The organism is Candidatus Poribacteria bacterium (genome assembly GCA_009839745.1).
Classification (GTDB): domain Bacteria; phylum Poribacteria; class WGA-4E; order WGA-4E; family WGA-3G; genus WGA-3G.
The window spans coordinates 1-50,717 of the sequence record VXPE01000020.1 but is presented as its reverse complement, the minus strand read 5'-3'; the positions used below and the strand labels follow the sequence as shown (position 1 = coordinate 50,717).

Sequence of the window (50,717 nt, the reverse complement as noted above, 5' to 3'; positions counted from 1 at the left end):
TCCTATGCTACAAAGAGCTCGTTTATTGAAGCATTTTCAATCAGAAATGGTATTACATCAAGTATTGACAATTTCTGAGCGGGATGTTAAGTTAACGCCAATCTTTTAGACCCAATTCTGTGTAACGAACGCAATTGAAAAGGAGAAATACGCATGGAAAAAGAGATCAGAAACGACATCAAAGGCATTGATCGGTTTGTATTTGAAGCCGGGTCGGACAGGGAACAACTCCACCTGCATATCTCTGAGGTGGGACCGGGGCAGCGAGCGCATCCACCGCATACACACGGAGGTCAGGAAATCTTCTATGTATTTTCCGGTGAAGGCGAAGTCTTGTTTGGGGAGCGGACGCACCGTGTCAGCGATAACGAAGCCGTCCATGTCGATTGTCAAGTTTTGCACGGCATACGCAATGTCGGTGAGACACCGCTCCGCTATGCCGTGATTATAGCGAAGTGAACCCATCGCAATTCGGCGCGGTTATTAACAGTGCTTTGCACAAGCCACGTTAACGCTATTCCGAGGACTCTACAGGCACACCCTCCGAGAATAATTTATAAATCCCATAGACCCCGACAGCGATCAGGACAATCCCGACAGTCGCTAAACCGCGCCGCACCCAAATCGGTTGTAAAAAGATCGGCAAATTAACAGTGAACCAACGGGGTTGTAAGAGTTTGGACATAGCGATGCCGAAATACAGTGCTCCATAAGCGATAAGCCCGATGTCGCTTGCCAATTCCTGCTTTCGAGGCGTGACGGGCAGCTTGAACGGGTTCAGGAGGTAATCACCAGAGAAGATTAGCGCGATTCCTACAAATAGAAAGATGGAAAGAATTGCGGTTGAATACCCTGAACCTCGGAGTGTCATCAACAAACCGATGCTGAAGCACCCCAATATCAGGCTCATTACCCCTTGCATAATTTGATAGTTTCTGTTTCGTGAGACCATGTTCGCCCCAACTGCGGAATGAACGTATTTATTCGGCAATTTACGCGGCAGAAGAACCAAGTCGAATGCGTGGATCAACCAGCGTGTAACTGATGTCGGTCAGTAATAAACCGATGATATATAGCACAGAACCGATATAAACCATACTCCGCACAATCGCGAAATCCTGTGCGTGGATGGCTTCTATCGTAAAGCCGCCAAGCCCCGGAATCGCGAAAAATGCTTCCATCACCAAGCTTCCCATAAAGAGCAACGGAATGACCAAGACCACATTCGTCAGAATCGGGATCATTGCGTTCTTCAGGATGTGTTTAAAGAGAACAACCGCTTCACTCAACCCTTTTGCGCGTGCTGTCCGCACATAGTCCCGATTCACCTCTTCAAGGAATATCGTTCGGTAAAAACGGATACCGATGCCGACACCCCCAATAATGCCGATAACCACTGGTAGAATAACGAACTTCAACATGTCCACACCCGTATCATATCCAGAGATTGGAAAGAGTCGCAATATCTTTCCGAAAACCCATTGTCCACCGATAATATAGAAGAGGGTTGAAACAGACATGAGGATAACAGCAACGATTGTGCCCCAGAAATCCACGTAGGTTGCCCGGTAATAAGCGACAATCATTGAAACGGTGATATTTACCAGAACGCCAATCAGAAAGGTCGGGAGCGCAATTGCCAGACTTGCCCACATGCGTTGTGAAATCTGTGATGTGATGTCAATGTTGTTGGCATCCGATGTTCCAAAATCGAAGAAAAAGAGTTTAACCGATTTCTGGAAGAAAATGGTCTGCGTCAAAGACTCGCTCCCAGATACCTTGGTATTGAACCAGAGGGGCAGATGATAACCGTTTTGTCGCTTCCAATTGTCAATATCTTCCTGCGTAATGTTCTTCTCACCGAGAATGCGTTGTGCCATCTGGTCAGGAGAACTGACGACAAAGAAAAGCAGAAATACAGTGATATTCACACCGATCAAGATTGGGATTGCGTAAAGGGTCCGTCGGATAATATAAGTTATCATTTTTTAATTATCCCATGCTCCCGTTTCCAAATTGTGATTACAGCTGGAATAGTGCCTAAAATGAGAAAAGCTGCGCCTACCCATAGGGGCCAGACAATCGGTTGATTCCACGCCTCCCGATGTTCCGACCGCTCACCAGCATCAATCCGAAGATATTTGAGCGAGCCATATCCCATCGTACTCGGCTTGCTGTTCTTCACCCATTGATGCGACAAACCGAAAGTAACAGGATGGTAGGTGAAGACCCACGGCGCATCCCGTTGCAGCAGATGCTTCATCTTGCGAATGATTGCCAACCGTTCTGGCGAGTTCTCCATATTTTTCATCTGCTCGAAGAGTTTATTGTATTCCACGTTATCGTAGTTAGCCGTATTTTCACCACCGTGGACGGCTCTCGCATTCGGTCCATAGAGGAGAAATAGAAAATTTTCCGCATCCGGGTAATCCGCATGCCATCCCCAGGAGATGATTTGGAAATTCCCGTTCTTCACTTTGTCGCGAAATCGGTTGTAATCCGTGGTGCGGTTCTCCATTGTAATGCCGAGTTGCTCTAACTTATTCCGTATCCACATTATGCGTGGCGTAGCACCGGCCGAGGTCCATGCATTGTCAAAAGTGACGACAAGCGGGTTTCCCTTACTATCCTGTCCACCTGGGTAACCGGCTTCTGCAAGGAGGCGTCTGGCGTCTTCAATGGATTTGCGAACCGGACGCTGCTGCGCGGCATCCCAATTATAAACATAAGCGTTTATACCGCTCTCGCCGCCTTCGTAACCAAAGATACCCGGCGGAATAGGACTGTGCGAGCTAACACCGCGTCCATTGCGGAAAATCTCAACATACTCCTCATAATCTAAAACGATCGAAATCGCTTGACGGAGTTTCTGTTTTTCCACTGAGTTTCCACCCACGGTATCGTCCAACATATTAAAAGCAAGGTATAGCGTCGTCGGTTCAACACTCGTGCGTAGCACGATTTCCTTCGCTCGCATCTCCTCACTTATTCTCGGATCGCCTGTATCGTTAAACGCGACGGCACTGTCAAACGTATCCGAAGAAATGCCGGAACTATCATAGTAGCCTTGTAAGAATTTATTCCAGCGCGGAATGTATTCCTTTTCCAATTTATAGACGATTCTTGGAATAAAAGGAATTATTTCCCACGCGTCGTCTAAAAGCCCGGCTTCCCTATCCCCGGGTTCGCCGCTTGATGGGTAACGCACCACCCGAAAATTCTCATTTTTCACGAGAACGATCTCTTTGTATGCGAGAAGGGTTTCTATCCGATACGCTCCCGTGCCCACAGGAAACCTGTCAATCGTGATGTTCCGATCCGCGACAGCCGGCTGACTGTAAAAGTCAATTGCCTCTTTCGGCATTGGGGAAAAGAAGGGCATCGCTAACCAATAGATAAACTGCGGATACTTCGTCTTGAGGGTAATCCGATAGGTGTACCGATCTACGACCTCGACACCCGGAAAAGGTGCATCCGCCTGTCCCTTCGCAATAGCGGCTGAATACGCTTCCATGCCGAGGATGTAATCCTTTAAAGTGCTGAGAATCGGACAAGAGACGCTCGGATCCGCCATCCGTTTGATCTGATAGACATAATCCGCAGCGATGAGCTCACGCGTGCCTGTCATTGAGAAATCTTTGACCTCATCAAACCCCTTGACCTCTGATTTCGTTAAGTTACGGTAACGCCATTCGCCGTTTTCAGTCTTCGCAAAACACGGATGTTGCTGATACATAATTCCCTGACGAATACGAATTTCATAAACGGTGCGCGCCACTGATGCCGCAGGCGCATTTGACGGTAACGCCTTTCCATCGGCATCAAAATAGCGGGGGTGTGGCATTGCCTTCGCTGTCAACGGGGTAAGTTCGTAGGGCCTTTTCAAGTAATGATATTGCAATGGGGGTTCATAAATCTGCTGGATGAGCCTGTATTCGTCTGAACTGTAGGAGATCGCTGGATCGAAGTGCTTCGGCTCTGCAACGAACGTGTTGTAGTAAATTTCTTGATCGTGTTCAGATTTCGGATACGGATTATTCGGCACACCGCAACCAACGAGAAAAAGAGTTAGTGTTAAGACTACACAATATCGACTTGAAAATTTCGGCGATATAATTTGCATCATTCTTCCTCAAACTTCCTCAAAAACCTCGTAAATATGGCGTTCCTATCAGTGAAATTCAGACGCGCTAATACCTTAAAATGAATATAAAACTGTTAGCGACACCAATGGACCAAATTCAAATGCATCGCTCTCTTGATAAAGCGTCTTTTGACTCAAGGGTAACACCAGTGATACGGACACAGGGATGTTATATGGTGTTGCAATCGAGGCACCAACACATGCCATGCTGAAAAGGAGTCCGGTGTTAATATCGAGTTCTCCTGCCCAATAGGCGTAAGATTGATAGAAGCCGAGATAGCCTGCCTGCAGCGAGAGCCAGTCATTGAAACGATAATTTAGACCGCCTGTGTAGGTAAGTTCCCGCGGGGCGCGATAGGTTTTACTGTTTGCATAGAACGGAAACTTCCCACGGATGCTGGCGTTCGCGTCCAATCCTTTGTAGAGCGGAAACCTGTAATACAAGTCTACGATCGGGTTAAAGGTACCGGTTCCGAATTGTATATGGAGATGCTCAAGTCCGGCAGCTCCTAACTTCCATGGATCTTCTTCGGTCTTACCAAACGGAATTGTCGTTCCGAACCGTCCTGTAAAAAAATCATCCGTCTTAAAGATCCCATGAACATGATGTGCTAAGAGAACATCAGCATCAGCGAGTCCGGTATACGTTTCGTTTCGATGGTGGTTGTTGCCATTACGCACAATCGCGTCCCATTGGTCAGGTGTGACCGGATCAATCTTTTCGACAGTTGCCTCTTGGGCTTTGGTTTCATAGGGTATGTTCGCTTCAAGCACCCAGTGAGAACCGAATTGATACTTCAAGCCAATATCAACGCGAAAGATGTTCAGTTTAACGTGATGTCGGTGGAGTGGCACATCTATTACGTTTCCATCTGGTGAGACCCCTTCTGTTTCTACGTGTCCACCCTGTGCATCGAACCATCGCATCATACTAACACTACTCTGAAATCGCTTCATCTCTTCTGAAGTCAAACTGACTTCACCAATCCCGCCTCGTGGAATTGCCGGATTGCTTCACGCGCCTCAGCTTTCTTGGACAAAACCGAGGGGGAGAAGGATGAATTGAAAGCAGAAGAATAGGAAAAAAAATCGAGCCATCATAATGGATTATCGTCCCTTTCTAAGTTGAGCCACGCCATTTCGGCATCAGAAAGTTCAAGTCCCATTGCCCCGAGCGAGGAATCCATCTCCGTTAAGGTTATAGGTCCAACAATTGGGAGAACCGGGAATGAAATATTGAAGCAGTATGCAAGGGAGACCTGAATCGCGGAATAGCCATATTTTTCGCCTAATTTCTTAGCACGCTCGAGTCTTTCAAAGTTGCCATCGTTGTAATAAACGCGCACCATATCTCTGTTTTCGCGGTTCTCCGGTGTAAATGCACCGCTAAAGAAGCCTCGTGCTTGCGATGACCAAGGCATCAACGGGAACTGGCTTTCCTGATGCCATTCACGGGCGGCATCGTCAACGCAGACACACCCACCCCACATCGGTTCCATCGGCACTGCGAGACTGATGTTATTGCTACAGGAAACAAATCCTGCCAATCCGTTTTCAGCTGCGTATGTGTTGGCATCGATAATACGCTGCGGTTGCCAGTTAGAAGCGGCAGCCGATCGGATACGTCCCGCACCAATCTCATCGTTCAAGTAATCAATAATCGTTTCAACGGGAATCACCGGATCGTCGCGATGGAGCATGTAAAGGTCGATATAATCCGTGCGGAGTCGGATGAGACTCTCATCGAGATCGCTTTTGAGTTCTTCGGGGGAGAGACGTGGACGCGGCACTCTGCCTTGTGGATGTCCACCTTTGTCAATGAGAAAAACTTCGTCTCGGTTACCGCGTTGCCGCATCCAGAGACCGATAAGCATTTCACTATCACCGCCACCATAACCGTGTGCCGTGTCAAGGGCATTTCCACCAGCGTCAAGGAATGCGTCAAGCATTTCGGTGCTATAGTCAAATTTTACAGGTGAAAATACCATGGTCCCCAGAATCATCTGCGAGATGTCTTTGCTGACCCCGGGAATTTTTATATGCTTCATTTTTTATTGTACCTTTTCTATCTGGGCAGGCAGAACGCGCCCTTTGTAATTACAGGATATAGGGAAATTATAGCAGATGTCCAATCCAAAATCCACAAGAAAATGTGCTAAGATCATTTGAAACCGAAATCTGTAGTCTAACGTTTTTATGTTTGTAAAAGCGAAAAATGCCTTCCATTTTCTCAAGCACAAACTACCAATAGCGTAAGGAGAAACACGATGGCTTCGGAAGCGTATTGGAAAGTACTACAGAAATCTAACCGTATGCTGGCGTTAAACTGGGAAACACTTGTAGCAGCGCGCATTGAAGGCGATAAAAAGCGGATCAGAAGAGCAGAACGGAATTATTTCCAATCCCTGCGGAGTGCTATGTTAGCAACGCAAAATGCGGTTTCAGAGCGGATAACTGCCCAGTGAATAATATTATGAGCCCCTCCCATCTACGTTATCTACACGTTGCACAAGACGTTCTAAAACAAATTGAAGCGACACAAACCGAGGCGATTGCACAAGCCTCTGAGATGTGCGCAGAAACTATCGCAGCAGACGGTCTCGTCTACCTATTCGGATCTGGGCATTCCCGGATGCCAGTCGAGGAAATTTTTCCGCGTTATGGCAGTTTTCCGGGTTTCTTTCCCATCGTTGAATTAGCAGTTACGTTCCACAACCAGGTCGTCGGGTGTAACGGTCAACGACAAGCCCTCTTTCTGGAAAACATCTCAGGGTATGCAGAGGTAATTCTACGCAATTTCACCTTCGGACCCCACGACTGCATGATGGTGTTTTCCAACTCCGGTACAAACATCCTACCGATCGAAATAGCGATGGGAGCCAAGGCACGAAACCTGCCTGTCATCGCTGTAAGCTCGATCGCACACAGCCGTTCATCGACCTCAAAACACGCCTCCGGCGAACGCTTGTTTGAAGTCGCGGATCTAACCATCGACAACTGTAATCCGCCCGGAGATGCCGTCGTAGATATTCCGAATTTGGCATATCCTGTGGGACCTACGTCCAGCATCGGGACGCTCGCGATTGTCAATGCCATTAAATGCCGAGTTGCAGAACTCCTGACAGAACGCGGAAAACCGCCCGTCGTGTTGACCGGTGCGCATTTCCTCGGACCGGAAAAATCAGCAGAGCAGATTGAAAGGGCTTATGACGATTATAAAGCCCGGGTTCAACGTAGTTAGCACACCACGATTTTTCCGTTGACTTTTCTCCCACAAATCTATATACTTTAAAAGGGATACAGAACGTTGGATTTCCTGAAGTTAATTTGCATCCGATGGACATTCCGATGCCGAAAACTACCAAAAGAATCGCAGTGATGGGTGGGACATTTAACCCAATTCACTATGCCCATCTGATCAGTGCTGAGCAGGTTCGGGCAGGATTGGGTTACGATAAAATTCTGTTCATACCTTCTGCCCGACCTCCGCATAAGGTTGCAGACGCTGATATTATCGAACCCGAACATCGGTATCAAATGGTGCTTTTGGCAATCGAAGGAAATCCGAATTTTGAAGGGTCGCGTATTGAATTGGAACGCGCAGGTCCGTCATATACTGTTGAAACACTCAAAGCCTTGAAAGAGGTCTATGGAGAAACGACTGAGCTCGCATGGATTATTGGCGCCGACTCCCTTATTGAATATAAAGTCTGGCGGAACTTCGATGAAGTCTTACAACGATGTGTTATGATCGCGACAACGCGTCCAAATTACAACTTGAATCGAGTTCCCTTAGAAATCCGTAAACGGGTTACCACCTTTCCGATAACAGGTGTTGATATATCCGCCACAGTTATCCGGGATCGTGTGCGAAAAGGTCATTCAATCCAGTATCTCGTGCCAGAGGGGGTCCACGCCTATATTGAGCAGCATCGGTTGTATCTATGAAGATTTTTGGTTTATGGTAAACTAAAAAAATAAACAGACATTTCCCTGGGCCCGGTAGGTGCGGTTTCCAACCGCACCGGTAAGGAATAATTAAAGAATGCAACACACATGTAGTATGTGCGGGACAGTTTACGATTTTGTATGGAAAGAGGGAACACCTTTACCGAAAAACTTCCCTTTCTGTAGCACTCGGTGTAAAGCAGCAGACCTGTCAAAATGGTTGAACGAGGAATACACGATTGCCACCGCACTACCAAATACGATGCTGTCGGACACCGAGCATGAAATTCTTGCCGAACTCGCTGAATTGGGCGTGAGTCCTGACGATGACACCGACTAAGTTGATTAGATGAATTGCACATTAACTAAACTTCGGGCACACCCGAAGTCGATCGAGATTCAGAAATATCTCTCAGACAAGCTGAGCGAGAAACGCTATCAGCACGTCCTCTCTGTCCAAGAGATGAGCGTTGATTTAGCACAGGTTCATGGAGCCGACAGCTGGCATGCCAATCTCGCTGCACTTTTGCATGATAGCGCAAAATGGATGAGTGTGCAGGAACTACACACGGAAATAAAACGTTACGAAATTCGTCTGGATCCGATCGAAAAGCAAAATCCATCTCTTTTGCATCCGTTCATCGGCGTAAAAATCGCAATAGAAAAGTTCGCTGTAACGGAACTCGAAATTCTTGAAGCCATTCGGAACCATACGACAGGTAGCCCCTCGATGGGTATTATTGCACAGATATTATATGTGGCAGACTTCGCAGAACCAACGCGTACCCATAAGGAGGTCGATGTCGTCCGGAAGTTAGCTTATACAGATTTACACCGAGCCGTGCACCATGTCGCGCGTGCGAAAATTGTGTATCTCTTAGAGAAAGGGGTGTTGATTCATCCGAATACGCTGCATACCTACAACAGGACATTAGAAGGTGGCGAGATTTAAAACGGAGGCGGCTTTCGTGCACCGCCGTAGTGTCATCGTTACATCAAAAACGCAACGTCTTGGTAGTACCAAAAACGTAAGTCCAAGCAACGCGCGGGGCTGGCTCTACGGAAAGGCACGTCAAACGCCAAACGAACCTGACCGAACCGCAAAGGGGGAACGTCTTGGTAGTACCAAAAACGTAAGTCCAAGCAACGCGCTGGGCTGGCTCTACGGAAAGGCACATCAAACGCCAAACGAACCTGACCGAACCGCAAGGAATAATTAAAAGATGGAAACCCAAAAGGATACGTTAGATATGGTGAAGGCTGCGGCATCTGCCGCAATGAGTCGACGCGCACAGGACGGCGTCATTCTCGATCTACGGGAACTTGACGGCTTCACGGATTTTTTTGCAATCTTTAGTGGCACCTCTGATATTCAAGTAGAAGGTATATCACAAGCCGTTATTGAGGAACTCGAAACGAACTGGGCACAGCGACCTTGGCATCAGGAGGGAGAGCGCAAAGCAGATTGGATTCTCTTAGACTACGTCGACTTCGTCGTCCATGTTTTTCTGTCCGATAGGCGTTCCTACTATAATCTTGAACGCTTGTGGGCTGAGGCAAATCAGATTGAATTGCCAGAACTCACGATGCCGATTCACCAAGAAACATGGGAAGAAGATATGGATCCCGATGGTGCGCTGGTTTTTGGTGAACAGGAGAAGACCACACCAGACGGATAAGTGCGTCTCGGCGAGATGCCTCGCTAAAAATTTGAAGTAGCGGAAATACGGAATATTGTTCAGGTAGGTTAATCGATAGCGAAGAGGAGAACTGTGACGTTATCAGTGCCCCCGTAATCAAGGGCTTTGTTGAGGAGATTTTCTGACGCTTCTTCAATATTGCGGGACGCCATAATAATCTCAGCAATCTCATCATCGTTGACAATCATGTCATGCAAGCCATCGGTACACGCGAGAACGATGTCGCCTGGACCTAGCGGATAGGCATCAGCACTGACAGTGACAGTGGGCATCAGACCGACAGCCTGGGTAACAATATTGCGTTTCTCGTGAACGCGACTCTCTTCGGACGTTATTTCGCCCTTTTCGACCATCTTTTGAACGAATGTATCATCTGTTGTTATTTGTGTGATTTTGCCATCGCGTAGCACGTACAGTCGGCTATCCCCGACATGGACATAGGTGAGGTAACTGAAGGTAACAAAGCCCGCGATGAGGGTGGTGCCCATACCGCGTGCCTTGCCACTGCTCTCCGCTGTGGTATAGATACGCTGATTCGCTTCCTCCGCGAGTTCGGTCAAAACCGCGAGTCTTTTCATGGGACCTAAATCGCTCTGTGGAGATGCTTGGGTTTTCGCCCACTCCTGAATAATCTCAAGCGCGATAAGACTCGCGACATCGCCGCTCGCATGCCCACTCATACCATCAGCGATGGCAAATAACTGGAGTTGCGTATCAAAATAGTATCGGTCTTCGTTTCTTTCACGAAGTTTACCTGTATCTGTTTTTGCTGCAAACTGCATCTTTCTATCGCTCGGGTCGTCTGTGGTTAAGAATATAAAAGGCTTATGAGTGCTGGTTCAGGAAGGGACCAGATGCATTCACGAAAACCACATATTTTGTTTGGAGTGTCGACTGCATAGAAAAACGATGAAAGTAAAATACGGTTTCAAAATTCACAGCGAAAGTGAAAAAATATATTGGGTCGGTCATTTCAATTACATGGTATATTAATTATGAATGTCCTAAATATTAATTATGCCAAAATTACGCTGACACGTCAAATTAATAAGGTAAATATGCACATAAAGAGGTTATCCACCGGTCCAAAGCACCATTTCTTCGGATATTACGGTATTAATCCGTGGGACCCCACAACCACCTACCATCTCGCGTTAGAGACAGATTTTCATACACACCGTCCTCTACCCGAAGATATAGCAACGGTTGGACTGATTCATCGTGAAACGCACGAATTTATCCCACACGCCAAGACTGCCGCTTTTAACCTCCAACAGGGAAGTATGCTCCACTGGATAAACGGCAGCGAGAACGGCGAACACGACGCTACCCGTGCGGAATTCACGTTTAACGATTGGGAAGATGGCGATCTCGTATCGCGTGCTTTAAATCCAAGGACGGGGACCCTCCGAACAATTCAGGGCGCGATTGCGGCTGTGTCCCCAACTGCTCCACTCGCCATTGGGCTTAATTACGGACGAATGGCACACTGTCGTGCTGTTGTTGGCTACGCTACACACACGAAATCCAGTGAGGTCATAGCACAACCCGAGGACGATGGCTTATATCAACTCAACCTCAAAGATGGGAGTTCTCAGCTTGTTCTCTCTATCGCAGAGGTCGTCCGAGCGAGCGGGGACGAACGGATGATAGGCAAACGTGTTTGGTTCAATCATGTTCTCTTTAATACAGACGGAACACGACTGCTATTCTTCTGTCGAGTGCGTCGGGAAACAGGGCACTCCACCTCGCTCTGGACAGTCAATCCGGATGGCTCTGATTTGGAAATGCAAATCCCATTCGACTATCGGGTGTCCCATTTCGACTGGCGGACGCCTACGCGGATTCTTGTCTCTTCAGACATATCCGGTGAAATGGGATTTGTTGAATTCACAGATGGGGTCAGAGACTTCACGCCGATTGGACGTCATGTCCTGCCGAGTGATGGGCACGCTTCATTCTCACCAGATCGCGAGTGGTTACTTTGTGATACTTACCCGCGCGGGGCAGAACGTTTGGCACAACTGATGATTTACAATATCACTGAAAACCGAAAAATTCTCTTGGGCGAATTCCACCACGAAGAACAGTTTGTTGGAGATATCCGATGCGATCTACATCCACGCTGGGCACCTGATGGAAAAACGATTACCTTCGACTCAGTTCATGAAGGCTCCCGACAGATATATCTCGTGGAAACACCGCACGCACGCCTATAGCAGCTTGCGGACCAATCAAGTAAGTCCTTCAGCCTCACAAATCGTAGCCCGTAATGGAATGGAGGGGTTTTTGCTTGGGTGTTTCTTCAGATTCGAGAAAGAAACGTTAAAGTTCAAACCTACGTCATTTAACGGCAAGGTATAATTAAAAGATGTTGCGAGATGATTGTTCTCATGAAAAAATTGGACGATTGCCAAGCATTGTAAGATGCCCCATTGCAAGTGTTAGGGAGCATCGCGAGGCTATCGTTCTAACAACAGATCCGGCGTGGAATACTGTGCGTGATATTGATATTAACACGCAACATCCGCGCTACGTTGAGGGGAATACGCAGGCAGATATGGCTGCACTCGCGGACGCCTGTACGGGTGAAGTGGTCTACGGTATCGGTGGAGGCTTGGCAATTGATACTGCCAAATATGTTGCTGCTGCAAAAGGAATCCCACTCGTAGCACTCCCCACCATTCTATCAACTGATGCTTTTCTTACGGATGCGACAGGCGTTAGAGAAAATGGGTGTGTCCACTATCTGCCCTCAAAAGCACCGGATACTGTGATTATAGATATGGATGTCTTGTGCAATGCCCCTGCCGCAATGCGAGCAAGTGGTGCTGCGGATGTTCTCTCAATCGCGACAGCGCTCTGGGATTGGCAGGAGGCAGAGAAGATGGGGGCAAATCCATCAAATCAACAACTGACACCACAAGCGATTGGCATAGCAAGTACGCTTCTTCAAACGCTTCTGGATAACGCACGGGAAATCGGGCGCGGGACGCCAACCGGTTTGAAACTCCTACTCGATCTGCTCTGTATGGAGGTCCAACTCTGCTATCAATGCGGACATAGCCGCGTTGAAGAGGGAAGCGAACATTACTTTGTCTATGCCCTTGAGAACCATTTGACACCCCCTGAAGAGGAATGTTCCGATACCGAGACTCTAAATGGGGACCCCCTCTTACACGGTGAATTGGTTGGACTTGGCATCCTTCTGATGGCTGTGTTGCAATCGCAACCTTGGACACAGTATCGTCACGCTTTGGAGTGTTTGCAGATTAACTATTTTCCATCGACTGTTGCCCGTGATGCAATTGCCGAAACGCTTATTAACCTATCCGACTACGTCGCGCAACACCAACTTCCATATACCGTGGCGACATCTTTACGGATCACTCCCGATATTGCCGAACGGACGATACAAACGATATTAGATTAAGCCTGAGGACATGGAGAAAAAAACGAAAATATGACATTAAACACGCAAATTTCCGAACTGCACAAGCAGGCACTCGTGATAGATTCGCATAACGATGCCATCGTGGCGCACATCCGGCGAGGGGTAGGGGTTGGGGTACCCAACCCCTGCGACGAAAACACCCAAAACGCCACACATCCCGTTGGGACTATCGCTTACCTTCGCGGTCCCGTTCCGCCGGAAGAGGAAGCCATAGGCATCCAACTCAACATACCGAAAATGCAGCAGGGCGGTATTGATGCTGCATTTTTTGCTGTTGACGTAACACGCGCATGGAAAAATCATCTCGCCTATGCGTTAGATGCCTTCGGGTGGTTCGAGACAGAAGTGACAGCAAACGCCGATGATATCTGTATCGCACGGAGGGCAAGCGACATCCGAGAAGCGAAAGCCTCTGGCAAGCTCGCTGCGGTTCTTGTGATTGAAAATAGCGAAGCCGTTGAAAGAAGTCTTAACATTCTCCGATCGCTCTATACACTTGGGGTTCGCTCAATTGGATTAACCCATAATCTGAATACGTGGGCATCGACAGGAAATGATGAAGAGGATCTGGGCGGTGGCTTGACGCGATTCGGTATGGCATTGGTCAAAGAGATGAATCGCCTTGGAATGCTTGTGGATGTTTCCCATATTAGTGAGCGTGGATTTTGGGACGTTCTGGAGCTCTCCGAACACCCTGTCATCGCATCCCATAGCAACTGCAAGACGTTGTGTCGGCACCCGCGGAACCTCAGCAATGAACAATTAAAGGCTTTAGCCGCTAACGGCGGCGTTGTCGGTATTACTTTTGTTCCGGGATTTATCACCACCGATGGGTGGACGAAGATGCCGCCTTTGGCGCAACTCCTCAATCATTTCGCCTACGCAATTGACATCGCTGGCATCGATCATGTTGGCATCGGATCAGATTTCGACGGTGGCGGCGACCTACTCAAGGATGCCAGTGAGTTCATCAAGATTGCTGAAGGTTTAAGCGATCGTGGTTATTCTGACGAAGATATCCGAAAAGTGTTGGGCGAGAATCATCTACGCGTTTTTGAGGCTGCGTGCGGATGAGGTAAGAGTATCGGAGATAGACTGCCACACCTCATCTACAGTAATTTTTTTCATACAGATATTATCTTTACATTTATCCGTGAATTGCTTACAAGGGCTGCAGGGCACATCGTGGCGGATAGTTTGATGCAACCCACCGAGAGGTTGAAAGCGGATATGATTGCCGGGACCGAACAAGGATACAGTCGGCGTTCCGACCGCTGCAGCAATGTGCATCGGACCCGTATCATTTGTGAGGAAGAGATCGCACTTTTCAATACAGGCGGCTAACTCCCGAACCTGAAGATTGCCAGCGAACGGGACAGCACGTGCATCCATCAGATTCGCAACAGTGTGCACGAGGTCCGCCTCCTTTGGTCCTCCAAAAATCAGGACCTCGGCATTGAAGTGCCGAACCACTCTGTCCCCAATAGCTGCGAAGCGATCGGGCATCCATTCGCGCAATTGCCATCCTGCCCCCGGAAAAATCCCTACCTTTAAACCCATCTCTGGGACACCCACAGCATCAAATCGCTGTGAAGCATCTGTGCGTTCAGATGCCTCAAGAAACACTTCAAGCCTTTGATCTACCGCTCGGATTCCGACTGCATGCAACAGATCAAGGTAGTGTGTTGTGGCGTGCTTGTTCCCCTGCTCAGGGACCCGAACAGTACACAGTGCACCTTTACCAACACGCTCGGCGGCACCGCTGCAATACATCAGCAGCTCCGTCCGAAACTTCCGCTGTAGATCGATAGCCAGCGTGAATTTGCGTTCACGTAAGACGCGGAGGATCCGCAACATCTCGCGGGTATCCTTCTGCTTCGCGCGCCGATCAAACGTAATTATCTCATCAAGGTGTGGATTTTCTCGGAGGACATCCGCCGACTGTTTTCCTACGAGCATAGCGATATAGGCATCCGCGAAATGGGCACGCACTGCTCGAATAACGGGTGTTGTCAGCACAATATCGCCAAGGGAGCTGAGACGAATGAGCAGTATTTTTTCAGAAACCATCTTTTTAACCGACGACCTGTTTTTCAAGATTATTTAACGCCGCTTCAACCAACCCGTCTATATCCAAACTCGATTCTGCGTCCGCTAATTCCGTGAGCGATGCCCGGGTAGCCGGATGCTGGGGGACAAAGAGAGAGCAACAATCCTGATGTGGACGTGTGGATACGTCAAAAGTACCGATCCGCTGTGCTTTTTCGATAATTTCAGCCTTGTCCTCGCCAATAAGTGGACGCAAAATTGGGAGTTCGGCAATCGCTTCAATCGTTCTGAGATTTGTTAAAGTTTGGGAAGCGACTTGTGCAAGACTTTCGCCAGTGACGAGTGCCTCTGCATTCGCCAGGGTCGCAATGCGCTGCGCAATTCGGGTCATCATTCGCCGATACAGCACCACGCGGAAGGGAGCCGGTGTCTCAGCGACGATAACCTGCTGGAGTTCAGCGAATGGAACCAGATAAAGCGTGCTCCGATAGTTTGATACCCCTAAAATCTCAACGAGTTCAATCACCTTCTCCAAAGAGGCTTTATCGGTATACGGGTAGCTGTAAAAGTGAATAAAAACGGCTTTCGCACCACGTTTTATCATCTGCCATGCCGCAACGGGGGAATCAATGCCGCCAGACAGCATAACGAGCACTTTACCACTCACACCGACAGGCAACCCACCAATCCCTGGAATCTTCTCGGTGGAAATATATGCCGCATTATGGGTTATTTTTACCCAGCAGACTAAATCGGGGGTATGCATATCCGCTCTCATCCCTGTTTCTTGGACGAGATAACCACCGACCTCTGCACTCACCTGCGGAGAGGTTAACGGAAACGTTTTATCTGTCCGTCGCGTCTCGACTTTAAGGGATTCGTAAGCATCGTTTTGGATGTGCCGGAGGGCAGCCGCTTTAATAGCCGTGATGTCTCTTTCGGTCCGACAGGCGAGTTGAAAATAAGCGATACCCATAACCCCCTGCAGCCGTCTCTTAACTTCCGTGATGTCAGTCCTTCGTCCGAGATGCACAAGAATTCTATCGTGAAGTCGCTCTACCTCTGCATATCCCGTGCCCCGCAAGGCAAGTTTGATGTTATTCACAAGGCGTTTCTCAAAAAACACTCTGTTTTTGCCTTTGAGTCCGACTTCGGCATAATGAACACTAAATAAGTTTTCCATTCTTTTAAAAACTCTGCACAGCATCTGTTAGACTAAAATGAAGTTTTGCAACGTTCCCCAACGCACGACTCCCATGCCTCGCGACAAATTCTTTACCCGCTTCTACGACTTGATACGAGCCTCTCGGCAAACAAATCTCATATTTCTCGGACAAGGTGTCCATCGCCTTCAGAAAAGCATCTCGAGCGATGATAGAGGCGGCAGCAACGGCAATATCGCGTTCCGCTTTCGGAACTTGTATTATCTTAATGTCCAAGGGGTTATCACTGGAAATTCTACCTTGAAATGGAACAGACGCATCTCCTTGAAAACGGGGTTTTCCGCCCATGCGTTGGCGGAGTTCCCGCGTGATGAGGTCGTCCTTAGAAAATCTGTCAACAAGCGCGTGCTTCGCACCCACCCGAGCCGCTAAAGTATGAATGGCTTCTGCATGGAGCGATGCCAGAAGGTGATTTAAGTTTTGTCCGTGCCTACGGAAATCGGTATAAAGGGAATTATACGCCTCGGGCATCCTTTCCACGACAACGATATGCCTTTCATAGCGATGGTGCATCGATTCAGCAAGGGCCCGAATACGGCGATTTGACAGCGTTTTCCCATCAGCAATGCCCAAATCGGAGAGGGTTTCTCGACAGTCTGCATCCACATAAACGGCTGCGACGACGAGCGGACCGAAATAATCACCCTTTCCTGCTTCATCCGTCCCGAGCCATGTGTCCCAATTGTGTATTTCGTTCATTTGTTTGCTGGATTTTGTGCGTCGTGTGTTCTGTCTCGGGTGTGTTCTTATACTGAATTCCGAAGTGCAGCGAATTCAGTAACCTGTTCGCCTACCGCTTTGACGCGCGCCGTCAATTCAGTATCGTATAAATTACCGTCCGCATCAAACGCCTCAGATGAGTTCGGGATTGATACATCGTTCGGGACAACCCATGCGTGAAGGGCAGTGCCTACCGTCCGCAACATAGAAAGCGCGTTCACCGCACCCATGCGTCCCCCGGATACACCGATGAGCCCAATTACCTTATTCTCAAATTCATCGAATCCCATCAAATCGAGTGCACTTTTAAGGACACCGCTGAAGCTCCCGTGGTATTCAGGCGATCCGAGAAGTATACCATGTGCGCGTTTCACCTTTTCCCGTAACTTGAAAACCCCAGGCGGGTAATCACTTTCGCTCGCCACAGAACCTTGGAAGACGAGGTCGTATTCGCCGAGTTCAAGCAACTCAACCTCGGCACCCGCGGCTTTCGCTGCGGAGAGTGCAATTTGGAGCGCAGCATGCGTCGAGCTGCCCTGTCGCAGACTCCCACAGATGGCAACAACATAGATAGATAGATCATCGGTACTCTGCATTTCGACCTCCTTTTCAAAAAAAATAAAGTGGGGCAATCCTCGTCAATTCACCTGCTATAAACGTATTGAAGGAACACCCAAGCAAATAAACCCTACAGGACTAAAGCGTTTTTTTTACACATCTTAGCATACCACAGAAATTAGGGTATGTCAAAGGATTTTTATCTATTTCCATTGGAAAATACGCGAGGGGTGGATTTTCCTTGACCTATTTAAGTTTTTTGGTGTATCATATTCTCAACGAGTTAAAACGCGGGTCTCTTTTTGAGGTTCGCACGGTATGTTAATTTTGTTTTAGACCTGAGGAGGTTTACCTGTGCGTTTAATCTTGTATCTATTCGCCGTTGCCGTCCTAATGGTAGGCAGCGCGCTCACTACACACGCCGTAGTCCAAGACGATGGCTTAATCCTTTACTTCAGTTTCGACGATGCCAAAAATGGAACAGTTATGGATGAAACAGGCGGCGGAAATGATGGGGCGATTGATGGAGCAGAGATTGCCACCGATCAAGTCGTCTACGGCAACGGATCGTTGCTATGCGATGACGGTAATGACGGTGTATCGGTCGATTCTTTTCCAGCATTAGAAGAGTATATAGACAATTCCTATCTCTTCTGGCTCAATTTCACCGATGTGAATTCCGGCGCGTGGAATCAAATTATAGCAAAAAAAGCACCCGGTTCTGACCGTTCTCCCGGGATATGGACCTGTAACCGCGCCAGTTTGCATATCCACTACCGCTTCAATCCGGGTAACCAAGGCACCCTCTGTGCAGGACCCGATGGCGAAGATGACGAATTTGCAGTCGGCGACTGGCATCACATCGCAGGGATCAAAGAGGGCGACAAGTTGAGGTTCTATGTCGATGGAGAAGAAGTCGTGGAACAGACTGTTCCGGCGAGCCACGCCCAAGGTGCAGAAAAACTCTATATCGGTAAAACAGGGTATGCCTCGGCACTCTTTTATATTGATGACCTTTATGTCTACGATAGAGCCGTCAGTGCTGATGAGGTGGCAATTGTCATGGACGGAGGTCTTCTCACGCCTGTGGAACCCCAAAACAAACTCGCTACCACGTGGGGACACCTGAAAACACGTCGTGATTAATTTCACATCACAAAATGTGGGATGGCTTTCATTCATGGCGTCCCACATTTATTTTTCCATCTGTGCCGATTTGTTCCGCTAAAGTCTTGCCTGTTTCTCAGACCGAAGCCTGCCCTTCCATCGCTATATCAGAATGTTCCAACCGCAGAATTTTCTTGACATCTTTAACTATTTTCTTTATTATAATACCTAATGGGTTAAAACGCGGGTTTCTTATTCTTTCAGAGTAGGCTTAAAGTCATGCGCTATAAGCGACCCGCACGGCACGTTAATTCGCTTAGACATGAGGAGGTTACTCATGCGTTTAGTTATGTATGTACTTACCGTTGCCCTATTAATAATAGGCAGCGCGCTCTCTACAGATGCCCGAAATGTCGAAGATAAAGGTTTAATCCTTTACTTCAGTTTTGATGAAGCGAAAGGTGGAAATCTTGTAGATGGGACCGGTGGTGGAAATGATGGTGAAATCGTTGATGGTGCGAAGATTGTCAAAGATGAAGTCGTCTACGGCAGTGGCGCAATGCTATTTGCAAAAGGTGCGGACAGTGTGCAGGTCGATTCCTTCAAAGAATTAGAGGATTATACGGACAACACGTATCTCTTCTGGCTCAACTTTACGGATCCGAACTCAGGGGGCTGGGATCAAATTATTGCCAAAAAAGCCCCCGGCTCTGACCGTTCTCCCGGGATATGGACCTGTAACCGTGTGCCGCTGCATATCCACTATCGGTTTAATCCCGGTAACGCAGGCACGCACTGCGCGGGGCCCGATGGAGAAAACGACACTTTTGATGAGAATAAATGGTATCACATTGCAGGGGTCAAAGATGGTGCCGAATTGAAGTTCTATGTTGATGGAAAAGAAGTTGTGAAGATAGCTGTTCCGAAGGATCACGCCCAAGGCGCAGAGAAACTTTACATCGGTAGAACGGGTTATAACGCCGCGAAGTTCTACATCGACGATCTCTACGTCTACGACAGAGCCCTCAACGATAAAGAGGTGGTAAGCGTTATGGACGGGGAACTGCTGCCTGTTGAACCTGGGGACAAGGTCTCCACGACGTGGGGACAACTGAAAAAAAATCGTGACTAATTTCACACCCTGAAATGTTGGGACGGCTCCCGTGCCGTCCCATACCTACTCTCTCATCGGCGTCCGTTTGCACATCAATGCCGCCTACTCCCCGCAATGAAAACCTTAATCACCTTCTTCGCTCTCCTCATTTCACTTTCATCCATACACGGATGGTGCGATGTTGAACGGGAACTCAACAACAGACTTGAACGTGCGGTGCGCCACCTTGACGCGGAACGGTACGACTTGGCACTCGCCGAATTTCAAAGCATCCGAAAAGAATTTGCGACATCAGAGAGCGTTGGGAGTCTCGCCGAATGTTATATCGGTATTGTTTATCAGGAACTCAACAGTTTAAGCGAGGCAGTAGCAGCATATCAGAGCGCTTTGGCACTAAAGGCACCGCAGGATGTGCATGGAACCGCACACCTTCATTTAGGCATCGTTTACAAGACCCAAGGCGAATCAACACTTGCCGAAAACCATCTCAGACAAGCACTTGCCCTGCTCCCTGAAACCGCGGAAGGACACATCCATCTCGGTGATGTGTATGTGCTGCAACACCGATTGGACGCAGCCGAAAGTGCTTATCGTGAGGGTATCCGTTTAAATCCGGATCATACTGAATCCTATTACGGATTGGGAAGGGTGTCAGAACTCCAGAATCGTCTACAACAGGCAATGGAATATTACGATGCCGCGCTCCTGCGAAATCAATATCTGTCGCAGGCACACTACCGGCGCGCCCTCACCTATCGACGGCTCGGAAACAGTGAACAAGCCGCGGCTGCCATGGCACAGTTTCGACACCTAAAAACTTACGAGGACGCAGTCCATGCGTATCGCGAGGCACTCTATCTCAATCCGAATCTACCGGTGCTCTACATCAAATTGGGAGAACTTCACGAGACGTATGACAATTTAACGGCAGCCGTCCAGATTTACGAGACGGCTACACAGGCGCATCCATCTTATGTGCCAGCGTATACGCATCTCGGCGAAGTCTTTATCAAACAGCGAGCCTTTGAAAAAGCGGCATTGGCATATCAGAAGTCCACAGAAATCGCACCAAACGACTCACAGGTATGGCTGAAGTTAGGAGTTATCTATATCAACCAACAGCAGTTTGATCCAGCGATTGCAGCGTTCAAGCAGGCAATCGTTGTAGATAACACAGCAGCGGAAGCCTATAACAACTTGGCGCGTCTTTATGCCGGACTCGGTAAAGACATACAGCAGGCAATTGACTTGGCAAAGCACGCTGTCTCCTTGGAACCGACCGCAAGATACTACGATACACTCGCATACACCTACTACCGCAACACACAATATGCGGAAGCTTCGGAAGCGATTCATCGTGCCCTCGCACTGGCACCAGATGTAGACGCATATAACAAACTCCTATTAAAAATTCAAGCCGCACAAAAGGAAAAATAGATGAAAAAGGGAATATGTATCGGCTCATTACCCGGTAACGCAACGGAAGCACGGTTTAAACTCGCGAAAGAAGCCGGTTTTGACGGTGTTGAAATTAATACCCTCGTAAATGATGCCGACCGGCACGAGATAAAGGCGATCGCAATACAGCATCAATTGGAAGTATTCAGTGTGATGAATAGCAAACACTGGGCGTGTCCACTTTCCGATGCCGACGACACGGTTCGTGCTGAATCACGAGACGGAATGCTTGACTCCATAGCGACCGCAACGGCTGTCGGGGCAGACACGGTGCTACTCGTTCCAGCTGTCGTCAATGAAGCGACCCACTATGAAGCGGCGTATGAACGTTCACAGGCAGAAATTCGAAAATTGATCCCAGAGGCATCCGAAAAAGGCATTACAATCGCCATTGAGAACGTTTGGAATAAATTTCTACTCAGTCCGATGGAATTTTCGCGGTATCTCGACGAATTTGAGCATGAAACCGTAACAGCCTATTTTGACGTGGGTAACATCGTGTTGTATGGATATCCACAGCACTGGGTCCGATCTCTTGGGAATCGGATTTCTAAAGTACATATCAAGGGGTTCAATGCAAATGAGACCCGGTTCACCTATCTGATTGAAGACTGCACAATCGATTGGAATGCTGTCATGGCAGCACTCGAAGATATCGGATATGACGACTATATGACCGCGGAACTCCCCGTTGACGGAGACAATCCGGAGGGCAGAGTGCATAGTATCAGCGATGATATGGACAGGATTATCGCTGGAAACGTTTAACCCGAATCCCAAAAAACGCTAACATAATTGGAAAGTATTCTATCAAATAAATGGAAGTTATTATTCAACCGACTTATGCGCAGCTTGTGGCGGTTTCAGCGGAAATTATCCGCGGCGCGCTCCTAAAAAAGCCGAACCTCGTTTTGGGACTCGCTACCGGTAGCACACCGATTGGGCTTTATGAAGCCTTGGCACGGATGCACAAAACGGAGGGACTCGATTTCTCAGCCGTGACGACTTTTAACTTAGATGAGTACGTCGGGATTCCACGGAGCCATCCGTATAGTTACCACACCTTCATGGAGACCCACTTTTTTAATGCCGTTAATATTCCCGCTGAGAATCGCCATATCCCGCAGAGCACCGCTGTAGAACACGAGGAATTTTGTGAGCAGTATGAAACCGCAATTGTCAACGCCGGTGGCGTTGACATCCAAGTTCTCGGTATCGGAAAAGATGGACATATCGGTTTCAATGAACCGAGTTCATCTCTGGGATCCCGGACTCGCATTAAGACTTTGACGCAGGGGACGCTCGAGGCAAACGCTCCACATTTCGGAGGAACCGTGGACGCGGTACCCAAAATGGCGATTACGATGGGAGTAGGCACAATTATGGAGGCAAAACAGTGTCTGCTGCTGGCAAACGGCGAATCGAAAGCCGAGGCGATTGCTCACACCGTGGAGGGACCTATCACAGCGGAAGTACCAGCATCGGTGTTACAGATGCATCCCCGAACGGTTGTCATCATTGACGAAGAAGCGGCTTCCCAATTGAAACGCGTAGCGTATTATAAACAGGTTTATGCCAACAAGCAGAAGCTCTTGTCCGGCGGATACTAAATTTCCGCTGCGTTAAATTAAGGGGCTTGAATACGCCAGATAAGAGTAGGAAAATAGGGCATTCTGACAATTCTTATTCGTCAGCAAGACCGTATTCTTTTGCTTTCCGTTGGATTGTGCGTCGGCTGACTTTGAGAATTTCTGCCGCTTTTGCCTTGTTATTGTCCACGGATTCGAGAGTCGCCCGCAGGACTTCTCGGTTAATCTCATCGAGCGACATACCGACTTCTACATTTAACCCTTGCCCACCGTTATTCGCACCAACTTGCCAGACATCAGGAACCGTAGGGGCTGGGTCACCCAGCCCGTAATTTGAAAACTCTATTCCCGTTGCTTTGAGAATGCGTTCAGGCAGGTGAATCTGCTGGATTGTCGGTTGATTGGACATAACAACCATACCTTCAATACAGTTTTTCAATTCGCGGACATTTCCTGGCCAATCATATTTCATCAACGTTCTGACTGCCTCCGGCGCTATCGTTATTGGAGATTTGCTGTTCTGTTGGCTAAACTCTTCAAGGAAATCTTTAACGAGTAACGGCACATCTTCAATGCGTTCCTGAAGTGTTGGAAGGTAGATAGGCACGACATTAAGCCGATCATAGAGATCTGGGAGGAATTCTCGTCTGCTGGAGGCGGTTTCTAAATCGTGGTTCGTGGCACACACAACACGGACATCAACCTGAATCGTCTTGTCGCCACCGACCCGTTCAAATTCACGTTCTTCGAGAACACGCAACAGGCGTGCTTGATTGGATGGACTCAGTTGTGAGATCTCGTCAAGAAATAGGGTCCCACCGTGTGCAAGCTCAAAGCGTCCGATGCGTTGATGATACGCCCCACTAAATGCCCCACGTTCGTGACCAAAGAGTTCAGATTCTGCAAGGTTTTCGTTTAACGTTGCACAATTGAAGGCAATAAGAGAACCCCGTCGTAAACTGCGATGATGGATCGCACGGGCAACCAATTCTTTGCCTGTCCCTCGCGCACCGTATATCACTACAGTCGCTTTTGTAGGTGCGATCTGCGTAATCATGTCGCGAATTTTCGTGATCTGAGGCGACCTGCCTGTAAGGCGGCGTAATCCTTCTTTCTCATCTATTTGCGATTGTAATTGCCGATTTTCAAAAGCGAGGCGTTGGTTTTCCAGCGTCCGCTGCAGCAGTGCCGCCAGATGGACAGGATTAACCGGCTTCGGTAAAAAAAACGTGTCTTTATATGCCAGCATCGCTTTGATACCAATATCGGTTTCCAGAATGTTAGGCTCCGTAATAAAAATTACACCGACATCAGGTTGATGCTGTGCCGCAGCCTCAAGCAGCGTCAATCCATCAATCCGTTCCGCTCTCAATTGGGCAATGAGAATATCTACCTTGAGATGCTCAATATGATGAAACGCTTGATACATATTCCCTGTAACCACAAGACGCAACCCTTGACCTGCGAGTGTTTCGCAAACAAGTTCCCGTTCCGTCCTGTCGGCATCTACAATAAGTACTGTTTTTTGCGTGTTCATAGAAAATATTCCCAATTTTCCACTCAAGGTATTTTCATTAAAAAAATATTTGTTTAAAATTTTGAATTCAGGTAAACTATTAAAATCATAGTATACGATGGAATTATACGATTTGATACGAAGAATTTTATTTCCACTTCTCCGGAGGAATGAATGGACAAAAAGCTCAGCTCACTATATAGACTCGGTGGGCTTACTGGCGGCTTGAGCGGCTTTCTCATGCTCGCATCAAGTATTTGGTTTATTTTTGGTTTATCAACTATTTCTTCACTCCCGTCAACGGAACAGTTTGAACTTATCGGAAGAATCGGGGTTTATCACGGAATCGGGGTCGTTTCAATCGTTTTGCTTGTGCCAACGCTATTAGCGGGGTATGGTTTACTTTCTTCAGACGCTGGTTCACGAAGTACGCTGGGAGCAAGCTTCGCCATCCCTTGGCTTGCCATAGAATTGATAGCCCATTGTTCACAAACTGCTCCACTAAACTCCCTATCCGAACTTGCCAGCGAATCAACGACCGCTGCAATTAGCACGTCCCTCTACGCATTGTGGGCAGAGTGGGGCGAAGCCCTCTTTATGACAGGTGCGTTCCTCTGTGCACTCCTTGCAATTTGTTACGGTTCCGCACTCCATTCATGGGGAAATCCGGTTGCGGGTTATCTGTTCTTTGCGTCAATGATCGCCTTTCCAGTGGGTATTCTTTTCGGACAGGGGATACAACTACATGTGCTTATCCGAGGCATCGCGTTCCTATTCTTTGGAGGCGTTTTAATACAAGCACCACATGAAGACGAAATATAGTGGACAATAGAATGAAAGCAACCGCCATTGTCCAGTAAGATTTTAATAGAACCTTACCCTATGCCTCATCCTCGTTTAGCAATCTCTCCAGCTCTGCCAGGATATCTTCTTCGTCGCTTGCTGCTTCTGTGGTGTCTGCCTCCAGTGTTTCCAAATCGGATCGAAATTCTATAAGGTTACTGAGATAACGTTCACGCGTAATATTTTCTGCCTCACCGTGTTCCTCACGTAAACATTCGCCACAGAACTCTCCAATCTGTTGAATTCCAGTGTCAATCTCTTGCAATGCTGTCGCTGTATCGTCCTCTTGCAAACGCAATTCTGCTTTGGCGATGCTGTGCATCATGAGCATGTAACCCTTGTACTGATAACTCCGCCACGCGATTTCCGATGGCGCACAGTCGCGTGCCAAATTTGTTACTGCCAGATTCGTAGCGGTATCGCGCTGGACATCTTTCCACCGTTTAATACCCGCGAATAGGAGATAACGGGTATAACGATGAAAAGATTCCTCAAAAAGGATTTCCCATTCCTCCGATTCCAATTGAAACCCCTCACGGGTTCCATGCGTTTCTTCATACCCTCGCAACTTTGCGAAGAAGTAATCGTAATAGGAATCTACTCCGTGCGGACGCATACCATCGGGACGACCGGTCGCATAAATGCGCGAGATAGTGAAGGCATTCGGTTGCACAATGACGACTTCCCTGCCATCCTCAATTTTCAGAACACTCACAGGACGTTCCTCATCAAGGTTTAGCGACTCAAGTATTCGGTCGAAGGTGTGAACCCATCGGGTGTTTCTCTGTATAGAATCATTCGCCATTTTTTAATTGTTCCTTGCGGATAAGTAATTGAAAACTATTAAAGCAACTGAAAATAATCTTGGAGGGGCGTGACTGTAATATCTCCTCGCTGCAACGCGTCAATGGCGTTAACAGCCGCAGCTGCACCGGGTATGGTTGAGAAGATCGGGATGTCATGTGCTATCGCCATTTCGCGAATGAGGAGCTCATTCGGGCGATGTAAGTCACCCGTCGGTGTGTTGATAATGAGGTCCACCGCATGATTTTTGATGTAATCATGAATCGTCGGTCTCCCTTTACCGATACTGAAGACCAGTTCTGACTCCATTCCATTGCGCAGGAGTACCTTTGCGGTGCCGTGCGTAGCGATAAGCTCAAAGCCCATGTCTGTTAGTTTCTTGGCGATGAAGATAATGGCACGCTTGTCTTTGTTTCTCACACTGATAAAGACCTTACCACCGAGCGGTAATGTATAACCACACGCCTTCTGTGCCTTCGCAAAGGCGCGGGAAACATCGGTATCAATTCCCATAACCTCCCCGGTCGATTTCATCTCAGGACCCAAGCGCGTGTTTGAACCCGGGAAGCGGTTAAAGGGAAATACCGGTGCCTTGACGCTGAAATACGCAGGTTCAATTTCGTTCGTAAATCCAAGCTCAGCGAGCGTCTTGCCAGCCATCACACGTGCCGCGAGTTTCGCTAATGGCACACCAATGGCTTTACTCACAAATGGAATAGTTCTGGATGCCCGTGGATTCACCTCAAGCACATAAATCTCATCGTTCTTTATCGCGTATTGAACGTTCATTAAGCCACGCACATTTAAGGCTTTCGCCAAGGCGTAAGTAAAGGTTTTGAGATTTTCAATCTGTTCATCTACGAGTGTATAGGGCGGCAACACGCAATCACTGTCCCCTGAATGGATGCCAGCCTCTTCAATGTGCTCCATGATACCACCAATAACCGTGAGGTTTCCATCGGATATCGCATCAACATCCACTTCAATCGCTTCTTCAAGATATTTATCAATGAGTACCGGGTGTTCAGGTGACGCTTGAACAGCGGAGTGCATGTATTCGTGCAGGAGTTCTTCATCGTAAACGATCTGCATGGCACGTCCGCCTAAAACATACGACGGACGCACGATAACGGGATAGCCGAGTGCCGCAGCAATAGGGGAGGCTTCCTCACTTGAGGTCGCAGTTCCGTTAGGCGGTTGCATTAACCCGATGTCGTCTAAAACCGCTTTGAAAAGACGCCGGTCCTCAGAACGGGCTATGTCCTCAGGACTCGTGCCAATTATCGGCACACCAGCATTTTTGAGCGCAATCGCTAAGTTCAACGGCGTCTGCCCACCAAACTGAACAATAACACCCGATGGCTTCTCTTTGTGATAAATGTTGAGAACGTCTTCACAGGTTAAGGGTTCAAAGTAAAGCCGATCGGAGGTGTCATAATCGGTACTAACGGTCTCTGGATTGCTGTTTACCATGATGGTTTCATAACCATCGGCTTTGAGCGCAAGGGCGGCATGGACACAACAGTAGTCGAATTCGATCCCTTGACCAATACGATTCGGACCGCCCCCAAGTATCATGATTTTGGATTTATCAGACGGACGCACCTCATCTTCACTCGAACAGGTCGAATAATAATAAGGCGTTTCTGCTTCAAACTCCGCAGCACAAGTGTCAACAGTTTTGAAAGTTGCGTCAACCCCGAGCCCCCGCCGACATTCGCGAATGGTTTCTTCAGGAACGTCGTAGATATCCCCCAACTGCCGATCCGAAAATCCAAACTGTTTTGCCTGCTTGAGAAGTTTTTTCGTGAACTCTCCATCTGTTTCGGGCTTTTCTAAATGTTGATCTATAGAGCGGCGGGCATCCGGTGCGGACAAGGCGTTTTCAAAATCAACGATTTCCTTCATGTTGTAGAGGAAAAATGGATCAATATGTGTGTAAGCGTAAATTTCCTCAATACTCATCCCCCGTGCAAGGGCAGCTTTAATATAAAAAATCCGTTTGACGTTCGGAACGCTCAACTTGCTCGGTAATTCAGAAAATGGAAGTTCCTCAAGTGGATGGTTATCTAAACCGTGCCATCCCGTCTCCAACGATCGCAGTCCTTTTTGTAACGCCTCTTTAAAGGTTCTTCCGATAGCCATCGCTTCGCCGACAGATTTCATCTGTGTTGTGAGGGTCTCATCCGTCCCTTGGAACTTTTCAAAAGCCCATCTCGGAATCTTGACCACCACGTAATCAATAGTCGGTTCAAAGCAGGCAGGCGTCTCGGCAGTGATATCGTTAGGAATCTCATCTAAATTGTAACCGACAGCGAGTTTCGCTGCGATTTTCGCAATTGGAAACCCAGTCGCTTTTGATGCAAGCGCAGAACTCCGAGAAACGCGGGGGTTCATCTCAATCACGACCTGTTTGCCAGTCTTTGGATCAACAGCAAATTGGATATTGGAACCGCCTGTGTCCACACCAATCTCACGAATAATCTTAATCGCTGAGTCCCGCATCAGTTGATATTCTTTATCCGTCAACGTTTGGATGGGTGCCACAGTGATACTATCACCCGTGTGGACACCCATAGCATCGACATTTTCAATCGAGCATATTATGACGACATTGTCCGCACCATCCCGCATAACTTCCAACTCGAATTCCTTCCACCCAATGACAGACTCTTCAATCAGCAGCTCATTGATTGGACTCAGGGCAAGTCCTGACGTGACCATTTTCTCGTATTCTTCGATGTTGTAAGCGATACCCCCACCTGTCCCACCAAGCGTAAACGCAGGACGGATGATCGCTGGAAATCCGATCTGTTCAACGATCGCAAGTGCCTCTTGGACCGAGTGAGCGATACCGCTCTCCGGGACTGCCAATCCGATTTTTGTCATCGCCTCTTTGAAAAGCGCGCGATCCTCTGCCTTTTGGATAGCAGGCAACTTCGCACCAATGAGTTCAACCTCATATTCGTCTAACACACCAGATTCTGCGAGTTCAACAGACACGTTCAAAGCCGTTTGCCCACCGAGTGTTGGCAGCAACGCTTGCGGACGCTCCTTGGCAATTATAAGCGCCACTGTGTCCGCTGTAATCGGCTCAATGTAGGTCCGATCGGCGAAATCCGGATCTGTCATGATGGTAGCAGGATTGCTATTAACAAGCGTAATTTCGTAACCTTCCTCTTTAAGTGCCTTACACGCCTGCGTTCCGGAGTAATCAAACTCACACGCCTGTCCGATGATAATCGCACCGGATCCGATAATTAAGATTTTCTTTATGTCTGTTCGTTTTGGCATTTTTTAAACTATCAAATCTGTTCATCGCTCCCTGTGCAAGCCTCTATAGGAAACCTGCAGGACAATGTTTCGCGATGGTTTTCGGTGGAGTCCAACTGCCCTGGGTTCTGAAAAGTTTCAGTCAGACCAACTCGGTTCAATTTAACCAGAATCCCTGCCCGAAACAAAGTGGCGGGCAGCCCAGAGCACATCGTTAAGAGTCCATCATTTTTGTAAAACGCGAGAAAAGATAACTGGCATCGTGTGGACCCGGCGATGCTTCCGGATGATACTGGACAGAAAAAATGGGATACTCCCGATGTTCTATCCCTTCAAGGGTGTCATCATTCAGATTGATGTGTGTAACCTCAACACTATTCGGTAGTGAATCGATATCAACGCAGAATCCATGATTTTGTGAGGTAATTTCGACGCGGTCGGTCTCAAGGTATTTGACGGGTTGGTTCGCACCTCGGTGCCCAAATTTCAGTTTAAATGTCTTCCCACCCAACGCGAGTCCGAGCAGCTGATGTCCTAAGCAAATGCCGAAAAGCGGTTTTTTGCCTATGAGCATTTGAATGGTTTGGATCGCATAATCAACCGGCATCGGATCCCCCGGACCGTTTGAGAGAAATACACCATCTGGTTCCGCTGCGAGAATCTCTTCAGCAGATGTGCTCGCCGGCACGACTTGGACCTCACAGCCGTGTGCAGTCAATTGGCGCAAAATGTTATATTTAATGCCGAAATCGAGCGCAATGACACGATATTTGGGGTGGGAGTTGTTTTCCGCAATTTGCTGCCACGCGTACGGACTCGGACACGTCACCCGTTGCACCAAGTCCCAGCCTACCAAACCGTGCCATGCTTTGGCTTTCGTGACGAGACTCTCAGGATTCAGATCCTCTGTTGAGAGACATCCGTTCATCACCCCCTGAACACGAAGACGGCGGGTGAGTGCGCGAGTATCAATGCCTTGGATGCCAATAATATCGTGATCCGCAAGGTAAGAATCCAAACTCCATTTTGAGCGCCAATTGCTATAGTATGCGCTGTATTCCCGAACGACAAACCCTTCCACCTGTGGACCGATAGATTCTACGTCTGTTTCGTTACAACCGTAATTCCCTATCAGCGGGTATGTCATTGTCACGATCTGCCCTTTGTAGGACGGATCGGTCAAGACTTCCTGATACCCCGTCATACTCGTATTAAAGACGACTTCGCCGACGGTTTCACCCGTCGCGCCAAACTGATCGCCTTCAAAGAATGTCCCGTCCGCTAATGCGAGAATCGCTTTCATATTTTTAATTTTCCTTGCGGTTCGTTCAGACCGGTTGTGTTCTGCTGCCCGCTCTAAATACAAGCGCACGCCATCCCTTAAGTTCCCAACCCCCGAAAGGCGTGTTTTGACTTTTTGAACGAGATTTTCTCACGTCAACCCGATTCACTAAATCCGGATTAATTGTTGTCACATCCCCGACGACACCCGTAGACAGTGTTCCACGATTGATACCGAGTATATTTGCTGGAATCGAAGTCATTTTCGCAATTGCCTCAGCGACTGTCAGGTGTCCCGGTTCAACAAGAAACGTCCATACAAGCGGCACACAGGTCTCCAAACCGATAATTCCATTCGGTGCCTCAAGCATGCCTTGTGCCTTTTCTTCTGGGGCGTGCGGCGCGTGATCAGTCGCGATTGCGTCAATCGTGCCATCGCGTAAACCTTCAATAACAGCGTCGATATCGGTCTGGGTCCGCAAGGGTGGATGCATCTTGGCATTCGTTCCCTGCTTCTCTATTTCCGCATCCGTGAGGATCCAATGATGTGGACATGCCTCGGCAGTCACATGGACCCCTCGGCGTTTTCCTTGGCGCACCAACTCAACTGCCCCTGCAGTGCTAACATGGAGGACATGGAGGTGGCCGCCTGTCATCTCTGCTAACATGATGTCCCGCGCGACAATGATGTCCTCCGCTGCATTTGGACTGCCGATAAGTCCCAATTTTCGAGAGGTTTCTCCTAAATTCATGACAGCGCCCGCGTTGAGGTTGTGCTCTTCGCAGTGAACCATGATTGGAAAACCGAGTTCCGCGCTCAAGGCGAGTGCGTCGCGCATAAGGGCAGCGTTCATGACCGTGACACCGTCATCACTGAAGCCAACTGCGCCAGCGGCACGCATCCCACGCATATCCGTGAGTTCATCACCCGCGAGATTTTTGGTAATACTTCCAAGCGGGAATACATGTGTCGCCGCCGTCTCGCTCGCGATGTCATAAATCTGTTCAATCTTTTCGGGTGTGTCTATAACAGGAGACGTGTTCGCCATGCACGCAACCGATGTGAATCCACCCGCTGCGGCTGCAGCCGTCCCAGTCGCAATCGTCTCTTTATGTTCGAAACCGGGCTCACGCAGGTGGACGTGCATATCGATGAATCCCGGTGTAACGATCAGCCCTGTTGCGTCATAGACAGTGGCGGATGGAGATTCGGAAACATGTTTTTCTCCACCACCGACCGCCTTAACCTTGCCGTTGACGATAGAAAGATTGCCAACTTCATCAATGTTGTTAGCAGGATCAATGATACGTCCGTTAGTGATAAATGCGTCGCTCATTCCTCATCCTTCTCATAAATCACTGCCGAATCCACGTCACTCTCTTCGGCGAGTTGCACCCTGACGAACTCTTTTCGGGAGGTCGGGACATTTTTACCGACATAATCGGAGGCGATTGGCAATTCGCGGTGCCCCCTATCAATCAGCGTCGCCAATTGGATTGCAGCGGGACGACCGAAATCCATCAGCGCGTCCATTGCCGCCCGAACGGTGCGTCCAGTGTAAAGCACTTCATCCACCAAAATGACCCATTTCCCAGTAATGTCAAACGGAAGTTCGGTGCTATTGACTTGAATTTGCGTTTCATAGAGGTTGATATCATCACGGTAGAGCGTAACATCAATCGCACCTACATCGACGTCAATATTCTCAATCCGCTCAAGGTTTTCAGCAATACGGTGCGCAAGAATATCCCCCCGACTTTTGACACCGACAAGGACCAGATCATCAATGTGTTTATGATTGTGCTCCAAGATCTCGTGGGCGATCCTGAGCAAGGCGCGGCGAATTTCTTCGGTGTTCATGACTTGTGCTTTTTCACGCATTTGCATTTTTTCCCGTTTGTCGCTTGTGTTCTGTTAATAAAAAAACCTCTCCCGTCTGACGTGACGAGAAAGGCATCATCCAACCGATTCCAATGGACAGTCTACAGTATGATTCCAATTCAAATTGTGTTTTTGCATCCTTTTTTCAACCTCTCTGGATTGGATTAAAAAGGGTTCTTGACCTCTAACGCTCTACTTCTTACTAGATTATACTACATTTACATATTAATTGCAAACTTTTTTCTCATGCCTTTTGATCCACCATGCTTGAGAGGATACCGAGGATTTTGTCGCACTGTGCGATCGGGTAAATTACCATATCAATGTGGAGTCTTTGCCCTTCCAATTTGAGGAATCGCCAATCTGTCCCCGAAGTGGTAGCCCCATAGATATAAGGGATATCATTGCCTTTTTCAGTGTTAAAGCGTTGCGCGGCGAGCATCTCAGCAACACACTGTCCGAGACCTACAGTTAAGTCATCTTTCTTCGCCTCGACAAGAATAATGACGGGTGCCTCTAAAAAAGATTGTACAGGCGACAAACTCACCAAAAAATCGCAAACCCCGGTCAATCCATTTTCGTCATCAATGCTGAAATCAATACCAGAAAAGAGGCTGATGCGACGTTCCAGTTGTTCTCGGAGTTCAACGAGAATATCAGCGATAATCAGTTCTGATTTTGCTTTTTCTGTGTTGATGGTGATCGCTAACGGGACATTTCGTGCCAATGCCGTTGCAAGATGTTCACTCGGATCCATCGACGCTATTTCAGAAAAAATGCCTGCGGATTCAACGATCTCTAATTGAAACGCTGTTCGCACCGCTTCTAAGGTAAAATTACTGTAAACCATCTGTTAGTGCCTCCTTCCAAAAAGTTAAGAGAATAGACCTCATTCACCCTGGACGGCACTGATTTCATCTTCCGAAATCTTGTGAACACTTTTCGGATTAAACGTCTGTGTTGTATCTGCGCGGAGGGCGACCTCAATCCTACCACCCGTTAGCACAAAGAACTGGATCAGGAAGCCACCCCCCTGCATCGATTCCACCTGATATTCTTCTGCATCAAGCCCGCCAAGCCACTCTGGTAACGCCGCTTCAAAATTCGGGTGTGCAAGCACATGTTCTGGCAACGCGATAATCAGCGTCCCCGGAGCATCACCGATTGCGTCGCCAATGACCTCTCGTCTTTCTAACATAAACGGGACGACGCGACTGGCATATTCAAAATCATCGGAGTTGGTGCGTTCTGGTGGCACGAGTCCCCAGGTCAAGTGATGGATGAACGGGTTCCCATATCCCTGCCCGAGCATGTGTTGCAGTGCCGCCCTGTCAACGGGATGCACAACAGCAACATAGTCGAACCATCCGTCATCGCGTGCTGCGCTCTCTATCGGCAATTGCGCAGAGACATTGATATAATCGCAACCGTCAACAGGCGATGGATAACACCGCGCATCCCATCCGTTGACATAGCCGAGTTGTTTCAGACCATCAGCAACGAGATGAGGGGGATCGCAGAAAATAGCGGCATGATCCATATTCGGATAGATTTCTACACCTGCTCCCATGACCCGTTCTGCGACCTCAGTCGCCTCTGCAAAACGGAGATCAGCGTTTTCAATCGTCATGTAATCCGCAAAATTTGTCGGCAATGTAATCAAGTTTTCCATCTTTTAAACTATCCAATCTGGGCACCGTTCCACTTCGTTTCACGGTGGTTTTCGGTTATGGTAAACCAGAAAAATAAACAGACATTTACCCCAGGCCCGGTAGGTGTGGTTTCTAACCGGGGTCCCCACCCGTTACTGGGAAGGGACACCGGTGCTGAATGTCTAAATTGATTCTAAAGTTTACCATAAATCAATGCTGCATCGGGAGAGTGAACGCTATAATTGCTCACAACAGTTATAAGTCTAACAGAAATAGTATTGATAAGCAAGCGTTTTGGTTTCGCTGACAAACCATATCTCTGTGAAAAGTTGTTGAAAAAAGTGCAAATCTCTGCTAACGTTAATGTGGGCTTTTAAATCAGCCTTAGACTCATAAACACAGGAGCGATTCATGAGAACAAATACCTTTCGAGAACTACTTAACGCTGACAAACCGACAGTCGGCACACATATCCATACCACCTGGCCCTCCATCGTTGAAGCGATCGGACACACGGGACTGTATGATTATGTGGAATTTGTGGGGGAATACGGTCCGTTTGATCTGCACGATTTGGATAACTTATGTCGGGCAGCTGAACTGCACAACATCTCCACAATGATTAAGGTTGATCAAGAACCACGGGGTTTCATCGCGCAACGCGCGATCGGTTCTGGCTTCCAGAGTGTGCTTTACGCCGACTGCCAAAACGTTGAAGATGTCAAGGAATGTGTGAGGATTACACGGGCAGATACCCCCGAAGATGGTGGTAGTTACGGCGTAGCAACCCGCCGATTTTCCTATATGGGGTATGGCGGCGGTCCAGAATACGTCCAAGCACTTCGCGATGTCGTCAACGTTATCATGATTGAGAAAAAAGGGACGGTTGACAACCTTGAAGAGGTGCTATCTGTCGAAGGCGTTGACATGATTCAGTGGGGCGGTTCGGATTATTCGATGAGTATCGGCAAGGTTGGTCAACGCGGTGCCCCGGAAATACAGGAAGCACACGATAAAGTGTTCAAGACCGCCGTAAAGATGGGGGTCCCCCCGCGCGCTGAAATCGGGAGTCCCGACGACGCGAAACGCTATCTTGATATGGGAGTCCGGCATTTCTGCATCGGCACCGATATTTCCGTCCTCTACAGTTGGTGGCGGGAAAACGGTGATGGTTTACGGAAAGCCATTGAAGGACATTAGAGCAGTTGTCGGTTATTGGAAAATTTTAAAGTCCGTAAAGTGTGCTAAAGTCTGTAAAGTGTACTAAAGTTTCAAAGAGACCTCTTTCAACTTCCCAACTTTAGTACACTTGCAAACTTTTAACCGACAACCATTAAAGCATTGAGTCCATCCGTGCCGCGACCCAATCCACAGCAACATCAATCATCGCTTGTCCCTTTTCGACTGTCGCCAATTTTGCCTGATGGTGATATTCCCGGTCAGACTTCGCTTGTCCTGTATCTGAGATAGTGAGTTTTGCACTGTCGTAATCCACACCGTTCCAATCAACGTTTTCTGCGAAAGCTGCGAGGGCGAAGGCTGTCTCGAATTCCGCCGCGTGCCCAGGACATACCCCGGATTCCATCTGTGTTTTGACCAGCTCTTCATCATATGCTTCCCAATAGGAATGATATTCGATATTGATGCCGAGTTTCTCTCGGTAGCCATCTAACCGCTCATGCACCGGACCGGAATTTCCCGCATGCCCATTGACAATCAAGATATTCTCAATCCCGTGTCGACGCATACTATCAGCAACGTCATAAAGCACCTCACCAAAGACCTCTGGGCGGAGCGTGAGCGTGCCTTTGTGATCCATCCAGTGTTCCGACACACCGATTGCTAAGGGCGTTGTGACGATAACCCGTGGGAACAACTTTTCAGCCGCCAATTTGGAGACATACACCGCACTTTGCGTATCGTGATACATCGCCAAATGTTCGTTATGTTGCTCTGTGCTGCCCGTCGGAATAATCGCTCCCTTAAGTGTGCCAGCATCAATCGCTTCTCGGACATATCGCCGCTGATTTTCCCAAAGTAACACGGATTTGATTTCAGACATTGTCTAACCTCCATTTTTTAATTTTACCTTGCGGAGTAATAAAGAGCGTTTAGTGATAGGATGCGTTTCACGAGATTAAACGAGCAGGAAGCCCTACCCTTTAGGGTTGGGAGGAATGCTCGCCCTATTGAATTAGACCAAACGCCTATCAAAAAGATTTGACTTTCGGTTGAAAATGTGGTATAATTAGAATATCAGGTTGGCAAGCATACTAAGCGTTGCCACTTGGCAATGTGCTTGCCTCCCACTTAGTAGGGGATAAACGCCTGATACCTGATAATCCATGAAATTAACCTTTAGAAACCCTGTGTATCCTACAAAAACACAGGAAACAACATTGTTTAAGTGGCTTGACCACCTCTGTGAACTTCAGAACGCTGCCCGCAACAATCGCAAGTATACCTACGAGGAAGAGGGGCGTTTTGTTTCTCAAGGTGAGCAAGAGAAACTTTTGACAGCAGCGCGTGAGAAATATGACGATTTTCGCGCCGTGCCTCAAGACTTTCAAGTTTCTGTCCTCAAGCGCGTTGACAAAGCCTTTGATGCGTTCCGCAGACGTTGCAAAGAAGGCGCAGCGAAAAAAGGCTACCCTCGCTACAAAACGCGTGTGCGTTCTCTGACATGGTGCTTGCGAAAACACAAAATCAAGGACAAAAGCACAGGCGGATTCAAACGTGTCCGCCAAAATCCGATAATAGAAACCGATTTTCGTCATAATCGTTTGAAAGTGCCAAAACTCGGTGAAGTCAAGATACGTATGCACCGTCCTCTCCAAGGAGACCCCAAAGAGGTCACGATCGTCAAAAAAGCGAGTGGCTGGTATACCTATATCGTCTGCGAGATACCCAACACGCCAAAAGTTGAACCGACTGACGCTCTGGCAGTTGACGTTGGCACGACACACTATCTGACGACCTCTGAAGGCGAAAAAGAGGATAATCCTCGCTGGTATCGCCAAGCAGAAGGTTTACTGCGAAAACACTCCAAAACCCTTTCTCGAAAGAAAAAAGGGAGCAACCGAAGAAAGAAACAACACCATAAACTCGCTTTACACCATGAGCGAACTGCTAACAAACGCAAAGACTTTATTGGTAAACTCGTCTATAAACTCTACCACCACAAAGAAAAAAATGTTTTAGTGGCAGAGGATTTAAGCGTATCCAACATGGTAAAGAACAAATACCTCAGCAAGAGCATCAGCGACGCGTCTTGGGCAACCTTCTTTGAGTGGTGTGGGAACATAGCCGAAAGAGACGGTTTCCATTTCCATCAAGTCGACCCAAAGAATACTTCGCAAACTTGCTCCTGTTGTGGTAGGAAGTCGCCAAAGAAACTTTCGCTGGCTATACGAACTTTTAATTGTAGTTTTTGTGATACGTCTTTAGACCGAGACCACAACGCTGCGATAAACATACTTTTACGGGCGGCTTGCGCCCATTGTGGAGAGCGTTGGGTTACCAACCTCTATGAAACGAGAAACACGAACAAAGCACAAGACGCGGGCTTAGAGAACGCCAAACAACTCCTATTGTTTGATGGACTCCTGACAAGCCCAAGTCTTTAGGCTTGGGTACATTGACCTATCTGAAGAAACACCCTATCAAAAACCCCGCCATTTCATTATGGGCTACGGGTTTTGGTAACGCATCGCGAGGCACAGTTCGCTCCTACAGTTATCCGTTGTCGAGTGTGTCTCGAATAGCTGCAATTCCATCTTCCATCGACTTCCGGTCTGGCGGTAGATAGTCTTGCAAACTTTCCCAGTCATATTCGTTCTGTTGTGTATCCTTATTTTTAAACAGGATTTTAGTGCTGTAATCTCGGATTTCATTGAGCGTCCATTCATAGATATAAAAACCGAAAATGTCCGCATGTAGAGAGACCTCATTGTGTCTCTCCGTGAGATACCGCTCCAAAACCACTTCAAACCGCTCACCTGTGAAAGAGACTAAGTCTTTTTCAGGCGGACCGAGGCAGACACCATCCCAATCGATCAAATGCAGTCGGTTTTCGGTATCCAAAATGAGATTGCCCGGCGTCGGGTCGCCGTGTGTAACCACAAAAGGCGTTTGTTGGGTGGTTGCCGAATGTCCCAGGGTATCGTATCGGTCAAGGGTTTCCAAAACGGCAGATCGGTGCTCGGCGAGTGCCGCAAGCAGTCGTTTTTGGTATTGATTCTGAGAAGGGATCGTTTTTCCAGAAGCCTCAAGTGCCGTGTAAAGTTCATGCCGTAGCGGCAAGTCATACTTTGCTACTGGAAGGCAACTCGGATCGATCGCATCTATGGAACGGTGAAGTGTCGCTAACAGGACCGCCGTCTGACTGAGTTCTGTATCCGTGAAGTCTTTTCCGATCTTCCACAAGTCCCAACGACTTTTGCCTTCAATGAACGGAAACAGCGAGACGCGAAAACCGTGCCATGGGATACTCAGGATGCCGTCCGATGTTTCCAACGGAGCGACAACACCCGATATATTGCATCGGTGCCGCAGAAGCGACGCAACCCGCAAGCAGGAATCCGGGACAGAGGTAGACGCTTTGGCAAAATACTTTTCGCCTGTTTCGGACCCCACGATGTAGCCGTAACTGTCCTCACCTTCAGAAAAAAAGGTTATGGACTGCAAAGGCAGCGCGTAGGCAGTCTTGAGATGTTGCAGTAATTCCGATTTATCAAAAGCGTTGTCAACTTTCATGAGTGGAATTTACTCAATTCGTTGCAGATGCCGCGACTTTCTGAAGAACCACCTTGCTGTCGCTCTTCAACTGCAAAGATTCAGCGATATTTCCCATATTAATCGCAATCTTGAACTGATGAGTAGAGGTCGAAAACCGTCCTAAATAATCCCCTTCGGGAACATCTCCATAGTTTTCAACAAATTTGATCTGAATTTTTTGCCCTGTTGCAAACGTCGCTTCAAGCGTGTCCTCAAGTTTCCAACCACGTTCGGTAAATGGAGCGATGTTGAGGTCGGTGACAGCGTTGCCGTGGTCGTCGATTTCAACAATTGTCCCGGTGAGCGATGTCATTTCTCCAGTCTCTGGAACACTCGCTTTTTGACTGCATCCTACAAGAAGTGATAGGGTTGTCAAAAGCGTTACGAACACTAATTTCCAACGATATGAACAGGGTTGATAGTAGAATTTCACGATGGTGCATACCTCCATGCATTTTCTATAAACTGATTGTAGTATAGTGGAAAAGTAAGCAAATGTCAAGGAAAACAAAAAGAAGGTTTCGCGAGAATTTCATTTGACGTATTAGTGAAACATTGCCAATGATCTTATTAGGCGATTTCAATGCACCTGCTCCCGATGGGGACGCTTACCAGATGTTACTTGCCGCAGAATATGTTGACACATGGCAGCTCGATTCCCATGGGACCGGCTACACCTGCTGTCAAGACAAGGCACTTCAGAATGAGGCAAGCGAACACCGTAAGCGGATTGACCAGATTTTTGTCCGAAACCTGGATCCCCCGACTGCTGTTATGACATCCACGATAGGGGATAAGCCCGAAGACAAGCTATCCTCTGGGTTGTGGCCCTCCGATCATGCCGGTGTCGTCGCACATCTCGCATTTGAGTAACGAAAACTGATTTATAGTGGATATTTTTGTGGCATAGGAAACCGTTGGTCTCCTGTGACAGCGTGAGACGTAACCTCACAATTCACCCTATGACACGAGTATCCAAGTAATTACGGGATCTACCATAGTTCTTTAAAGAAGTAAAGCGCGCTGCGACAAAGTTTGAAAATCCATCGCAGCGCGCTTTTCGTTCTACGCGTTGAACTTACTCAGGCCCACTAATTTTGAACACTGTCTCCGTTCCTATGACTTTGTAAGGCTGGACTGCTCCGTTAGTAATTTGGAGGACACCGACGCTTTTGACAGGATGGCGGTGCTCATCGAAACGAGAAATACTCGTGGCACCTTCGTAGTTCGTAATTGCATCGATTGCATCCCGAACCATAACCGGATCTGTTGATCCTACTGCTTCATAACCGGACAGCAACGCGACTGAGAGTGAAAGCGATACGCATATCACCAATCTAAAAACTTTCGTGTTAAAAATAAAATAAATTTCAGCGTAAAATCAATTCCGTGCCTCAGGCGTAACCGTCAGTGTTACCTGTTCTCCATCTCGTAGCACAACAACTTCGACAGGTTCCCCAATTTTCACAGCATCAAGGGCATAGGTATAGTCGTAGATGTTCGCGATCTGCTGTCCGCCAAATTCCAAAATAACATCGCCACCCTTCAAGCCTGCCTTATCGGCGGGACCCCCGGCGCGAACCCCAGAGAGTTTAACACCCGTGCCTTCCGTCGTATAGTCGGGAATCGTACCAAGATAGGCACGCAGGGTATCGCGGCTCCCACCTTCCGATTCGCTCCGTTCTACCGCAACATATTCCGGACGTTCAGGGGTATGAACGACATCTAAAACAATACCGTGCGCGAATTGAGAGATCCGTTCCAGTCCCTCATAATTGAGGGTCTCTATATCATCTGTTGGACGGTTATAGTCTTCGTGTCCCCCAGTGAAGAAACTCAGGACCGGCACCTCTTTCGGATAGAAGGCAGTTACATCTGTTGGCAAATACGGATCCGTTTGTAAGGTTAGATTGAAACCAATCGGAACATTCCGCTTTTCAATGAGTTTCGTCCACACAGAGGACGAACCGACACCTTGCAAGATGAGTTTGTTTTCACGGAGTCGTCCGACCATATCAAAATTGACGTATGCCACCACTTTGTCTAAAGGAACAACGGGATCGTTGACGAAGTGGGTGGAACCGATGAGTCCGAGTTCCTCGCCCGACCAGAGTGCGAAGATAACGCCTCTGTTAAATTTTTCGGGATGTGCTTGCGCGGCTTCACTGAGGGTCGCCGCCAATTCTAAAACAACAGCCGTGCCGGAGGCGTTGTCATCTGCCCCGTTATGAATCTGTCCCGCTTCGTCCTTTCCCGCAAGGGAGCCGATTTCACCGTAACCGATATGATCATAGTGCGCACCGACAACGACATACTCGATGTCGTCTGTTAATTGCGTGGGTGGGAGCAGAGCCACCACATTTTTGTCCGTTTTCTTAACCTTCTCAACAGAAACGACAATTTTGACTGTGACATCGGGCAACAGAAATTGTCCAAGGAAGTGCGGATTCTCCACATCGAGTCCCGATTGAACATCTTTTAGGTTTTTATCCGACGGTGCAAAGAGCGCATTTGCCACGGTATCACTTATGGACGCAGCGACAATCCCAGAATCAGCAAGGCTACTATCGAAGTCAAGCGGAATCAATTTACCTGCGTTAGGGGAGTTCGGACCCGCCACGACAAGAAACGCCTTTGCACCATGTTCCCGTGCTTGCATCGCCTTGTATCGGAGTCCCGCATACCGATTCAGTTCTTGGCGGCGTTCGGGTTCAACCGATTCCGGAACATAACGGAGTGCTACGACAATTTTGTCCTTCACATCTAATCCCGCATAAGCGTCATACCCTTCACCTAACTCGCCAGGGACGGTGAGTCCATACCCAACAAAGACGACTTCGCCTTCAACGACACCGTTACGGGAGAAAGAGAGCGGCTGAAAGTCCTGTTCCACGCTGAATTCTAATTCCTGTTCGGCACCATGCACCTGACGTGTGATAGAGAACCGGTTTTCCTCAGATATAATCCGCCTACCCGCGGTGAATTCAAAGGTTTGCCCAAATCCTCGTAAGGAACGCTCTGCATCACCAACAGGCGTGAGACCAAGTTCTTCAAATTGGGAGGCGATATGCTCGGCTGCACGTTTCGCGCCGTCTGAACCCGTCATTCTACCTTCAAGGGCATCGTCGGCAAGAAATTCAATATGTTGACGGATACTCGTTTTTTTAGAAGGTTTCAAATCGGAAACCGTTTGGACGGAAGGCACAAATGAATTAGGATTCCTCGGCGCCGACGTAACCGCATCCAGGGCAGCTTCATGATTCCAGTCGGCAAGGTAAAGTTGCGAAACCTCTTGACTGTTCCGATTCGAGGTCCAACACAAACGACTGCCATCCGGTGAAAAGACAGGAAGTCCGTCAAACCCATCAGTTGTGGTTACCCGGACGGGCTCATGCCTACCTCTCCCATCCACGAGATATAGCTCAAAATTAGAGAATCCAAGTTTGTTAGACGCAAAGATAACGTAAGCACCACTCGGATGAAAGTAGGGTGCCCAAGACATGCTATCGAAATCGGTAAGCCGCCGCACACTTGAGCCATCTATCCGCATTGTGTAGATGTCTGCTTGACTGCCATCAGATGTAAAGTGTCGCCAGACGATATGCTCACCATCGGGTGTGAAGAAGGGACCCCCATCATAGCCCGGTGAATCCGTCAATTGAATTTGATCGGATCCATCGGCGTTCATGATATAAATTTCGCCGAAATAGGCGGGATCCACCTCAAACTGCTTCAGCTCCTTTGGGGAGAGGCGGCTTTTGGGATATGCGTTCCGCAGCGAACAGAAAACGATATATTTACCATCAGGCGAATATGAGGCTTCAGCATCATAGCCGGGTGCGTCTGTCAGTTGTTTGAGGTTACTGCCATCTCGGTTCGCCGAGAAGATGTCCATCTTTTCATCGTAATCCCAACTGTAGCGTCTCTCTTTTCCCGATGCCCGGAATTTCAGTTCCTCTTCCTGTTTCGCTTTTGCAAAAGCATCGTGGTGGGTCGAGGCGTAAAGCACTTCATCCGTCCCTGGACGGAAAAACGCACAAGTCGTCTTCCCCACACCCGTTGAGACGCGATGCGTATCACCTGTTAGCAAGTCTAAAAGATAGATTTGATAGAACGGATTATCCGATTCGCGTTCAGTCTGGAAGATGAGCGCGTTGCCGTCTTCGGAGAAATATCCCTCGCCAGCGCGCTTTCCATCATAAGTGAGTTGTCGGGCATTGCTGAGAAATTGGGACTCGTCAACAGCATTAGCTTCTGTGTCATTCGATGGAGTGTCCTGAGCCACGACATCACCCGTTAGAAAAACAGCAAAGAGTATTGTCCACAGAAACCCCATCGCTTTGATGTAACACATCTCAATTCCTCCCGCTTTTTTAAATTAGAACGTAGTGATGCTATAGATATTGCGCTGCTTTCTCTTTCAGAAACGCCAGTCCATCTATCGCGAGGCTCTCCGCACTCGGTGCGATATCGCGCCAGATGCAAGTCGCAGCAGCGATTTCCTTGACTGCCGGCGTAAACGATTCAATCACGAGCCATTTGTCGTAATTAACCTCGGCAAGCGCACCGAAGACCCCGTCCCAATCCACAAGTCCTGTGCCTGGCGTGCCGCGATCGTTTTCACAGCAGTGAACGTGATGTAAGAAATCGCCGGTCGCGATAATCGCATCCGCCTGATTTTTTTCTTCAATGTTCATGTGGAAAGTGTCCAGATGCACCTTGAAATATGGACTATCCACGGCTTCACACAGTTTAACAGCATCTGCAGCGATATTGATGAAATAGGTTTCAAATCGGTTGAGCGGTTCACTGGCGAGCGTAACGCCGCATTTTCCAGCGAATTCGCAAACGTCTTGCAAACCTTCAACACACCAGTCCCACTCCTGTTTGTTTCTACCGCGTCCAACGAGTGTGCCGACAGCACTATACATCGGTCCAACGAGCGTATCTGCCCCCAATTCGGCAACAATTTCACAACACCGCTTGAGATAGGTTCTTCCGTTTTCTCGAATTGTCGGGTCTTCATCGATAGGATTCCTGTCCCCTGCCATGATATTACACCCGATGGGGTCTAAGCCGGTATCCTTCAGCAATCCTTGCGTATACGGGATATCGACTGTATCAGGATCAAAGATCGGAATTTCGACACCATCGAACCCCATTTCAGCAACTTTAGGGATGAGGTCTGCGGTTTCTCTATCAAACTTATCCGCCCAGAGTAATAAATTTACACCAAACTTTGGCATTCTATAGTGTTCTCCTTAATAACTGAATAATACCATTTCTGATTGAAAATGCTTCAATAAACGAGCTCTTTGTAGCATAGGCTGTTAGCCTGTGCAGTCTTTGAGGCGATCTGTCAATGCGATGTAATCTCTTAGAAATGGTATAACATGTACTGGAATGTGTACTATTTTTTGCAGTTTAGCACAAATTGAAAAGCATTTCAACTTTTTTAGCAATATTAAGAAATAAATTCCGAGTTTCCCGAAGGGCTCGAACCCGTAGGGGCGGGGTTTCCTCGCCCATTAATTTTTGTGTGTTGGGTTCTTGGATAGGAGGGATCTCCGAATCACGACAGGCAGTATTGGTATTCGGCAGGAAGCGCGTTCGGGCTTCCTGCCACTTTTTCTTCGCCTTCGATTGTCTTGGACCTTCCGCAGACATGTGATAAATCACACGACTACGAACCAGAGCGTTTGATAGACAGGGATATGCCCTCTTTTTGAGGACCCCAGACCCCAAAAGTTTAGGGATACTGTGAAACTATCGTTTTGTTGAATTAATACTAACACATCGATTGAATTTCACGGGAGTGTCCCTTAATTTGATTTACCTTATTTATGATAATATATTTGATTAAAAACTGCAAATTAATTTTTTACCTTTGGTGGACGGTTTCCAGCCTCGTTCTTCATGTAGCCCAGCGGGGGTTTTTGCTTGGGGTTTCTTCAAAATGTGTATAAGTCCCAGAGATCACAAAAAACTTGACTTTTTCCTTACTGTCAGGTACCATAGTCTATCAAGTAGACAGCCATTGTAAAATAATTTGTTATACCCATTTTAACCAATCCCAAAACTACTTTGAAGTGCCAACGCTTATTAGAGATATGCGCAACCTCTTTTTTCCAGTCGGTGGCGGTAACGAAATCGGCGCGAGTTGTTATTTTATTCAGTTAAATGGAGCGAAGTTCCTTTTAGATGCGGGCATTCGTTTGCACACTGACTCTATATATCCACGCTTTCATTCGCTTTATCTTGAAAATCTCCTTGATGGTTTATGGGAGTTGGATGGAATCCTACTTTCCCATGGACATATTGATCATATCGGTGCGTTACCGTTTGTTGTTGAGGAAGCACAGGATGTCCCGATGTATGCAACTTTACCGACGCGAGAGATTGTAGACCTACAACTGAATCAATCTTTAACTTCCGCGACTTTTAGTCGTGAGGAATTGGTTGATTTTCCGAGAGTTAAAGCATTCAATGCCCTGAGGGTTCAACGCGCAATTGAAAATATTACGCCGATAGCATGGCATTCTCCAATTACGTGTGAAACGTGTCAAATCACTTTTTTTCCTGCGGGTCATATCCTTGGAGCATCCATGGTTTACATAGAATCCGATGCAGGCAATATTCTATTTACAGGTGACTTTACTCCGTTTGACCAACTCACAGTCCCTAAGTATCAACTCCCTGACGATTTGGATGTTGATTTACTGATTACTGAGTCAACATACGGGTATCAAGAAAGCCTTTATGTAGGGGATATTGATGAAGAACGAGAACACTTTGCTCAGAAAATTGATCGCTGTTTAGATGGTGGCGGAACAATTTTGATTCCTGCGTTTGCTATTGGAAGAAGTCAAGAACTCGCGTTAATCCTACGGGATCTAATTCGTGATGGACACTTAAAACCTTTTCCTATCTATATTGATGGGCTGGCACAGATCGCTTGCGATATTTACGAGGATAATGATGTAAAATTGTTTGGGTATGAACTTGAGAAGGCCCCCAAAGATTTTATTGATGCCTTGGATACTTTTAATGGTGTTATCATTGCGAGTTCTGGGATGTTGCTTGATAACAGTATGTCAGCAAGGTATGCAGAAGAACTGCTGCCGGACCCGAGAAATGCTGTTTTTTTTAGCGGTTACCTCGACGAGGAAAGCCCAGGTCGAAAGTTGGAACGACTGCATGAGAGTAAGGGACAACGTTTCCGAATCAATGAGAGAGATATTCCTGCTCATGCAGACGTGGATACATATCGCCTCTCCGCACATACAGGCAGTGAAGGGATTCTTTCGCTGATTGAACGGGTAACCCCGAAAAAGGTTATTTTCGTTCACGGTTGTCCGCAATATAAAACCGCTGTTAACATCCATAGAGAGACATGCCGGCGGTTTCAAAACCGAATAGAAGTGTATCAAGCAAACAACGGGACACCGATCTATTTCTAATATCATTTCTGAATAAACGCTGCTCATTAACGAAAACCGGTTCGTAGGGACGAGGTTCCCTCGTCCGCTCAACTGCCTACCGAAGCCCTGTTAAATTTTCGGACAGGGCATCCGTCGTAACAAAATTTTGGAGATGCAATATGGAACACCAAATCAGCCAATTGATACAGAAATATCATCATAAAGCCAACAGTCAAGGTCAGGCCCGAATCAAGCATACGAACAGTACAGAGATGATACGGGCAGTCCTCAACGCCCCCGAAGATTCGACGACACAATTGGTAACGCAAGTAAAGAAAAATATGGGCGTTAGCGAACTACCTTTTCGTGTAGACCACTGGTTGGAAGACAATCAACTTCACGGGCGCAACCGATTCGAGGGGCAGGAAAAACGTATAGAATGGACAAAACGGGTAACCCAGACCGCGCAGGATTTACAGGACTTTGTCTTCAAAAACACAGACGCATACGACTGCAGAGCCCTGTATGAACAGGTTAAATCTGTAGGAGATGGACGCCCACGGCTAGCACATAAGGCGATCCTCTACGTCTTTAGCACTGAGATCCCTGACGCAGTTATCTATAAATCTTTGCTGGAGAAGACTGCCCGGTTGGCAAATTTCAACCAGGCGAAAGCACTATTGCAGGAGATCGTGGAACTCATCGCTATAGAAAAGGGATTCGTGAAGAAGAAGTCCGCACACGAGCGAGTTATTGGAGGCATCGCAGGAACTAGATCCCTGATACAATCTTTAACGCGTGAAAGTGAATTGATAGATGATGCCAATATCAAATCCTTTTCAGAACAAGAGCAGATCGCTCATGAAAACGACGATCTACGCGCCGCTGCAGAGATCGCCCAGCACCAGCTGGAGGCACTTCAGGAGGAGATAGAGCACATCCGAGATGAAGCAAAACAGGAGGTTGTCATTACATTTTTCCAAGAGATGAATTCAGGACAGCACAGTAATTTGCTGGACCAGTTCCTAAAAGCAGATTTATTAGTCAGACAACTAAAAAAACAGGGAACCGAAATCCCGCAAGACATTGAGTTAATTCCCACTCTGATCCGTATGTTTACCCGCTTTGTTAAGGCACAAGGGATCCGTCCTAAAGCAGTTGTGGGTCAGCAAAAAGTGATAACGCTCAGTGAATCTGATGAATATGAGTACACAGGGTCCAGTTGGGAAGACCCAGACGAACGCAAAACGGTTGAAATCCAATCGGCAGGTTGGATCTATGGCAACACACTTATTTCTAAACCTAAAGTCAAGGAGGTCACATCATGAAACCTAATATCAAACCTACTGACCGGCGAAACTATTATATTGGCATTGACTTAGGAACTACCAATTCGGTAATGGCATGGGGTTCTCTTAACCCACAAACAAATCAGTTGGAAACGAAAATCGTGGAGGTTAGAATGATGATAGAACGCGGTGGAACAGGGAAAAAAGAACTGTTACCGTCGTGCGTCTATTTCAAGGAGGGAGGTTCGCCTATTGTGGGTGAATACGCCAAAACGATGATCGGTCGGACAAATCGAGTTGTGAAGTCTATTAAGAGTGAGATGGGGACACAGACAGCGTTTGATTTTGATGGGAGTACCTACAATCCCGCAGTAATTTCATCGCAAATTCTTACGCATCTCGCTGCCAGTGCAGAATCTCTATTCGGTTTTGTACCTGATGACGTTGTTATCACCGTTCCAGCTTCCTTTGATTCTGACATGCGGGAAGCCACCATTGAAGCAGCAAGACTCGCGGGATTCCGCACACAAGAGGATGATGGCAGTCCGCGGGATATTCTACTTGATGAACCCCGTGCTGCACTGTATGACTTTGTTAACAGACAAAACAAGGGCGAGATTCCAGAGACACGCATTAGTTTCCACGAACCCCAGACTGTTCTGGTTTTTGATTTAGGGGGCGGAACACTGGATGTCTCTTTACATAACGTTTCCTACCAGCAAGAGCAACACACATTGAACATTGAAGATCTGGCAATATCACGCTATACGCAAATCGGTGGAGATGATTTCGATCAGAAACTTGCAGACCACTTTTGGGAGGTGTATGCAGACAGATTGCCAAATGACTTTGACGATTCTCAGATGAATATGCTCAAAAGCGAATTCCGAGAATATGCTGAGCAAGCCAAAGTTGACTTAAGCAGTGAAATTGAGAACGGCGCGTTAATGGGATATCTGGATCCGAAGTCATTTGATCCGGAGTTCGTCGAAACCGAAATCATCAAGACACCCTTTGAAAATCAGGTATTTCAATACGATTTGACACTTTCTGAATATGAGGACATCGTCGAACCTCTCCTAGCTCCAAGTCTCACGTTAGATGCTGTGAATCAACTGGATACATTGTCCGACTCTGATAATATTATCTATCCAATTCTGGATGTATTACGGAAATCTGAACAGAAAATTGGAAGCGTGCCGAATGTTGATGCAGTGCTGCTGAATGGTGGGATGACAAAATTTCATACGATCCAAAAACGTTTAGAAACACTCTTTGGTCTTCCGCCGATTACAGCCGGTGATCCAGATAAAGCAGTGGCACGCGGGGCAGTCGTTTACCACTATGATTTGCACCGCGGTATTAAACCTTCGCGCATCGTCAACGATACGATCAATATTGAAATCGATGGTGACAAAGTGAAACCGCTTGTTGAAGCCGGCACAATCCTCCCGTTGCCACAGCCTAAACCGATTGATAATTTACACGTCAGCGAGAATTCACGATCGTTAAGGCTCCCTTTTTATCTCGGCAGCGGTAAAGACACACAACCCCCGAATCGTCCAATTCTTGAGCGAACCGTTCGGTTCCAACGCCAACTTTTGAAAGGCGAACCTGTCTTTATGCAGGTACAGGTGGACGAACGCGGTATTATGAGCGTAGAAGGCTGGCCGAAAGCAGACCCAGATCAGAAATTTACAGTAAGTATAGATCCTAACCAACCTGCTGTGGCAGATGAAACCTCCAATGGGTTGACCCGTAATCCGGGCGAATTTGACCGAACAGATAATACGCGAGAAGAGGGGCAATCTATTCCCGGAGCGAAACAGCCATTCGTTCCGTCAGGATCTCAAGCGGCAGCTGAATCACAGGGCAGTATCTTGGAGGTGCACCCTGAACTCATGGTGATGAAGAAGAACATCTCACAGTACATCAAAACAAGTGAATTCAATCGAAAAAGAATAATTGACGAGCAGATTACTCGGCAACACGTCAGAATTATCGAAGCATCAAATGCTGAGGACTTTATCAGCCCATTGCTTGACAATATTAATTACGTTAATAACTACGGAAGAGGGAAAACAATAATGTTATTGGGAGACTTAGCGAACCTGTGTTCGGATATAGATCTCCTTTACGATATTTATGATGCCGCTGCCGCGTTGAGTCATCCCGAAAAAATTAAGTCCATGCACCCTATAGTTATTGAAAACGTTGTTACAAACGCCATTAAAACCATTGGGAAAACGGGACTCTCGAGTGCGGAATCACATCTCATTAACCTCATTACGCCAGAAATTCCCACTACAGTCCGTCCGATTGCAGTGTATTCTATTGGAAAGTGCTGTTACAGTGTTAACGCGCTCGAGCACCTAAAACGCTTGATGAAATATGGAGAGGACACAGATCGCGTTGCTATCAATTGGGCATTTGGAAAAATGGGAAGTCGTGAGCATGAGACCCCACTATCAATTCAGGAATTGGAGTCGGTTATTTCCATTCTCATTGACCAATTGCAGACCGAACTTGACAACGACGTAAAGCAGAATGGCATCTATGCCCTTGGTGAGATATGTGACCGACGCGATTGTGCAAAGGATATTATCAAGTCCGAAAAAAGTAAGGATGTCATTCGATTCATCGCACCTTTCTTGAATGCCAGCACGGATGGTAGTCTTGCGGATTTGGCGAACATGCAACGGATACACGCGATTAAAAAAATCGCAGACATATCCATTAATATGATTCGTGGCATTCAACTCTCCAAGGAGCAAGCAGAGAGTCTGCTGGCAATCCGCGCAGAAAACTAATGCGGTTTCAAGTTTAAGTTTATAAACGTGAGTTTGAAAAAATCTATAAGTTAACGCCAGTTTGAAAATAAATCTGTAGGTGTTTTTGCTTGGGTGTTTCCCCAGG

The 50,717-nt window shown here is 47.6% G+C and carries 47 protein-coding genes; 23 read left to right on the top strand and 24 right to left on the bottom strand.

Annotated elements, in window-relative coordinates; translation table 11 throughout:
* The first annotated feature begins 153 nt into the window (after positions 1-153).
* Positions 154-459, top strand: coding sequence for a cupin domain-containing protein (locus F4X88_03085; protein MYA55258.1), 306 nt, complete (start codon positions 154-156; stop codon positions 457-459).
* A 55-nt stretch (positions 460-514) separates the two neighbouring features.
* On the opposite strand, the gene F4X88_03080 is transcribed toward F4X88_03085, so the two are convergent.
* The 5 genes from F4X88_03080 to F4X88_03060 form a co-directional block, all read right to left on the bottom strand.
* Complete coding sequence (locus F4X88_03080) at positions 515-910, bottom strand: hypothetical protein (GenBank protein ID MYA55257.1); 396 nt, start codon at positions 908-910, stop codon at positions 515-517.
* 82 nt (positions 911-992) lie between these two features.
* A complete protein-coding gene (locus tag F4X88_03075) occupies positions 993-1,985 on the bottom strand; it encodes an ABC transporter permease (GenBank protein MYA55256.1) in 993 nt (330 codons plus the stop codon).
* Entirely contained in the window at positions 1,982-4,123 is a 2,142-nt protein-coding gene (locus F4X88_03070; GenBank protein MYA55255.1) for a peptide ABC transporter substrate-binding protein, read from the bottom strand. The genes F4X88_03075 and F4X88_03070 overlap by 4 nt, the downstream gene beginning before the upstream one ends.
* 75 nt (positions 4,124-4,198) lie before the next feature.
* The gene (locus tag F4X88_03065) at positions 4,199-5,116 is read right to left on the bottom strand and encodes a hypothetical protein (protein MYA55254.1); all 918 of its coding nucleotides are present in this window, start codon (positions 5,114-5,116) and stop codon (positions 4,199-4,201) included.
* A 125-nt stretch (positions 5,117-5,241) separates the two neighbouring features.
* Positions 5,242-6,192 carry an aldo/keto reductase gene (locus F4X88_03060; protein MYA55253.1) on the bottom strand — a complete coding sequence of 317 codons (951 nt, stop codon included), beginning with the start codon at positions 6,190-6,192 and terminating at the stop codon, positions 5,242-5,244.
* Between the two features lie 219 nt (positions 6,193-6,411).
* Here F4X88_03060 and F4X88_03055 point away from each other — a divergent pair, with 219 nt between their 5' ends.
* The 7 genes from F4X88_03055 (at position 6,412) to rsfS (ending at position 9,771) form a co-directional block, all read left to right on the top strand.
* Complete coding sequence (locus F4X88_03055; GenBank protein MYA55252.1) at positions 6,412-6,609, top strand: hypothetical protein; 198 nt, start codon at positions 6,412-6,414, stop codon at positions 6,607-6,609.
* An 8-nt stretch (positions 6,610-6,617) separates the two neighbouring features.
* Positions 6,618-7,385 (top strand): SIS domain-containing protein, encoded by a 768-nt coding sequence (locus F4X88_03050; protein ID MYA55251.1) that lies wholly within the window; start codon positions 6,618-6,620, stop codon positions 7,383-7,385.
* 95 nt (positions 7,386-7,480) lie between these two features.
* Positions 7,481-8,092, top strand: coding sequence for a nicotinate-nucleotide adenylyltransferase (locus F4X88_03045; protein ID MYA55250.1), 612 nt, complete (start codon positions 7,481-7,483; stop codon positions 8,090-8,092).
* Between the two features lie 97 nt (positions 8,093-8,189).
* Positions 8,190-8,432 carry a DNA gyrase inhibitor YacG gene (locus F4X88_03040; protein ID MYA55249.1) on the top strand — a complete coding sequence of 81 codons (243 nt, stop codon included), beginning with the start codon at positions 8,190-8,192 and terminating at the stop codon, positions 8,430-8,432.
* Between the two features lie 9 nt (positions 8,433-8,441).
* Complete coding sequence (locus F4X88_03035; protein ID MYA55248.1) at positions 8,442-9,044, top strand: HD domain-containing protein; 603 nt, start codon at positions 8,442-8,444, stop codon at positions 9,042-9,044.
* Positions 9,031-9,312: a hypothetical protein gene (locus tag F4X88_03030; GenBank protein ID MYA55247.1), complete on the top strand. Its 282-nt coding sequence runs from the start codon at positions 9,031-9,033 to the stop codon at positions 9,310-9,312. The genes F4X88_03035 and F4X88_03030 overlap by 14 nt, the downstream gene beginning before the upstream one ends.
* Before the next feature lie 30 nt (positions 9,313-9,342).
* Positions 9,343-9,771, top strand: coding sequence for a ribosome silencing factor (rsfS, locus tag F4X88_03025; protein ID MYA55246.1), 429 nt, complete (start codon positions 9,343-9,345; stop codon positions 9,769-9,771).
* A 68-nt stretch (positions 9,772-9,839) separates the two neighbouring features.
* Here rsfS and F4X88_03020 read toward each other — a convergent pair whose 3' ends face one another.
* Entirely contained in the window at positions 9,840-10,574 is a 735-nt protein-coding gene (locus F4X88_03020; protein ID MYA55245.1) for a Stp1/IreP family PP2C-type Ser/Thr phosphatase, read from the bottom strand.
* Positions 10,575-10,787: 213 nt separating this feature from the next.
* Here F4X88_03020 and F4X88_03015 point away from each other — a divergent pair, with 213 nt between their 5' ends.
* From F4X88_03015 to F4X88_03005, 3 genes are all read left to right on the top strand, one after another.
* A complete protein-coding gene (locus F4X88_03015; protein MYA55244.1) occupies positions 10,788-12,011 on the top strand; it encodes a hypothetical protein in 1,224 nt (407 codons plus the stop codon).
* A gap of 152 nt (positions 12,012-12,163) precedes the next feature.
* Complete coding sequence (locus tag F4X88_03010) at positions 12,164-13,225, top strand: iron-containing alcohol dehydrogenase (GenBank protein MYA55243.1); 1,062 nt, start codon at positions 12,164-12,166, stop codon at positions 13,223-13,225.
* Positions 13,226-13,255: 30 nt separating this feature from the next.
* The gene (locus tag F4X88_03005; GenBank protein MYA55242.1) at positions 13,256-14,320 is read left to right on the top strand and encodes a membrane dipeptidase; all 1,065 of its coding nucleotides are present in this window, start codon (positions 13,256-13,258) and stop codon (positions 14,318-14,320) included.
* On the opposite strand, the gene F4X88_03000 is transcribed toward F4X88_03005, so the two are convergent.
* Genes F4X88_03000 through F4X88_02985 form a run of 4 tightly spaced genes read right to left on the bottom strand, consistent with a single transcriptional unit; the run spans position 14,291 to position 17,834 of the window.
* Complete coding sequence (locus F4X88_03000) at positions 14,291-15,316, bottom strand: glycosyltransferase family 9 protein (GenBank protein ID MYA55241.1); 1,026 nt, start codon at positions 15,314-15,316, stop codon at positions 14,291-14,293. The genes F4X88_03005 and F4X88_03000 overlap by 30 nt on opposite strands.
* 4 nt (positions 15,317-15,320) lie before the next feature.
* Positions 15,321-16,502, bottom strand: a complete 1,182-nt coding sequence (gene thiI, locus F4X88_02995; protein MYA55240.1) for a tRNA 4-thiouridine(8) synthase ThiI — start codon at positions 16,500-16,502, stop codon at positions 15,321-15,323.
* A complete protein-coding gene (locus F4X88_02990; protein ID MYA55239.1) occupies positions 16,483-17,217 on the bottom strand; it encodes a ribonuclease HIII in 735 nt (244 codons plus the stop codon). The genes thiI and F4X88_02990 overlap by 20 nt, the downstream gene beginning before the upstream one ends.
* A 47-nt stretch (positions 17,218-17,264) precedes the next feature.
* Entirely contained in the window at positions 17,265-17,834 is a 570-nt protein-coding gene (locus tag F4X88_02985) for an NAD(P)H-dependent oxidoreductase (GenBank protein MYA55238.1), read from the bottom strand.
* A gap of 316 nt (positions 17,835-18,150) precedes the next feature.
* On the opposite strand from F4X88_02985, the gene F4X88_02980 reads away from it, so the two are divergent.
* The 5 genes from F4X88_02980 to nagB all read left to right on the top strand — a co-directional run bounded on the left by F4X88_02980 (position 18,151) and on the right by nagB (position 23,085).
* Entirely contained in the window at positions 18,151-18,942 is a 792-nt protein-coding gene (locus tag F4X88_02980; protein ID MYA55237.1) for a LamG domain-containing protein, read from the top strand.
* Between the two features lie 283 nt (positions 18,943-19,225).
* Positions 19,226-20,035 (top strand): LamG domain-containing protein, encoded by an 810-nt coding sequence (locus F4X88_02975; protein ID MYA55236.1) that lies wholly within the window; start codon positions 19,226-19,228, stop codon positions 20,033-20,035.
* A 96-nt stretch (positions 20,036-20,131) separates the two neighbouring features.
* The gene (locus F4X88_02970) at positions 20,132-21,454 is read left to right on the top strand and encodes a tetratricopeptide repeat protein (GenBank protein ID MYA55235.1); all 1,323 of its coding nucleotides are present in this window, start codon (positions 20,132-20,134) and stop codon (positions 21,452-21,454) included.
* Positions 21,455-22,243: a sugar phosphate isomerase/epimerase gene (locus F4X88_02965; protein ID MYA55234.1), complete on the top strand. Its 789-nt coding sequence runs from the start codon at positions 21,455-21,457 to the stop codon at positions 22,241-22,243. It abuts the gene before it with no gap.
* Positions 22,244-22,293: 50 nt separating this feature from the next.
* Positions 22,294-23,085 carry a glucosamine-6-phosphate deaminase gene (nagB, locus tag F4X88_02960; GenBank protein MYA55233.1) on the top strand — a complete coding sequence of 264 codons (792 nt, stop codon included), beginning with the start codon at positions 22,294-22,296 and terminating at the stop codon, positions 23,083-23,085.
* A gap of 73 nt (positions 23,086-23,158) precedes the next feature.
* Here nagB and F4X88_02955 read toward each other — a convergent pair whose 3' ends face one another.
* A complete protein-coding gene (locus F4X88_02955; GenBank protein ID MYA55232.1) occupies positions 23,159-24,601 on the bottom strand; it encodes a sigma-54-dependent Fis family transcriptional regulator in 1,443 nt (480 codons plus the stop codon).
* A gap of 153 nt (positions 24,602-24,754) precedes the next feature.
* Between F4X88_02955 and F4X88_02950 the strand changes: the two genes are divergently transcribed.
* Positions 24,755-25,402, top strand: a complete 648-nt coding sequence (locus F4X88_02950) for a hypothetical protein (protein ID MYA55231.1) — start codon at positions 24,755-24,757, stop codon at positions 25,400-25,402.
* Between the two features lie 58 nt (positions 25,403-25,460).
* On the opposite strand, the gene F4X88_02945 is transcribed toward F4X88_02950, so the two are convergent.
* The 7 genes from F4X88_02945 to F4X88_02915 all read right to left on the bottom strand — a co-directional run bounded on the left by F4X88_02945 (position 25,461) and on the right by F4X88_02915 (position 34,335).
* On the bottom strand, positions 25,461-26,228 hold the full coding sequence (locus F4X88_02945; GenBank protein ID MYA55230.1) for a DNA helicase UvrBC: 768 nt from the start codon (positions 26,226-26,228) through the stop codon (positions 25,461-25,463).
* 38 nt (positions 26,229-26,266) lie between these two features.
* Positions 26,267-29,521, bottom strand: a complete 3,255-nt coding sequence (gene carB, locus F4X88_02940; GenBank protein MYA55229.1) for a carbamoyl-phosphate synthase large subunit — start codon at positions 29,519-29,521, stop codon at positions 26,267-26,269.
* A gap of 193 nt (positions 29,522-29,714) precedes the next feature.
* On the bottom strand, positions 29,715-30,803 hold the full coding sequence (carA, locus tag F4X88_02935) for a glutamine-hydrolyzing carbamoyl-phosphate synthase small subunit (GenBank protein MYA55228.1): 1,089 nt from the start codon (positions 30,801-30,803) through the stop codon (positions 29,715-29,717).
* Positions 30,804-30,828: 25 nt separating this feature from the next.
* Positions 30,829-32,118 (bottom strand): dihydroorotase, encoded by a 1,290-nt coding sequence (locus tag F4X88_02930; protein MYA55227.1) that lies wholly within the window; start codon positions 32,116-32,118, stop codon positions 30,829-30,831.
* Complete coding sequence (gene pyrR, locus F4X88_02925; protein MYA55226.1) at positions 32,115-32,663, bottom strand: bifunctional pyr operon transcriptional regulator/uracil phosphoribosyltransferase PyrR; 549 nt, start codon at positions 32,661-32,663, stop codon at positions 32,115-32,117. The genes F4X88_02930 and pyrR overlap by 4 nt, the downstream gene beginning before the upstream one ends.
* Before the next feature lie 244 nt (positions 32,664-32,907).
* Positions 32,908-33,513, bottom strand: coding sequence for a hypothetical protein (locus F4X88_02920; protein MYA55225.1), 606 nt, complete (start codon positions 33,511-33,513; stop codon positions 32,908-32,910).
* A gap of 39 nt (positions 33,514-33,552) precedes the next feature.
* Positions 33,553-34,335, bottom strand: coding sequence for a hypothetical protein (locus F4X88_02915; GenBank protein ID MYA55224.1), 783 nt, complete (start codon positions 34,333-34,335; stop codon positions 33,553-33,555).
* A 391-nt stretch (positions 34,336-34,726) separates the two neighbouring features.
* On the opposite strand from F4X88_02915, the gene F4X88_02910 reads away from it, so the two are divergent.
* Positions 34,727-35,515: a 2,4-dihydroxyhept-2-ene-1,7-dioic acid aldolase gene (locus tag F4X88_02910; GenBank protein ID MYA55223.1), complete on the top strand. Its 789-nt coding sequence runs from the start codon at positions 34,727-34,729 to the stop codon at positions 35,513-35,515.
* Between the two features lie 133 nt (positions 35,516-35,648).
* Here the strand turns inward: F4X88_02910 and F4X88_02905 are convergent, their stop codons facing one another.
* Positions 35,649-36,377 carry a creatininase family protein gene (locus F4X88_02905; GenBank protein ID MYA55222.1) on the bottom strand — a complete coding sequence of 243 codons (729 nt, stop codon included), beginning with the start codon at positions 36,375-36,377 and terminating at the stop codon, positions 35,649-35,651.
* 283 nt (positions 36,378-36,660) lie between these two features.
* Here F4X88_02905 and F4X88_02900 point away from each other — a divergent pair, with 283 nt between their 5' ends.
* Entirely contained in the window at positions 36,661-37,941 is a 1,281-nt protein-coding gene (locus tag F4X88_02900; GenBank protein MYA55221.1) for an IS200/IS605 family element transposase accessory protein TnpB, read from the top strand.
* Positions 37,942-38,050: 109 nt separating this feature from the next.
* Here F4X88_02900 and F4X88_02895 read toward each other — a convergent pair whose 3' ends face one another.
* Both F4X88_02895 and F4X88_02890 read right to left on the bottom strand, forming a co-directional pair.
* Positions 38,051-39,070: an aminoglycoside phosphotransferase family protein gene (locus F4X88_02895; protein ID MYA55220.1), complete on the bottom strand. Its 1,020-nt coding sequence runs from the start codon at positions 39,068-39,070 to the stop codon at positions 38,051-38,053.
* A gap of 13 nt (positions 39,071-39,083) precedes the next feature.
* Positions 39,084-39,542 carry a hypothetical protein gene (locus tag F4X88_02890; protein MYA55219.1) on the bottom strand — a complete coding sequence of 153 codons (459 nt, stop codon included), beginning with the start codon at positions 39,540-39,542 and terminating at the stop codon, positions 39,084-39,086.
* Between the two features lie 110 nt (positions 39,543-39,652).
* Here F4X88_02890 and F4X88_02885 point away from each other — a divergent pair, with 110 nt between their 5' ends.
* Positions 39,653-39,964: a hypothetical protein gene (locus F4X88_02885; GenBank protein ID MYA55218.1), complete on the top strand. Its 312-nt coding sequence runs from the start codon at positions 39,653-39,655 to the stop codon at positions 39,962-39,964.
* Between the two features lie 205 nt (positions 39,965-40,169).
* Here the strand turns inward: F4X88_02885 and F4X88_02880 are convergent, their stop codons facing one another.
* Genes F4X88_02880 through F4X88_02870 form a run of 3 tightly spaced genes read right to left on the bottom strand, consistent with a single transcriptional unit; the run spans position 40,170 to position 44,337 of the window.
* Complete coding sequence (locus tag F4X88_02880) at positions 40,170-40,427, bottom strand: hypothetical protein (GenBank protein MYA55217.1); 258 nt, start codon at positions 40,425-40,427, stop codon at positions 40,170-40,172.
* 45 nt (positions 40,428-40,472) lie between these two features.
* Positions 40,473-43,427, bottom strand: coding sequence for a M28 family peptidase (locus tag F4X88_02875; protein MYA55216.1), 2,955 nt, complete (start codon positions 43,425-43,427; stop codon positions 40,473-40,475).
* Positions 43,428-43,485: 58 nt separating this feature from the next.
* On the bottom strand, positions 43,486-44,337 hold the full coding sequence (locus F4X88_02870; GenBank protein MYA55215.1) for a sugar phosphate isomerase/epimerase: 852 nt from the start codon (positions 44,335-44,337) through the stop codon (positions 43,486-43,488).
* 864 nt (positions 44,338-45,201) lie between these two features.
* On the opposite strand from F4X88_02870, the gene F4X88_02865 reads away from it, so the two are divergent.
* From F4X88_02865 to F4X88_02855, 3 genes are all read left to right on the top strand, one after another.
* Positions 45,202-46,551: an MBL fold metallo-hydrolase gene (locus F4X88_02865; protein ID MYA55214.1), complete on the top strand. Its 1,350-nt coding sequence runs from the start codon at positions 45,202-45,204 to the stop codon at positions 46,549-46,551.
* Positions 46,552-46,691: 140 nt separating this feature from the next.
* Positions 46,692-47,840, top strand: a complete 1,149-nt coding sequence (locus F4X88_02860) for a hypothetical protein (GenBank protein ID MYA55213.1) — start codon at positions 46,692-46,694, stop codon at positions 47,838-47,840.
* Positions 47,837-50,611 carry an Hsp70 family protein gene (locus F4X88_02855; GenBank protein MYA55212.1) on the top strand — a complete coding sequence of 925 codons (2,775 nt, stop codon included), beginning with the start codon at positions 47,837-47,839 and terminating at the stop codon, positions 50,609-50,611. The genes F4X88_02860 and F4X88_02855 overlap by 4 nt, the downstream gene beginning before the upstream one ends.
* Positions 50,612-50,717: the final 106 nt, after the last annotated feature.

Excerpts from the sequence above, each read along its gene's own strand:
- F4X88_03085 (MYA55258.1), top strand. The coding sequence starts at position 154 with ATGGAAAAAGAGATCAGAAACGACATCAAAGGCATTGATCGGTTTGTA.
- F4X88_03080 (MYA55257.1), bottom strand. The coding sequence starts at position 910 with ATGAGCCTGATATTGGGGTGCTTCAGCATCGGTTTGTTGATGACACTC.
- F4X88_03075 (MYA55256.1), bottom strand. The coding sequence starts at position 1,985 with ATGATAACTTATATTATCCGACGGACCCTTTACGCAATCCCAATCTTG.
- F4X88_03070 (MYA55255.1), bottom strand. The coding sequence starts at position 4,123 with ATGCAAATTATATCGCCGAAATTTTCAAGTCGATATTGTGTAGTCTTA.
- F4X88_03060 (MYA55253.1), bottom strand. The coding sequence starts at position 6,192 with ATGAAGCATATAAAAATTCCCGGGGTCAGCAAAGACATCTCGCAGATG.
- F4X88_03055 (MYA55252.1), top strand. The coding sequence starts at position 6,412 with ATGGCTTCGGAAGCGTATTGGAAAGTACTACAGAAATCTAACCGTATG.
- F4X88_03050 (MYA55251.1), top strand. The coding sequence starts at position 6,618 with ATGAGCCCCTCCCATCTACGTTATCTACACGTTGCACAAGACGTTCTA.
- F4X88_03045 (MYA55250.1), top strand. The coding sequence starts at position 7,481 with ATGGACATTCCGATGCCGAAAACTACCAAAAGAATCGCAGTGATGGGT.
- F4X88_03040 (MYA55249.1), top strand. The coding sequence starts at position 8,190 with ATGCAACACACATGTAGTATGTGCGGGACAGTTTACGATTTTGTATGG.
- F4X88_03035 (MYA55248.1), top strand. The coding sequence starts at position 8,442 with ATGAATTGCACATTAACTAAACTTCGGGCACACCCGAAGTCGATCGAG.
- rsfS (MYA55246.1), top strand. The coding sequence starts at position 9,343 with ATGGTGAAGGCTGCGGCATCTGCCGCAATGAGTCGACGCGCACAGGAC.
- F4X88_03020 (MYA55245.1), bottom strand. The coding sequence starts at position 10,574 with ATGCAGTTTGCAGCAAAAACAGATACAGGTAAACTTCGTGAAAGAAAC.
- F4X88_03015 (MYA55244.1), top strand. The coding sequence starts at position 10,788 with ATGAATGTCCTAAATATTAATTATGCCAAAATTACGCTGACACGTCAA.
- F4X88_03010 (MYA55243.1), top strand. The coding sequence starts at position 12,164 with ATGTTGCGAGATGATTGTTCTCATGAAAAAATTGGACGATTGCCAAGC.
- F4X88_03005 (MYA55242.1), top strand. The coding sequence starts at position 13,256 with ATGACATTAAACACGCAAATTTCCGAACTGCACAAGCAGGCACTCGTG.
- F4X88_03000 (MYA55241.1), bottom strand. The coding sequence starts at position 15,316 with ATGGTTTCTGAAAAAATACTGCTCATTCGTCTCAGCTCCCTTGGCGAT.
- thiI (MYA55240.1), bottom strand. The coding sequence starts at position 16,502 with ATGCTGTGCAGAGTTTTTAAAAGAATGGAAAACTTATTTAGTGTTCAT.
- F4X88_02990 (MYA55239.1), bottom strand. The coding sequence starts at position 17,217 with ATGAACGAAATACACAATTGGGACACATGGCTCGGGACGGATGAAGCA.
- F4X88_02985 (MYA55238.1), bottom strand. The coding sequence starts at position 17,834 with ATGCAGAGTACCGATGATCTATCTATCTATGTTGTTGCCATCTGTGGG.
- F4X88_02975 (MYA55236.1), top strand. The coding sequence starts at position 19,226 with ATGAGGAGGTTACTCATGCGTTTAGTTATGTATGTACTTACCGTTGCC.
- F4X88_02970 (MYA55235.1), top strand. The coding sequence starts at position 20,132 with ATGAAAACCTTAATCACCTTCTTCGCTCTCCTCATTTCACTTTCATCC.
- F4X88_02965 (MYA55234.1), top strand. The coding sequence starts at position 21,455 with ATGAAAAAGGGAATATGTATCGGCTCATTACCCGGTAACGCAACGGAA.
- nagB (MYA55233.1), top strand. The coding sequence starts at position 22,294 with ATGGAAGTTATTATTCAACCGACTTATGCGCAGCTTGTGGCGGTTTCA.
- F4X88_02955 (MYA55232.1), bottom strand. The coding sequence starts at position 24,601 with ATGAACACGCAAAAAACAGTACTTATTGTAGATGCCGACAGGACGGAA.
- F4X88_02950 (MYA55231.1), top strand. The coding sequence starts at position 24,755 with ATGGACAAAAAGCTCAGCTCACTATATAGACTCGGTGGGCTTACTGGC.
- F4X88_02945 (MYA55230.1), bottom strand. The coding sequence starts at position 26,228 with ATGGCGAATGATTCTATACAGAGAAACACCCGATGGGTTCACACCTTC.
- carB (MYA55229.1), bottom strand. The coding sequence starts at position 29,521 with ATGCCAAAACGAACAGACATAAAGAAAATCTTAATTATCGGATCCGGT.
- carA (MYA55228.1), bottom strand. The coding sequence starts at position 30,803 with ATGAAAGCGATTCTCGCATTAGCGGACGGGACATTCTTTGAAGGCGAT.
- F4X88_02930 (MYA55227.1), bottom strand. The coding sequence starts at position 32,118 with ATGAGCGACGCATTTATCACTAACGGACGTATCATTGATCCTGCTAAC.
- pyrR (MYA55226.1), bottom strand. The coding sequence starts at position 32,663 with ATGCGTGAAAAAGCACAAGTCATGAACACCGAAGAAATTCGCCGCGCC.
- F4X88_02920 (MYA55225.1), bottom strand. The coding sequence starts at position 33,513 with ATGGTTTACAGTAATTTTACCTTAGAAGCGGTGCGAACAGCGTTTCAA.
- F4X88_02915 (MYA55224.1), bottom strand. The coding sequence starts at position 34,335 with ATGGAAAACTTGATTACATTGCCGACAAATTTTGCGGATTACATGACG.
- F4X88_02910 (MYA55223.1), top strand. The coding sequence starts at position 34,727 with ATGAGAACAAATACCTTTCGAGAACTACTTAACGCTGACAAACCGACA.
- F4X88_02905 (MYA55222.1), bottom strand. The coding sequence starts at position 36,377 with ATGTCTGAAATCAAATCCGTGTTACTTTGGGAAAATCAGCGGCGATAT.
- F4X88_02900 (MYA55221.1), top strand. The coding sequence starts at position 36,661 with ATGAAATTAACCTTTAGAAACCCTGTGTATCCTACAAAAACACAGGAA.
- F4X88_02895 (MYA55220.1), bottom strand. The coding sequence starts at position 39,070 with ATGAAAGTTGACAACGCTTTTGATAAATCGGAATTACTGCAACATCTC.
- F4X88_02890 (MYA55219.1), bottom strand. The coding sequence starts at position 39,542 with ATGGAGGTATGCACCATCGTGAAATTCTACTATCAACCCTGTTCATAT.
- F4X88_02885 (MYA55218.1), top strand. The coding sequence starts at position 39,653 with ATGATCTTATTAGGCGATTTCAATGCACCTGCTCCCGATGGGGACGCT.
- F4X88_02875 (MYA55216.1), bottom strand. The coding sequence starts at position 43,427 with ATGGGGTTTCTGTGGACAATACTCTTTGCTGTTTTTCTAACGGGTGAT.
- F4X88_02870 (MYA55215.1), bottom strand. The coding sequence starts at position 44,337 with ATGCCAAAGTTTGGTGTAAATTTATTACTCTGGGCGGATAAGTTTGAT.
- F4X88_02865 (MYA55214.1), top strand. The coding sequence starts at position 45,202 with ATGCGCAACCTCTTTTTTCCAGTCGGTGGCGGTAACGAAATCGGCGCG.
- F4X88_02860 (MYA55213.1), top strand. The coding sequence starts at position 46,692 with ATGGAACACCAAATCAGCCAATTGATACAGAAATATCATCATAAAGCC.
- F4X88_02855 (MYA55212.1), top strand. The coding sequence starts at position 47,837 with ATGAAACCTAATATCAAACCTACTGACCGGCGAAACTATTATATTGGC.